The organism is Streptomyces sp. NPDC057565, from assembly GCF_042801455.1.
GTDB classification, from domain to species: domain Bacteria; phylum Actinomycetota; class Actinomycetes; order Streptomycetales; family Streptomycetaceae; genus Streptomyces; species Streptomyces yanii.
This window is the reverse complement of the sequence record NZ_JBHVFU010000060.1, coordinates 1-46,202: the sequence shown is the minus strand read 5'-3', so window position 1 is coordinate 46,202 and position 46,202 is coordinate 1. Positions and strand designations below refer to the sequence as shown.

Genomic DNA, 46,202 nt, shown 5'->3' with positions numbered 1-46,202 from the left:
CGCAAACAGGATGGTCGCCGATAACCGCAGGCCAGACGACTGCGCGTTGCCGCTGGAACCCACCATCCACTGCCACCCGCGAAGTACGGAGCTAGCCGACCGCGTTCCCCCTACACGATCACCGGTCCGGTGGCAGTGAGCGACCGTCAGATCACCGACGACGCCCTGTCCGTGGCCGCCCCGGTGCGCGGGCCACGCGGGGACGTGATGGCGGCGGTGTCGGTCGTTGTCCCGTGGGCCGGCGCGCGGGACACCTGCGCTCGTTCCGGCCGTCCGGCTGGCCGGACGAGGCATCTCCCGGGCCCTCGGGTGGCAACCCGACGCACATCGAGGTCCCGCTTCCGCCTGACGGAAGTCGCGTTGTGGGCCGGACGGCCGGTCAGCACCCTGTCGTACAGCGGCGGAGCCTCGGCGCTCCGCCGCGCAGGACAGGGAGCGACGCCCGCCATGACCAGCCTCTCCACCAGCCTTTCCGGCTTTGCCCGCGACCAGTGGTACATCGTCGTGTGGTCCGCCGAGGTCGGCCGCGAGCTGCTGGGCCGCACCGTCCCCGGCGAGCCGCTCGCGCTCTACCGGACGGAGGACGGCCGAGCCGTCGCACTCGCCGACCACTACGTGCACCGCCGCGCCAACCTCTCCATCCGTGGTGTGATGCTGAACGCGCGAGAGAGAGCCGGGGCGCCAGCACGTGTGCGACGTTGCGGCCGCCGGTCAGCGACTGGCGGCCGGGACAGCGAGGCTTGGCCGGGCAGGCCGCCGACGCGGCCGGCAGCTGCCGTCCCTCGCCCACCACACCGTAATCGGCGTCCCGACGACGGTCGTCGTTCTGTTGCGACCACTGCCGCGCTGGAGAACCGTCAGCCTCCAGCCCGAATCGCCACAGTCGTTCCGCGCCCTCGGCGTCTCCGCCCTCCTCGCGCAGCCGCGCCGTCAATCTTTTTGGCGAATCAGCAAGCGCAACAGGTATGGCATTACCGCCGGTTCAGGTGATCTGCAAGGCCGGGGGCCGTATGGATCGCCAGGCTGAACCGCACTGCGCGGGTCAGGTTGTGGGGGCAGGGCCGGGTGGCAGGTGAACCGTCATGATCAGGTGGCAGGTTTCGGTGCCGGATCCGCGGTAGGTATGGGGGGCATCGCCGCCGAAGGCAGCGGTCTGTCCCGCTTCGACGGGGTGCTCGGCGCCGTCGACGACCAGGGTCATCCGGCCGGAGGTGACACTGACGGTTTCCACGACTCCGGCCTGGTGGGGGTGGCTGGGGTACTCCTCGCCAGGCTCCAGTTGCCAGCGCCAGACCTCGACCGGGGCCGGGCCCGAGGTCGTCAGCATGAGTCGGGCTTCGCTGCCCTGCGCTCCGGTCCACAGAGGGGCCACGGCGTCGGCGGTCACGACACGGACGCTACCTTCGGCCGGTCCTTCCATCAGCGCGGACACCGAGATGCCGAGAGTGTCGGCCAGCCGGACCAGGGTGGCGAAGTTGGGGTTGCCCTGGGCCTTCTCCAATCCCACCAACGCGCCCTTGCTGACCTGGGCGCGCCGGCCGAGCTCGTCCAGGGACAGACCGGCGCGGGTGCGGGCCGCTCTGACGTTGTGCGCGAGTGTCCGCAAGGCTGCGGCCGTCTCGGCCATCTGATCACCATCCTCACAAGTGGACCACTTGAATGCACCGTGCGGTCGTTCGGTTGACACTCACTGGTCGATCTGCTGTACGGTTCAGTCGTTCCATTGAATAGTAAGGGATGTAGCGTGATCGCTCTGCTGCTGGCCCTGGGCAGCTCACTCGCCTATGGGTGCGCCGACTTCCTCGGTGGCCTCGGAGCCCGCCAGGCTCATGTGCTGCGTACCGTGATGATCGCGGCCCCGGCCAGCCTCGCGGTCGAGCTGCTGCTGTGGCCATTCCTCGGCGCCTCTTTCAGCACCGGCGCTCTCGGCTGGGGTGCCGCGTCGGGGGTCGCCTCGGCCGCCGCGTTCGCCCTGCTCTACCGCACCCTGGCGATCGGTCCGATGAACGTGCTGTCGCCCGTGACCGCCCTGGTGTCCGCCGCGCTGCCCGTCGGTATGGGTCTGCTGCAGGGCGAGCACCTGGCCGCCGCCGGACTGGTGGGGCTGCCGCTCGCCCTGGTCGCGGTGGTACTGGTCAGCGCCGGACACGGTGCGGGCTCGGCGCGCCCCTCACGCACCGCGCTGCTGCTGGCCTTCGGCGCGGGCGCCGCCATCGCCCTGCAGCTGATCTTTCTGCACCAGGCGCCGTCCGACAGCGGAGTCGCTCCACTGATCGTGGGCCGGGCAGTCTCCTCTGCCGTCACCCTGGCCGCGGCCGGGCTGATGCACCGCAAGCTCGGTTCGGCGCGGCCCGCGTACGCGATGTCAGCAGCCGCGGGTGTGCTGGACTCGCTGGCGAACCTACTGTTCCTGCTCGCAGCCCGCAGCGGGGACCTCACCGTCGTTGCCGTGATCACCGCCCTCTACCCGGCCGGCACGGTCCTGCTCGCCCGCGGCGTGCTCGCCGAACGCATCCACCGCGGCCAGCTCGTCGGGCTCGGCACCGCCGCCGCCGCCGTCGGCCTCCTCGCCCTCACCTGAACCACCCCAGCCCCCTCCGCCGTCTACGCAAGGAGAGCAGCATGTTCATCCAACCCTGGGACGCCGGCCTGGACGAAGCCGAATGGCAGACCTGGATCGCCGACGGCCACGACTTCGGACAGCTGAGCGTCAACGGCCTGCCCGGCCACCCGCCCGTCGCCGTCCCCACCCACTTCACCAGCGACGGAAACCACCTCCTGGTCCACCTCGCCCGGCCGAACCCGGTCTGGAAGGCGATCGAGCACGATCCGAACGTCCTCTTCACGGTCTTCGGCGACTACGCGTTCATCCCCGGTCCCTGGCGTGCCAAGGCCGACACCCCGCCCACCGACGGCGTCCCCACCAGCTACTACACGGCCGTCCAGTTCACCTGCCGCGCCAACATCGTCGACGACCCCGAGGCCAAGGCCGAGCTGCTGCGCCGCCAGCTCGCCCACTTCCAGCCCGACGGCGACCACGCCCCCGTCACCGTCGACCAGCCGCCCTACGGCCGGATGCTGCCCGGCATCCGCGGCCTGCACCTGGAAATCACCGAAGTAGTCGCGAAGTTCAAATACGACGACCACAAACCCGTCGAACACCGCACCGACGTGGCCGACCACCTCACCGCACGCGGCCGGGGCCTCGACGCCCCCACCGCACTCCAGCAGCGCCGCCGACTGGACCGCATCGGCCCCTGGAAGCCCTGACCCCGCACACCACCCCGGCACAGAAACGGAAACCCCACCCATGACCGCCTTCCACCTCACCCCCGCTGTCGCAGACGACTTCCCCGACACCCTCATCGCCCTGGTCACCGCCACCGGCCTGCGCGGCCGTGAACCCTGGCCCGACACCACCACCGCCCTGGAGGACCTGGAGCAACAGCTCGCCGACGGCACCTGGCAGCCTGCCGACGAGACCGACCCCCGCATCGAGGCGTGGCATACCGCCTACCGCTCCTTCGGCACCAACCCCCGCCGCATCCGCCCCAGCGTCGACGCACTCGGCCGGCGCCTCACCAAGAAGGGGACCCTGCCGCGCATCAACCCGGCCGTCGACTCCTACAACGGCGTTTCCGTGCAGCACGGCCTGCCCGTCGGCGCCTTCGACCTGGACCACGTCACCGGCGATGTCGTCATCCGCCACGCGGACGGCACCGAGTCCTTCACCCCGCTCGGCGAACCCGACACCACCGAGAACCCCAAGACCGGCGAGATCATCTACGCGGACACCACCGGCGTCCTGACCCGCCACTGGAACCACCGCGACGCCCACCGCACCCGCGTCACCGAGGACTCCACACACGTGGCCTTCGTCATCGAGACCCTCCACGCCGCCCGTGACGGCCACCTCCTCAAGGCCGCAGCGCAGGAACTGCAGGGCCTGCTCATCCCGCACGCCGAACAGACCGCCGTGTATGTACTCAGCCCAGCACAATCCCAGGTCACCGTCTGAGAACTCCTCACGAAGTGATCTTCGAGGCGGTTGGATCACTCCGGGACTGCCGATCCGAGGTGTGGTCGCTCCAGTTGGCAAGTGAGCGTTCAAGTCGGCCACTTGGGCCGTAGTCGCCTGGGACATGCTTGCCGCGGGGCTCGTCAGGCATCCGGCAGGAGGAGCCAGACCTCGGAGAAGGCGAGGCCGTGCTCGTGGGTCACGACTCCGCACGAGCAGCCCAGCGCGATCAGACGCCAGTCGCAGGTCACCGTCCACGGCCCGGCCGTACCGCCGCATCCTGGGCAGTCAACGGTCTCGGCCGTCCACACGCCGGGGGCGGGTCTGCCGTGGCGACGGAACCGGCCCGTGTACTGGACCTGCCAGGGCTCGACCGGCGGCGTGAGCCGGATGGCCTCGGGCGGACTCGTCTCGGCCAGGGTGGTGAACAGTGCGATCAGATCGGGGAGCAGGGCCTCGCCCGCTTCGGTCGGCGGCACCGCCACGCCGTCGGCTGTCCTCGGCGCGGCCCCGAATCTCGGGGCTGCCGCCGCAGCCGGTGGATTCGGGTGGGCGTGCCACGGCAGGAGGGCGCGAGCGACGGCGGCCAGGAGAGCAGCGGTGGGCGGGCTGACGGCGCCCGCGTCGAGGTGGTGCAGGGTGGTGCGCAGGATGCGTTGGAGCCGTCGGTCCCGGTCCGTGGCCGGCGTCCGTGCCGTCGCAGCCCGCCGGGTCGGGAGCGGGGCGGTGAGGCGGGCCAGGACGGCCGCTGCTGCATCGGCGTCCGACGAGGCGGGACGCCACTCCCCAGCGGCCAGGAGCTGCCAGGCCCGCCCGGATTCTCGGGTGAGGGCGCGGGTCAGCAGTGGATGGGCGCCGGAGGCTGCCCCGTGGGTGTCGTGTCCGCTCGTCATAGCGCCCCCGTCTCCCTGTCCCAGCGTGCCCGTCGCGCTGTGTCCGCGCTCCCGCCGCGCCGGTGGAGATTCCATCACACGAGCGGATTGGGCCTCGGGGGCCATCGGGTTCGCGTCAGCGCAGATCAGACGATGTGGCCATCTTGTACCGGAGGTGTTCTTCGAGCTGGTGGAACGGCCAGGAGGACCGTGGCCCGCTGGTCGCGGGAAGGCCGTACCCGGTCACGGATGCCACTCAGTTCTTCGAGGGCGATCCCGCGCCTCTGGCCACACCCATATGGCCAGGTCGTAGGGATTCCGCCCGCCTGGGACGGAGCGCATACGGGATATGCGTCGCCGACCGGGAGGCGAAAGCGGAGGACCAGTGCGCCCAAGACCGTTCGGGGCGTGCCGGTGAGCCAGGACTCACTCCTGCTCACTGCCCAGGAACGGTGCGCAGGCGGCACAGGTCGGATGCGGTGGTACGGGATCCAGCAACTGGTGAGCACTTGGTGTCGGTGCACCTGTTGGACTCGGGAAACGACCTGGGCAGCCTGCTGATCCCGTACCAGTTGGCGGCCTCGTCCGCGGACCTCGGTCTGCGCTGCGGGCGGAGCGGTTCTGGGAGTCGTGCCCGGCACGGACTACGCAGAGGAGACCTTCCCCCCTGAACGAGGACAACGCGCTGGTCATGGTCACCGACGACGTGGTCGAAGGGCCGGGCCTGACGTTGGAGGACCGACTGGAGGGAGCCGGACCCCTGGTCGGCGCGGCCCTCCACGACGGACTGAACGCCGAGGAGACAGCTGACCGCATCGTCGACGCCGCGGCCGTGGTGGTTGTCCGGCGCGTCGACGAGTGAAGTCGCGCAGACCGTCGGCTGGTAGTTAGCCTGAACTCATACCGTGGCACCGATGAGGCGTCTGACGCGAAGTGCGTGGTGGGCCCGCCGGGCGGTGCTATTGCGAGCGAGCGCCGCACTGGGACGGCGGCGTCATATTCCATACTCCCCCGGGCCCCGGGCCGCTCCGACCTTCACAGGTTCCGATCAAGGTCGCATACTCGCTGACCCTTGCGGCGATGATCGTGGCTGCTGTCTGCGTGGTGGGCATGGCACTACAGCGTCCCCGGCACCCTTCGACCTGCCGGTGGCCGCGGCATGGAGTGTTCCCGCGTGATCATCCCGGCCGAAGCGCACACGGCATTCGCACAGAGGGAGATTCTCATGACCGAGAGCCACGCGCGGACTCCGGAAACCCCCAGCGTTCTTGTAGATCCGCTACGTAACCGTGGTGTGGCCTTCACCCAGGAGGAACGGGATGCCCTCGGTCTTACCGGGCGCCTGCCTTCCGGGGTGCTCACGCTCGAGCGGCAGGCTCAGCGTGCCTACCAACAGATGCAGGTTCAGGACAACGACCTGGCCAAGAACGTGTATCTGGAACAGTTGCATGACCGCAACGAAACCCTGTACTTCAAGGTTCTCGCCGAGCACCTCGCCGAGCTGCTGCCGGTTGTGTACGACCCCACGGTGGGCGAGGCGATCGAGAAGTACTCCCACGAGTACCGGCGCCCGCGCGGCATCTTCCTGTCCATCGACCGGCCTGACGACATGGAGAAGGCCTTCGCCACGCTTCAAATCGGGCCCGAGGACGTCGACTTGATCGTGTGCACCGACGCGGAGGAGATCCTGGGCATCGGCGACTGGGGTGTGGGTGGGATCCAGATCTCGGTCGGGAAGCTGGCCGTGTACACGGCGGCCGCCGGCATCGACCCGCGGCGCGTCGTGCCCGTGTCGTTGGATGTGGGCACGGACCGAAAGTCACTGCTGGACGACCCGCTGTACCTGGGCAACCGGCACCCCCGCGTCCGCGGCACCGACTACGACGCGTTCATAGAGAAGTACCTGGAGACTACATCGTCCATGTTCCCGAACGCATTGCTGCACTTCGAGGACTTCGGTCCCAGCAATGCGCGACGGATCCTGGAGCAGTACGGCGGCCGCTACCGGATCTTCAACGACGACATGCAGGGGACGGGCGCCATCACGCTCGCTGCCGCGCTGTCGGCCGTGAAAGTGAGCGGTGTGCGGATGCGGGACCAGAAACTGGTCGTTTTCGGCGCCGGGACCGCCGGGGTGGGCATCGCCGACCAGTTGTGCGACGCCATGATCCGCGACGGCGCGGATCCGAAGCAGGGCGCCGCACAAGTGTGGCTGATCGACAAACAGGGGCTGCTCACCCGGGACATGACCGACCTGCGCGACTTCCAGCAGCCCTACGCGCGTGATCCGGCCGAGGCCGCAGACTGGGCGCGGCACGATGGCGCGATCTCACTGCTGGAAACGGTTCGCCGGGTCAAGCCGACGATCCTGCTCGGCACTTCCACCGTACATGGCGCGTTTACGCGCGAGGTCGTCGAGGCCATGTCCGAGGGCACCGAGCGGCCGATCATTTTCCCGATCTCCAACCCCACCTCCCGGATCGAGGCCATGCCCGCCGACGTCATCGCCTGGTCCAGGGGGAAGGCGCTCGTCGCGACCGGCATCCCCGTCCCACCCGTGGAATACGACGGCGTGACCTACCAGATCGGGCAGGCCAACAACGCGCTGCTGTACCCGGGCTTGGGCCTGGGCACCATCGTCTCCGGTGCATCCCAGGTGACCGCGGGCATGCTGCTCGCGGCCGCACAGGCTGTCGCGGACCAGGTCGCCCCGTCGGGGCCGGGCGCGTCCCTGCTGCCGCCCGTGGACAATCTTCGGGAGTCCTCGGCGATCACTGCGACTGCGGTGGTCAAGGCGGCACTCGAGGACGGCGTGGCCACCTCCAAGCCGATCGACACCGCAGAGGCTGTCCGGGAGGCCATGTGGCAGCCGGTCCACACCGACGGAGCCGCAGCATGAACACGCAACACTCCGCCGCCGACCGGGCCGGATCGGCCGGTCAGGGCGAAGCCCCGAAGATCCTCGACATCCCCATCGGACTGCACGCGACCGGCTTCCGGCGGGAGACCGACTCCATGGGAGCGATTGGCGTCCCCGCAGACCGCTACTGGGGCGCCCAGACACAACGCTCCCTGATCCACTTCTCCATCGGGGACGACCGCATGCCCAAAGCGGTCTACCACGCCTACGGATACGTCAAGAAGGCCGCCGCCGCCGTCAATGGGCGCGCCGGACGCCTGCCGGTCTGGAAGGCCGACCTGATCCAGCGTGTGGCCGACGAAGTCATCGCGGGCAAGCTGGACGAGCATTTCCCGCTGTACGTGTGGCAGACAGGCTCCGGGACCCAGTCGAACATGAACACCAACGAGGTGATCAGCAACCGCGCCATCCAACTGGTCGGCGCGGAACTGGGCAGCAAATCCCCCATCCACCCCAACGACCACGTCAACATGGGGCAGTCCTCCAACGACACCTTCCCCACCGCCATGCACATCGCCGCGGTCAAGGAGATCCACGAGCACCTGCTGCCCAGCGTCCAGGCGCTGCAGCACGCCATCGAGACCAAGGCACAACAGTGGCACGACGTGGTGAAGATCGGCCGCACCCACCTGGAGGACGCCGTCCCGCTCACCGTGGGGCAGGAATGGTCCGGCTACGCCCACCAGTTGCAACAAGCCATCGACCGGGTCACCGGGTCCGCCGAGGGCCTGTACGAGCTCGCGATGGGCGGCACCGCGGTCGGGACCGGACTCAATGCTCCACCCCGATTCGGCGAGCAGGTGGCAGCTGAGATCGCTGCCATGACCGGCTACCCATTCACCACTGCCGAGAACAAGTTCGCGGCCCAGGGCGGTTTGGACGCCGTGGCCGGCGCCTCCGCCGGGTTGAGGGCGCTGGCCGTGCCACTGATGAAGATCGCCAACGACATCCGCTGGCTGGCCTCCGGACCTCGTTGCGGCCTTGACGAACTCATCCTCCCGGCGAACGAGCCCGGCTCCTCGATCATGCCGGGCAAGGTCAACCCGACCCAGTGCGAGGCAATGGTCATGGTCTGCATCCAGGTGCTGTCCGAGGACGAGGCCATCGCCTTCGCCAGCACACAGGGCAACTTCGAGCTCAACGCCATGCGCCCCGTCATCATCAACAACTTCCTTCACGCGGCGACCATCCTCGCCGACGCCTGCACCAAGATGCGCGAATACTGCATCGAGGGCGCGCAGCTCAACCGGGACCAGATCGACAGCTACGTCGACCGGTCCCTCATGCTGGTCACCGCACTCTCGCCCGTGATCGGCTACGACAAGGCCTCCGCGATCGCCCACAAGGCCAACAACGAGGACACCACACTGCGCGCAGCAGCGCTGGCCTCCGGCTACATCAGTGCCGAGGACTTCGACCGCCTCGTCCAACCCGCCTCCATGGTCGGTCAGACTTGAAGTGCTCTCCCGGCAGCCGGGATGAGCGCGAGGCCCATCCGGTACAGGTGCAAGATGTTCCGGGCTGCGTTGTGGTCGGCGTTGCCCGACCAGCCGCAGTCCGGGTTCTTGCACACGAACATGGCCTGGCTCTCCCGGTTGCCGGGCGTGGTGAAGCCGCACGCTGAGCAGCGTTGGGCAGGACGCGGTGAGGTACCAGCAGCCACGGTTCACGTCGAGGTGGATGCGGTCGGCTCACTCCACCTCCCGGTGCGCGAACGCCACGGTGGCCGTGAGGGTGTACCGGCCGTGCCGGCCCGGGCAGCGCATTCAGCGGCGCCGAGCAGGTTGCCTCCGGGAGTCTGCGCGCGGGAGAGACCAACGTATTGCTGTGAGGCCTGTACGGCGCGCTATGCCGCCGGGGGGCAAGAGGTGGCGCACGTCGGCTGGACGCAAGGAGGAAGGCCATGATCGTCGACTGCGCACACTACCGCGACGGGCGCCGGCAGCACGAGGGTGCGATGTCGCTGGAGCAGGCGGCCGCGCGCTGCACGCAGGGCGGATTTGTCTGGCTGGGCATCTTCGAACCGGGTCCTGAGGAAATGGCCAGGGTGCGCGAGAACTTCGGACTGCACGAACTCGCCGTCGAGGACGCCCGGACATTCCACCTGCGGCCGAAGGCCGAGCAGTACGAGGACGGCACCGAGCTGATCATCCTGCGCACGGCACGCTACGACGACGAGCGCGAGGAGATCGACACCGGCGAGATCAGCATCTTCCTCGCCGAACACTTCGTGATCACCGTCCGCCAGGGCATCGCCAGCGAGCTGCACGGCGCCCGCGCCCGGCTCGAACGCCGCTCCGAGCTGCTGCGGGCCGGTACCGCCTCAACCCTGTGGGCCATCCTCGACCAGGTCGTCGACAGCTACGCGCCGGTCGTCGCGGAACTCGAACGCGACATCGAGCAGATCGAGGCCACGGTGTTCTCCGGGGCGGTCGCCCCGACCGAACGGATCTACTCCCTGCGCCGTGAGGCCACCGACTTCTACCGTGCCGTGCACCCGCTGCTCGCCGTGCTCGCCCGGCAGCTGCAGCCCGACAAGTCACCGACCGAGCTCCTGCCGTACTTCCGCGACGTGCACGACCATCTGCTGCTGGTCAACGAGGAGGTCTCCGCCCAACGCGATCTCCTGACCACCGTCCTGGAGGCGAACATCGCGGTGGTCTCCGTCGAGCAGAACAAGATCAACCTCCAGCAGAGCGCCACGATGGAGCGGCTCACGATCGTCGCGACCGTGTTCCTTCCGTTGTCCTTCGTGGTCGGCTTCTTCGGGCAGAACTTCGCCTGGCTGGTCAGGCACATCGACAGCTTCACAGCGTTCCTCGACCTCACGGTCGTCGGACTGCTGCTGCCGTGCCTGATGCTGTACGTCTGGCTACGCCGACGTCGCCACCCCACACCGTCGATGCCGGAGGTCAGCAACGTCGCCCCGCACCCTCCGGCAGCCTCCACGGAGTGAGGACGCACCGGTGAGCGCCCCCACCGTGGACGACGGTCGCTCGGCCGCTCACGCCTGGGCGACGCGGCCTCGCGCGGGGCCGGCGGGCAATGGCACCGGCTTCGTTGTTCATGGCGCCCCCGGCAGGCGCGGTGATCAGCCGCGCCCGTCAGCCAGGCCAGGACGCGGATTCGGTGGCGGTGGCCGTCGCGTGGCGGCCAGACGGGCCCCCTGTTCTTCAACATCGACTCCAGCCGGTACTGCTGCCTTATGTGAAGATGCGTGCGGCCGGGCAGGCGCCCGGGGCCCGCCGACACCGGGTCCGGGCGATCGACGCCTACCTGCCCAAGATCGAGGACGGGTGGCCACCCTGTGGTGCGCGTGGCTGGCCGGCCTGGTGCCAGGTCCCTCCATGAACGGCCGCGCCTCGGCGTAGCCCGGCTGGGACATCGACAGGCCAGATCCGCACTCGTTCGCGAACCGTGCGGCCCGGGTGTCCGTGTGCAACGGACACGCAGTTGCCGAGTAGGGATCGGAACGGTTGCCACTACCCGAGGGAGCGGGCCGGGCCGAGTGCCAGGTGGTGGACCCGGTGGGACTGCCGATGCAGGCGACGGTCACCGTGCTGGACCGGGTGGGACAGCCGGTGACGGAGGGCGGCACCGACGCGTACGGTCTGTTCACCCCGGCTATACCGCCCGGCGATTACCAACTGTCGGTGGTCTGCGAAGGTTTCCAGCCGCACCGGGTACCTGTCCAGGTGTTCCCAGGAGCCAGAGCCTCGGCCGGGGTGATCGGCCTAGTCGCCGCCCCACTGCCGCCGACCCCAGACTGTTCGCCCCAGCCTCGCCGAGACCAGAAGGTCAGCTGCGGCAGCCGACCCCGGCTACGCGCGCCCGCCCCGAGACGACGCCCGGTCGGATGTGGCGACAGACACCACCCCGAGGGGGCGGGCCAGACCGATCAACCCTTCGTCCAGGCGCTGCAGATGCCGCAGGACACGGTCCGTGACACGGTCGTGCCGGGGGGTGCCGGGCGTGTCCGTCTCCAGCATGGAGGCCAGGCTCGCGCCCGTCTCCACCACGCCGTCGCTGTCGTCGTCCTCGACACGTGCGACGAGGACGTCGATGTTGTGGGCGATGCGCCGGCCTGCCCCCTTCAGGAGGGGGTCCGCGGCAACGCTCTTGCTGTTCGGGAGGAGTTCGGCCGTCGCCGCCAGCGAACGCGCGTGGTAGGCGCACGTCTCCAGCAGCGCCACCACGTAGCGAGCGGTCTGGCGGCGGGTCCGCAGCGGAGTGATCGGGTGGGTCAACGGCTGCGTGGAGGATCGCAGATCCTCCAGTGCCGTATCGAGCTCCCGGGCCATGTCCAGCAGATCGCGCGCGGGCCCGCCGCTCAGCTGCTCCACCGCGGCATCGGTGACGACACCGAGCCGGGTCAGCACCGTGCCGAGGAGTTCGTCGGTTCGGCGATCGGTATGCACCGGCAGGATCACGGCCGCCGCGATCACGCCGCAGGCGGCGCCGAGCGCGGTCTCCTCGATGCGCAGGACAAGCACCGCGGAGCTGTAGGTGTTGAGCAGGGTGTACAGCAGCCCCAGTGCCGCCGTGACGAAGAAGGACATCAGGGCGTACGACAGCGGCGCGGTGAAGAACATGGCGAAGACGAACACCAGCACGAGTGCGAACGCCGTCCAGGTGTGGTGGCCCACCAGGCCCGCCAGGCCGGCACCGGCGACGACGCCGAGAACCGTGCCCAGCAGCCGACGGTAGCCCTTGACCAGGATCTCCCCGGTGGACGCCGTGTTCAGGAAGACGACCCAGCAGGTCAGCACCGCCCAGTACCAGCGCTGACTGGAGAGGAACTCCCCGCCCACGATGGCCAGCGCCGAACCCACCGACACCTGGACCGCGGCACGCGTCGTGGGACGCTCCAGTCCCTTGCGGACATCCTCGACAGGCTCGGTCTCCTCGGCCTGCGCCATGGCGACGTCCTCGGCATCCAGTTCCTCACGGGAACGCGTCGTCGCAGGCGTGTCGTCGGACTCGTCCTGGGGCCCGTCGAGAGCCAGCCGCAGGCCCATGACACCGCGCGCAGCCTCCCCGATGCCGCGGAAGACGTCCTGGACGGGGACCGAGGTGCGCGGCAGATTCTCCTCGTCCCGATAGCCGAGCAGCCGGTTGCGCAGATGGGCCACCGCGGCACCACGATTGCTCGAGGCCGGGCGGGCCACGAGCAGGCGCAACGCGTTGAGATCACGGCGCAACGTCGCGGTGATGTCGTCCTGTGTCCGCAGTCGGTTGCCGGGCGCCGGCGCGGGCGCGTGCGGCAGATGAAGTGTGAGCGTATCGGCGCGTTCGGAGCTGCGCGCGGTGAGGATGAGTACGCCGAGCCGCTCAGCTGCGATCTCGGCGTCGGCGACACGGCGCTGGACGAGCAAAGCGGTGGCGCTGTCGCTGGTGCCCTCCTCCAGCCGCCCCTGGATCATCATCGCGCTCTGATGGAGGCGTGCGGTGTGCCGACGTACGTCCTCCAGCGCCTTCTCCACGTGGTCCGGCCCGGCGACGAGCAACTCGATCTGGGCGGATACCAACTGGCCGAGGCGGGCGCGGAATGCCTCGCGCAGTCGCAGCAGAATGCGTTCGGGCGTCTCAACAACCAGGCCGAACCGCACGACCGCGCTGCAGACGAACGCGACGACCAGTGTTCCGCACAGCCCCGGCAGCGCTGAGACCGCGGCCCTGACGAACAGGGACACAAAATAGATCTGAAAGCCGATGAGCCCCAGGGCCGTACCGCGATCACCGAACCGACGGCTGTAGACCGCGGCAAAGATCAAGGCGAGGAAGACGAGGTCGCCCGCGACGATCCGGGTACTCAACAGGGCTCCCAGTGACATCGCCACGAGCGCCACGGGCAGGCCGAGCGCGAGCGTGATGGCCTGTTCGCGCCGTTGCTTCTCCTTGATGGCGAAGGTCGCGACCATGGCTGAGATGGCACCCGCCACCATGTGGCTGACATCGGCCTCGAGCAGCGCCAGGACCGCGAGCGTGAGCGCGATGGCGCCGACTGTCCGCAGGCCGGCCATCAGCCGCAACAGTCCGGGGTCGGAGGACGAGAACCAGTCCCAGACCCTAGTCCGGCTCGCCCGTGTCACTGGCCTCACCCTGCCGCTTTCCCCGCTCGCCACCGTAAACCGGAAGTTCCAGCATGGCACGTGTCAATCCTCGCCCTGGCCCCGCCGTTGTCCGTTGCCAATGAAGTCAGCCGAGCGGATGCCTACGACCTGCGACGACTGACTTCGTTGGCAAGGCGGCCCGTGGCGCCGAGCAGCGTTGACGCCGTCGTGACCCGCGGCGATTGGATTCGATGACAAGGAACATCACGGACTGGGTTCGGTGTTATAGGGCATCGCCATCGGACGACGTGGCGGCCCTGGCCCGGATCGCAGGCCAGCTCTCCTCCCGCCAGACGAGCACCGCCTATGCGCTCCGTTCCAGGCGGGCGGAATCCCTACGACCTGGCCGTATGGGTGTGGCCGGAGGCGACGGGGAGGCCCCGAACCATCTCGCTGGTGACACGGGGCCCCGACCGCTGACACCACACCCGGCGTCCCAGATCGCACCGAGAACGTTACCCACACCCCGCCGGGCATGCCCGCAGCTCATCGCGCCGTTCACCCCATCGTGCCCATGTTCGCCAAAACGGTGTGTCTGCCCAGCAGTTGTGAACCCCTGCCCGGGTCCACTCCTGGAACACCGTCGCGACATCCTCGCGCCCGGCACGCTGCCACCGCTCGCAGCCGAGGGGCCTCTTACGACGACGCCGACAACCGCGGTGCGTCCCATCAGTTCACTTGCACAGGGATCAGCCACTCAGAATCCTACTGTTTCGGATCAATTGGACTCAGCAGGGTGGTTGTTGAGGTGGCCGGCCGTGCGTCTCCGGCGCTGAATGAACGCCTTGCCGTGATCGCAGACGATCGTCTCCGGCACGACCTCCGGCCTCGCCGCCGCGTGTTCCAGCCGCTCGTCCAAGGCCAGCAGCCACCGGTGCGGCAGCACCGACCGGGACATCCGCAGAGCCTCCGACCAGCCCGAACGTATCGTCTCTGGCGTATCACTGCAGGCCACGAGGGTGGAGGCGTCAGCCGCCTTCGTCGTCGGCCGCAGCACCGCCGCAGTAATCCGCCTGGACGCGATATCGACAAGCGCGGGCTGTGCGGCGCTGGTAACGCTCCAGGACTCCGGGCACCTGTTCGTGGAAGGTGTGGCAGCAGCCGAGCGTGGGACACACCAGACGCCGCACCCGCACACGGACCACCACCTGGCGCCCGTCGACCGGCACGTCGGCTACCGTCCGCAGGTGATAGCCGGGCATGCGTCCTGACACACCGGGCAGACCGCGGTGTCCTGCGGAGTCCGTGCCCGCACCACGATCCGCTCACCCCCGTCGACCACATCCTCGATGACCAGCGGGGACAGCCCAGAAGACACCGTCTGCACAAGCTCGTTGACATCCCTCACATGAATGCCAACGACCCTCACGAATCTCCGTCACCACCGAATATGAGACAGGGCCGAGCGCTCAGATCGCGAAGTAGTCGTGTCCCCGCATGGGAAGGGCCACGACTTGAACGACTCAGCGCTCCATCGATCAGCTCGGTGTGTCGTGGGAGGTCGGGTGCGTTGTCGAGGTCATCGGCCTCCCAACCACTCGGCCGGGGCGGCAGCATTCAGGGCGGGAGCGCGTCCCATGCGGTCGTCATCGTGTCCTCCTTCGGGCGCCCTGGCCAGCTTAATCCGTCAGTTCGCCGTGGCGGCGGTGCGGGCCGCGACGAGAGCGGCGACGGGGTCGGCTGTGGCGGGGGCGCAGGGCCACCATTCGGCGGCGGTGCCGTGGCCTTCGCGGATGTAGGGGTGCCAGCGGTTGTCGGGGCCGAGGCGGATCTGGATGCCTTCGTTGTCGGCGGTGAGGCGGTTGCGCCAGGCGCGCAGCCGCACCGTGCGGGCGGCGGGGTCCACACCGTCGGCGTTATCGGGGTCCAAGAGGGCGGTGCGGGCGGCGGCCATCGCGGCGGGGTCGGGGCTGAGAGGTGCGCGGGCGACGGCGACGCCCGCGGGTCCGCCGTGGCGCCGGGCGCGGACCAGGCGGGTGAAGTTGGGTGCAGGCAGACCGGTGGCACTGGCGAGCCGGTGGAACCGGTCCTCGCCGACGCCGCTCGCGGCGAGGCGTACGGCGTCCTCGAGGGGGGTGCTGGTGAGCGAGGCGGTGTGCCCGGCGGCGAGACCGCGGGCCAGCTGAGCGGTGTCGCGGGTGATCGCTTCGAGGTCGTCGAGGGTGAAGGGGGCGCCGGGCGGGGGCGCGGTGGTGAGCGGGAGAGGGACTGCTTCGGGCTCACCTGACGCGGCCTCGTCCGGCTCGGGGGCGGGTGGGCTGAAGACCCCGCTGAAGGAGGCGAAGGCTTCGCCGGCGGGCACGCCCTGGCTGCGGGGTGCGTCGTCGGTCTGTGAGGTGGTGCCGGTGAGGGCCTGGCGGCGGGTGCGCAGCGCGGCGAGGACGGCGTCCTTGGTGCGGCCGCGGAGAGTGAAGAGCCAGAAGGGGTCGTCGTCGAGGTGGGCGGCGGTGGCGTAGCACAGTGCGGCGGCGTGCTTGCAGGGGTAGCCCCAGTCGGGGCAGGAGCACTCGGGGTCGAGTTCGCTCGGCTCGGGCAGCAGGGGGACTGCGGCGGTGCGGGCGTCGTCGACGAGGTCGGCGGGCATCTCGCCGTCGAGGAGGGCGGCGGTGCGGCCGGCCTGTACGGCGATGGCGTCGAGGAGGGTGTTCCACTGGGCGTCGGTGAGGACGCGCAGGTGCACCGCGGCGTCGTAGGGCCAGGGGTTACTGCCCTCGACCTCGGCGCGCAGGAGGCCGGGGGCGGCGGTGACCGGGCCGACCATGCCCTTGCGGGTGTAGGTGCGGCCGCGGGAGAGGCGGCCGGCGTCGAGGGTGGATGCCTCCAGGGCGTCCACCCAGGCCTGGCCCCACCAAGTGGCGGCGAAGGCGCGGGTGCCGGTGCGTGGGGCCTTGCGGGCCCGAGCCCCGCGTGCGGGCGTCATACTTCGAACTCCTTGGAGAGTGCGATGAGTTCGGCGAGGTCGGCGTCGGAGAGTTCGGTCAGGGCGGCCTCGCCAGAGGCGATGACCTGGTCCGCGAGGGCGCGCTTGGCGCCGAGCAGGCGGGCAACCTTGTCCTCGACGGTGCCTTGGGTGGTGAGCCGGTGGACCTGGACGGGGCGATCCTGGCCGATCCGGTAGGCGCGGTCGGTGGCCTGGTCCTCGACGGCCGGGTTCCACCAGCGGTCGTAGTGGATCACATGGGTGGCTCGGGTGAGATTGAGGCCGGTCCCGGCGGCCTTCAAGGAGAGCAGGAAGACGGGGAACTCGCCCTGCTGGAAGGCATTGACCATGCCCTCGCGATGCGGCACGGAGGTGGCGCCGTGCAGGTAGCGGGCGCGCATGCCGCGGTCGGCGAAGTGCCGCTGAAGGAGCTTGCCCATCTGCGTGTATTGGGTGAAGACCAGCGCGCTCTCGCCTTCGGCGACCACCGTGCCGAGCAGTTCGTCGAGGAGCTCCAGCTTGCCGGAGCGGCCGGGCAGCGGGCCGGTCTCGCGCAGGTAGTGGGCGGGGTGGTTGCAGATCTGCTTGAGCGCGGTGAGGAGTTTGAGCACCAGGCCGCGGCGGGCGATGCCGTCCGCCTTCTCGATGATGGCCATGGTCTCGCGGACCTGCGCCTCGTACAGGACGACCTGCTCGCGGGTGAGGGCGACGGGGTGGTCGGTCTCGGTCTTGGCCGGGAGTTCGGGAGCGATGCCGGGGTCGGACTTGCGACGGCGCAGCAGGAATGGGCGGGTGAGCCGGGTGAGGTGCTCGGCGGCCTGCCGGGCCTGGTCGGCGGTTTCCTCGTCGCCCTCCGTGCCCAGCGCGCCGCGCTCGATGGCCTTCGCGAAGCGGTCGCGGAAGGCAGACAGCGGGCCGAGCAGGCCGGGGGTGGTCCAGTCGAGCAGTGCCCACAGCTCGGAGAGGTTGTTCTCCACCGGGGTGCCGGTGAGGGCGACGCGGGCATGGGCGGGCACAGCGCGCAGCTCGCGGGCGGTGGAGGCGTACGGGTTCTTGACGTGCTGGGCCTCGTCGGCGGCGACGAGCGACCACTTGACGGCGGCGAGCCGCTCGCGGTCGCGGCGCAGCACGCCGTAGGTCACCAGGACGAGTTCGTCCCCGGCGAGGTGGTCGAGGGTGCGCTCTTGGCCGTGGTAACGGCGCACCGGGACGGCAGGGGCGAAACGGGCGGCCTCGCGCTGCCAGTTGCCGAGGAGGGAGGTTGGACAGACCACCAGGGTGGGGCCCGCGGTGTCGGACTGCCCCTGGCGGTGCAGGTGGAGAGCGAGCAGGGTGATCGTCTTGCCGAGGCCCATATCGTCGGCGAGGATCCCGCCGAGCGTGAGACGGGTCATGTCCGCCAGCCAGGCCAGGCCCCGTTGCTGGTAGCCACGCAGGGTGGCGGTCAGGCCCTCCGGTGTCCGGACGGGGGTGCGCTCCTCGGGGTCGCGCAGCCGGGCGACCAGGTCACCGAAAGCGCCGGCTGCCTCCACCGCGACGCGCTCGCCGTCCCACTCCACCTCCCCGGTCAGCGCCGCCTGGAGCGCGTCCAGCGGGGCGAGTTCGCAGCCGTGCCGCCGCTTGAGGCGGGCCACCAGCTTCGGGTCGGCGACCACCCACTGCTCGCGCAGCTTGACCAACGGGCGGCGGGCCTCGGCGAGCTGGTCGAGTTCGGCTTCGGTGAGCCTCTGGCCGCCGAGTGCGACATGCCAGGAGAAATCAAGCAGGGCGTCGCGGCCCAGCAGGGTGTCCACGGTCGCGCCGGGCGCGGTGGCCGCTCCGATCTCCGCCCGCGCCTGGAGGGCCTTGACCAGCTCGCGTGGCCAGTGCACGCGCACACCCGCCGTGCGCAGCACGTCGGTGGCGTCCCCCAGCAGCTCCATGGCCTCCTCGTCGTCGAGCCGGAGCGCGCTGGGGGCGGCCTCGGCGAGCAGGCGCTTCAGCGGCTGCCAGGCGCGGGCGGCGCGGCGCAGCGCGAGCAGCGCTTCGGCCTCGGCATGCGGGCCGAGCAGGCGCTGCGCGCGGTGCGGGTCGGCCCACAGCTCGGCGGCGTCGAGGACCAGGGACGGGTCGGCCGCGGTGCGCAGCTGCAGCACGGCTCGGAAGGCGCGGCGGTGCCCGGCCGGGGGCTCCACCCGCAGCTCCACGCTCACCTGCGCGGCCCGCTCGGCGGCGGCCTCGGCCGCCCACTCGGCCAGGTGCGGATGCAGGGCGGTGGCGCGGTCGGCGTACGGATTGCCCGGTATGGCCCAGACGGCGGCCGGGGTGCGCGGCAGGGTGTCGGCGAGCGCGTCGCAGAACTCCCGCACCAAGGTGGCCGGTTCAGCGATGCGCACCATCCGGTCGCCGTCCGCCGCAGGCACGGGGAGGTTGTGGGCGTACGGGGGCAGCACGGCGGCCAGCGCGTCCAGGTCGCGCTTGCCCCGCGCCCCGGGCGGCCCGAAGCGCCAGGTGGTGTACGTGTCAGACGTCAGCGTTGGATACAGACGCCCCTCGCCGAGCAGTTCCAGGGCTCGGCGGGCGACGGCTGCCCAGGCGGCGAGCGACGGATGGACACCGGAGACGGGCAGGTCGAGCAGAAGGGCGAGCGCATCGCCGGCACCAAGTGCCCACCCCTCGACAGTGCGGGTACGCACTGTGCCGCCGTGCGGCAGGACCAGCGGCAGCCGGACCCGCTCCACTGCCCCCGGCGCGACGGCCTGGGCAGGCACGCGGCGGGCCTCGGCAGCAGGCCGGTAGAACACCAGACGGCCGAGCCGGGCCGGCTCGGCCGGCACGAACACGGTGGCCCAACTGCCGCGGCCGAGGTGCTCACGCGCCCAGGCGACAGCAGCGGTGTCGGCGAGCGGCCCGGCTTCGACGTCGATCTCCCTCACGAGAAGACTCACTTGGCGCTCCCCGCGTTATTCGCACTCCCCGCCTTGAACGCGGCCTTCCGCAGCCGCTTGGCCAGAGCCTTGTCGAGGGACTTGACGGCGTCGGCCAGCCCACCGAGCACCTCGCCGGTGTGCGGGTGGCCGGCCCGCCACAGGTCGTCGGCGTACTCGGCCACTTGATCAAGCGGACGCCTGCCACCCTCGGGGCCCGCCAGCAGCCTTTCGCGCAGCGCCTGTTCGCCAGCCCTGGCGAACGGCAGCGCACCGTCCACCAGCATCCACTCCAAGCCCCACGCGTCGTCCCCCTCGGCGGGTTCACCGATCCGGCGCAGCATCGAAGCCGCGGCGTGCGAACAGCCGGTGACCTTCGAGACCGCCGCCTTGCGCAACACCGCCTTTGCTCGCCCGGTGCGGTCCGCCTCCAGCACGGCGGCCAGCACCCGCGGGGCCTGCAGGCGGCGGAGCGCGTCGCCGGGTTCCGTACCGTCGCAGGCGTCCACCACTTGCACCGCCGCGTCCGCCTCGGAGCGGGCCGCCAGCCAACCCGCCACCTCCGCCGCCGCATCCGCCTCGGAGGGGTATGAGTCGAGCGCGACCAGCAGTGTACGGGCGTCCGCCTGGGCGAGCGAGCCGATCACCGGCGCCGGCACGCCCGCCGCCACCAGCAGCATGCGCAGTCCGGAACGGCCCAGTGCGGTGAGCCGGAAACGGCCGAGGGACGGCGCGGCCTCCCCACCGCCGTCGAGGCCGTCGAGCAGCAGAGCGAGGGCAACGTCCCCGACTGGGGGTACCTGCCAGGCCGTTTCGGGCCCTGAGGAAGGCTCGTGGCCTTCGCGTTCGGCGGCGCCGAACAGCTCCAGCGTTTCGGCGGTGTCGTCGTACTGCTCGGTCAGCAGCGCTCGCACCAGCCGCCGGGCCGGGCCCTCTGGCAGCCCTTCCATACCGTTGGTGAGGAAGGCGGCCGCATCAAGCCACTCCCCGTCGGGCAGCCCGTACGCCGCGAGCAGCATCAGGAACACCAGCGGCGGTGCCTCGTCAGTCAGCTCCCGCAGCGGCGCCAGCTCGCCCAGCAAACCACCCATCGCGGGGAAGGTGAGGGAGAGCTCGACCGCCGCGCCCGCCACCCCTTCCTGCCAGGCTGCCAGCAGCGCCATGTCGTCGCCCTCGTCCGGCAGTTCCCCGCCGGCCCGCGCACGATTGCCCTCCACCTCGACGAACCCGCAGTTCAGCGACCACTCCCAGGGCAGATCCAGCGGCTCCATGTCAGCCGCGCTTCGCACCTTCGCCAGCCGCGCGGCCCGCTCCTCGGCATCGCCCCACTCGTCGGGGTCAATGCGCCACAGTTCGGCCTCCTCCACGGCCTGCCGGGCGAGCTTCGGCCGCAGCAGCCCCTTCGGCGTCAGCTCTCGACCGCCGCCGCACCAGTGCCCGAGCCGCACCGCCGCCATGAAGGCGGGCACCTCGCGCACCGCGCGGGCCAGATCCACCTCGTCGGGCAGCCGCACGGCCGGCAGCCGCAGGCCCACGGCGCCCAGCACATCGGACAGCGACACCTCTCCAACCGCCCCGTCGTCCTCGCGGAGCGGCCCCGCGCCGCCGGGTACCGGGTGCAGACCGCCGCACTCGCACCGATACGTCCCCGGCAGAGTCTTGCGCCCGCCCGGCCCGGCGCGCCTCTTCCGCCGAGGGCCCGCCGCCCGGCGCAGCGGCACCTGTGCGAGCGCCCCGGTGAGCTCGGCGGGGTCGAAGGCAGCCGGGTCGAAGCCCTCCTCGTACAGGCCCGCCAGCACCTCGTCGTGCAGGCCGTCGTGCTCCACCCACTCCTCACCGCCACGCCGGACGACCGTGGCGCTCGGGCGCTCCCCGTCCCCGTACCGGTCCAGCAGCCCGGTCAGCCCCCATACGCCACCAAGGTCCTCGGCCGGGGGCATGGCCCGGCGCCCGCCCGCGCACACCGCGCGCTCCCCCTCACCCCCTTGGGCGGGGCGCACCGCCTCCACCGTGATCCGGTGCAGCCAGTCGTCACCGAAGTCGTAGGTATAGTCCATACGGTTGCCGGTGCGCGGCAGAGCATCCGCCAGGACGGCCTCTTCCTCGTCGAAGACGGGGAGGCCGACGTCCTCCGGCGGGGCGTATCGCTGGCCCAGGCGATCCTCGAAGGCGTGCAGGTGCATGTCGTCCCAGCCGAACGCCACCTGGATCACGTCATGCAGCGAGCCCAGCGTGACGTCCGACGGCACTACCAGCCGCCGCCACACCGGCGGCTTCATCCCTTCCAGACTGACCTTGAGCTGGTGAACGGGACGGACTTGCTCGACGGATGTGCGCTGGACGGTCATGGCCTGAGGGCTTCCCACTACTCGGAGGCGTACACGCCGGAACACACCCGTATACCGCCGCCGTACGCCCAACGGCTGTCACGGCCATTCTTGCAGTCCTGAGCCACCGGCCCGGCTGCACGGCGGAATTCCCCCGGCCGGCTTGCGCACGAACCACCCTTTGTGTCTGAGTTCGAGTCCTGGCCGGCACTGTAAATCGTTCGGTGTAACTCCCAATCACGGAACATTCGCAGGTTCCACCGGCCGTTCCACCCGGTGAAGTGGACGGCCGCGAGCGGCGGCACATCGATTCGCCGGAACAGTCGCCCTGGTGAAATACAGGTCCCAGGCCGCACCGGGAACTGCCAGATCGGCGGTGCGACGCGAGGTCGCACGCTGTGAGTGGTTACGTAGAGAGGAGGTCGGCATGATGCCGATGACGTAACCCGGGCCAGTGTCCAAGGCCCGTCCCCTCCCCGACGTGCGTCGCTGGTAACGGCGGGGTGCGAAGCTCGGGGAAGAAGCCCAAGGACTCCCGTTCCATCCGGGGGTCACAGGCAAGGGGAAGACCGGACGGGTGAAGCTCACTGAACCCTCAACGATGCTCCGTGATGGCAAGCCTCGCAGATGGGTAGCAACAGCGGGGTGCAGGGCTGGCCGCTGAGAAGCGGCGGGTGCCGGTCGAAGACACCGAGTCGGCCGGGAGGACACCACCGCCCCGGGGTAATGAGGGCACCCACCCCGGTCGCATCTCACACGTGTGGAACGCGACAACCCCGTTGGGGTCCAGACCTGTTGGTCTGGTCAGCCGACCGTAAGGGAGGCCCAGCTCCCCAGCGGGTGCAGGACGGCCCAGGAAGCCAATGCCGGCCGCCGAAAGGCAACAGGAAACCGGGACATGCATCGGCACCTCCGCCGAGTCCCGCATAACTGGCCGGATACGGGTGCATGCCCGGACCCGAAAGGGTGCTGACGTGGGCCGGGTGAGCCTGTGAAGAACGCTGTCGGACAGGAACCGGAACCGAAGGGCAAGTTAGGCACCGTGACGGTCATACCCGCTGCCGATCCGGCCGCGACCAGCACCGGCCCGGTGAACGGACCGGAGGACGCTCCACCCGACTGGGAGGCCATCGACTGGCAGGCCCAGGAGGAGTCAGTACGGCGACTGCGGCAGAGAATCTTCACGGCATCGCAGGCAGGGGACCTGAAAAAGGTCCGCAACTTGCAGAAACTGATGCTCCGCTCCCGCGCTAACACGCTGCTCAGCGTGCGGCGGGTCACGGAGATCAACGCAGGACGCCAGACGGCCGGGATCGACGGTCAGGTTGTCCTGACCGCCTCGGGCAAGGCGGAACTGGCCCACCGGGTCCAGCACCGGATCAGCCCAGGCACGGCCCGGCCCGTCAACGCGGCCTGCCGCACTGCACGCCTGTGAGTCTTCAGGGCTTGCTTGAGCCGAGCTGCGGGGAAAGCCCGCACGGCCGGTTCTGAGGGGGGACCGTCGCAGCAATGCGACGGTCCTACCCGACTCTTCGCCGCCTACGCCACCACCCGCGGCCACACCCTGGTCGACCGCGAGCTCTACCTGCCCAAGTCCTGGACCGAGGGCCGCGAACGCTGCCGGGCCGCCCGTGTCCCCGACGACCGCGTCTTCGCCACCAAGGGCGAACTGGCGAGGGCCATAATCCTGCGGGCCCTCACCTCACCCCTGCCCATCGGATGGGTCACCGCGGACTCCGCCTACGGCCAGGACTCCCACTTCCGCCGCTTCCTCGAAGGCCATCAGCTTTCCTACGTCGTGGCCGTGCCCAAGTCCCAGCAGGTCCACGGCCCGCGCATCGACTTTCTCATCGGCCAGGCCCCGCCCGAAGCCTGGCAGCGGCTGTCCGCGGGCCCCGGCGCGAAGGGCGAGCGTTTCTACGACTGGGCCGCAGCCCGCCTGCCGGACGTGTGGGAGCTCGACGGCGACGAGCCCACCCGGCAGCGCTGGATGCTGGCCCGCCGCAGCATCGCCAAGCCCGACGAGATCGCCTACTACCTCGCCAGCGCACCCCTGGAAGCCACCGTCGCCGACCTCGTACGCATCGCCGGCTGCCGCTGGAAGGTCGAGGAATGCTTCCAGAGCGCGAAGAACGAATGCGGCCTGGACCAGTACGAAGTCCGCCGCTACGTGGGCTGGTACCGGCACATCACCCTCGCCATGCTCGCGCACGCTTTCCTCGCCGTCCTGGCCGCCCAGGAACGACAAAAGGGGAAACCGAGCGGGACACACCCGACCTCGTGGACCTCACACCGGCCGAGATTCGACGTCTGCCGGCAGTTGGACCCCACCACCGTGCTCCAGACCGCGACCACGCGATGACGTGGTCCCACTGGCGTCGCCGCCACCACCAAGCACGCGCCCGCCGCTGCCACTACAAGCACCGCGGCCACACGTTCGTGGGACGGCCCGGCAAAGACCGCCCCACCCCCATTCCAGCCCGTTACACTCTCCACGCCCAAGCCGTTGACCAGCGCTAATGAAGAAGTCCGGCTGGAGTACTAGCCCGGAGCACCTTCGGTGACTCCCGGCGCTGACGCTCGCTCGACCCACGCCCGGCACTGTCCCTGATGGGATGTCAGGCAGAATTTGCTGCTCCGGTGGGCCCCTGGGTGCGCGAGGGCCCGGTGAATGTGGTGGGTTGGGCTGGTGCGACGTGTCTCTGGCAAGGCGGAATTGCGCCGTCGGTCGGCCTCGCGGCCGACCGCGGGATGGAAAGCCCAGCCCCGCTGCGGGTGGCGCCGAAGCGGTGCCACCCGCAGCGGGGGCGTGGCTCACCGGGCTGTCGGGTGGCCGCAGCGGAACAGTGGGGCGTGGGTGTCGAAGGGCACGTCCTCGCGGGCGGCCTCGACGGCGGCCATGGAGGAGGGGAGGTCGAACGGGAGGGATCCGGGTATCGCCGCCTTCCCGAGGGCCGCGTCGAGTACGAGGTCGTCGTCGGCGCCGAACTCGCCGATGAGGAGGGCCGCGTGGTCGGCGAGCGGGGTAAGGACGGCGGGGCGGTCGAGGTGGACGGCGAAGCAGGTGGGCACAGTGGCGGCGAGGGAGCGCAGACGCTCCGACTCCTCCTGCGGGAATTCCAGGGAGCCGGCATGGAAGAACTGCTCCATGAAGCCCTCCCGCTTCTCGTACGGTGCGGTGATCCGGACAATTGCGGCGTCCGCGTCCTCGACCCGCTCCACGACGGTGCCGTAGCGGGCGGCGACGGCGGGATCGATTCCCTCTGTGTACAGCCGCTGCCCGGCGACCGGCTGCCCGGCGAGGTGGACCAGTGACCGCTGCTGGACCCGGCGGCCGAGTTCTACGCCGGCCGGAGCGCCGACTCGTTCGGCGGCAGCGTCGGGGTCGACGTACGGGTCGTCGAAGAGGCCGAGGCGGAACTTGTCACGCAGAATGCGGCGGGCCGACTCGTCGATACGTGCCTCGCTGAACGCGCCGGAGCGGACGGCGGTCAGGATCAGTGCGGGGTCGGTCTCGCCGCCGAGCTGGTCGGCGCCTGCGTCCAGGGTCAGCACGACCTGCTCGGCCACCGGCAGCTCCTCGACGCCCCAGTTGCGCGGCGGCAGGGTGGTGATGCCGGGGATCTCGGTGCCGGTGATGGCGTTGAAGTCGGTGCAGACGACCCCGTCGAAGCCGTACCGGCCGCGCAGCAGGCCGGTGATGACGTCCCGGTTGAAGTTGGCGCCGACCTCGGACAGACCGGTCCCCGAGGGGATCGCGTACGCGGGCATGATCTGCGCCGTGCCGGCCTCGAAGGCGGCCTCGAAGGGGCGCAGGTGGTGCTCGAACGCGCCGCCGGGGTAGACGAGTCGACGGCCGGCGGCGAAGTGTGACTCTTCGCCACGTGCCTGGGGGCCGCCGCCGGGGAAGTGCTTGGTCATACAGGCGATGCTGTCCGGTCCGATCCGCTCCCCCTGGAGTCCTCGGATGTAGGCGGCGATCATCCGGGAGGCGCGATCGGCGTCCTCACCGAAGGTGCCGCTGATACGGGGCCATCGCGGTTCGGTGGCGAGGTCGGCCATCGGGTGAAGGGCGACCCGAATACCGACGGCGCGCAGTTCCCGGCCGATCAGGGCAGCGTACTCCTCGACGAGTGAGGGGTCGTCGGTCGCGGCGAGGCCGATCGGGTCGGGGCCCGCGCTGAAGCCGCCGCCGATGTGCGCGGTGGCGGGGTTGGAGGTGAAGCCGTGCCGGGGGTCGGAGGAGAGGGTGACAGGGATGCCGAGGCGTTCGGCTGCGGCGAGATCCTGGACGTGGTTGTTCCACTCGGCCATCGTGCGGGCGTCGGGGACGGCCATCATGGCGAAGGAGGTGAGGCCCCGTTCGGTGATCAGGTCGGCGCCGGACGGGACCGTGACACCGGGCAGGGCCGGACGGGCGTTCCCGGCGTGCATCCGCCCGTGGCACATCAGGGCGGCCTTCTCGGCGAGGGTCATCCGGGGCACCAGGTCCTCGACACGTTCCTCGACCGGCAGCCGGGGGTCCTCGTAGGGCTCCATGGTGCCGTTGTGGTTGAGGTCGCGGAAAGGTGTGCCGTCGTGGTGGCGCAGCGTCAGCATGCGAGGGCCTCCTTGGAGGTCTTGGAGCGGAAGGCGGCCAGGGTGTCTGCGGTGGTCCCGCAGGCGGTGAGGAAGGCGGCGGCGCCGCCGTGACGGGTACGCATGAGGTCGAGGAAGACGGTCATCGCCTCGGCGGGAGCCGCCAGCAGTGGAGCGGGGACGGCGTCACGGGTGGCGGGGTCGTTGAGAGCGGCGGGGTGACGCTCGGCAAGGTTGGCCCGGATCTGCGGCAGGGCCTCGCCGGTGCGGGCGTAGTCGGCGGCGATCGCTTCGGCAGGCACGCCGAGCAGGTCGAGCAGCAGTGCGGTGACCAGGCCGGTGCGGTCCTTGCCGGCGGCGCAGTGCAGCAGGACACCGCCGGGGCGCGCGGCGGCCTCGACCGCTGCGGTGACGGCAGCGGGCGACTGTTCGGCCAGCAGGAGGTAGAAGGAGCCGAGATCTGCGGCGGTGGTCATGGTCTGCAGAGCCGCCGCGATGGTGTCGGTGGTGGGAGCCATCCGGGCGGCTATGACTGTGATCCCCGCAGCCTCGGCGGCGGCCCAGTCGGCGGGCTCGCACTCGGCGATGCCCCGCAGGTCGACGACGGTGCGGATGCCGTGGTCGTCCAGCTGGGTGAGCGTGGCGTGGTTGGCGTGGGGGGAGGGCTGGGCGGAGCGGTAGAGCAGGCCCGGACGGATCCGCATGCCCTCGGGGTCGGCACCGAGGATGGGGTCGCGGAAATTGATCAGGGACATAAAGGGCCTTTCTGGAGGATCTGAAATGTGTGAGGGAAGGGGGTAGTGCGAGAGGGCGGTGCGAGAGACAATGAACGGTTGCGCAGCCCGGCAGCGGCCCGGGCCGGTCAGTGGCCGGAGCTCAGGACTTCCCGGTATGCCTCGCTCCAGGCGGTCGGCAGCGCGGTCTCGGAGTCGGTCAACAGGTGGCGCCGGATCATTCCGGTGAGCATCGCGCCGAGCGCCAGGGGGCGCAGGTCCGTGTGCGGGTCGACGCCGAGTCGCTCGCCGGCGATGGCCGCAGCCTGCTGTCCGAAGTCGTCGATCAGGATCAGGGCGTAGTCGCGGACGGAGCGGATCTCCAGGAAGCGACGACGCAGCCGACGGCGGCGGGTGGTGTGATCGGCAGGCTCCTCCAGGCGGCCGTCGGCGATGGTCACGGCATGGCCGAACGCATCCCAAAGGCCCAGATCGGCGGGTGCCTTGGCGAAGGCGTCGAGGATGCCCTGACCGAAGTCGTAGCCGAAGAGCAGGGCCTCTTTGGTGGCGTAATAGCGGAAGAAGGTGCGATGGGCGACGTCGGCCCCGCGGCAGATCTGGTCGACCGTGGTGCGTTCGAAGCCCTGCTCCTCGAAGAGGTCCAACGCCGCCGTGCGGATGGTCTCGCGGGTGCGTGCCTTCTTGCGGTCGCGCATTCCCGGCTCCGCCAGGGGGCCCGTCTTCTGCATCGGTCTGCCGCTCCTCACCGTGTGCCCGTCGCCGGGCGGTTGTCGTGACGATGGGTCGTATGCCGCCACGAGCAGTACCGAACCACGCCCGGCAAGGCCCGCTCAAGGCGCGCGCCAAGTCTTCGGCAGCCGGTCACGGGAAATTTGCACAACTGCCTTTTGGCAGTACTGCCAGTTCCGGAATGGTGTGGGCGTCGGCAGCCTGTCTGCCGTCCTCCCCCTGTGATCCGAGGAACCAGAGGAACCATGAAGCGGCACAAGTACGTTCTGGCAGCGACGACCTGCGCGCTCGCCGTAACCCTGACCGCCGGTGCCTGCACGGCATCCGACGACGCGGTATCCGGCGGTGGAACCGCCAAGGCCGCTGCGGCCGACGGCCCGGCGGTCGACGGCGGAACCCTCAAGGTCGGTCTGGACCGGCCGTTCACCAAGCTCGACCCGGCCGACGGCACGCTGACCTCGATGCCGATGATGGTCCTGGCCAACGCCCTGTACGACCCGCTGATGGTCAACGGCGACAACGGCGTGGTGCAGCCCTACCTGGCCAAGTCGTTCACCCCGAACTCGGACGCCACCGGCTGGACCCTTCAGCTGCGCGAGGGCGTGAAGTTCAGCGACGGGAAGCCACTGGACGCCCAAGCGGTCGTCGACCACGTGAAGCGTCTCGCCAAGCCGGAGAGCAAGTGCTCCTGCGCGGCCGACGCGGCGACCATCGGCGCGCTGAAGGCGAACGGTCCCACCACCGTCGACTTCACCCTCAAGGCGCCCAACGCCGCCTTCCCCGGCCTCTTCACCCGCTCGCTCGGCTACATCTCCGAGACCCCCAACGCTGAGGGAGCGGCGGTCGGATCCGGCCCGTACACCGTGGAGAGCGTCCAGCCGGGCGTCTCGGTCACCGTGGCGCGCAACCCCGCCTACTGGGGGGCCAAGGGCCACGCCGACAAGATTGTCTACCAGGTGCTGCCGGACTCCGACAGCCGCTACCAGTCACTGCGCTCCGGCGACGCCGACCTGATCTGGACCGAGACCCCCGCCCAGTTCAAGCAGGCCGCCGGCGACGGCCTGCGCACCGCCACCGGGCCCGGCGCCACCTCCACCGTCCTGTTCAACACCAAGGCTGCACCCTTCGACGACCCCCGTGTGCGCCAGGCGCTCCAATACGCCGTCGACCGCGAGGCCGTGGAGAAGGTTGTCTTCCTCGACCAGGGAACGGTCGCCGACGGCCCGATCGGCTCCCGCTCCCCGTACCACGCCGCGAACACCTACCCGGCCCACGACCCGGCGAAGGCCCGCGCCCTGCTCGCAGAGGCCGGCCACCCGGACCTCTCCTTCGACTACCTGGTCGACAACCGCCCCGAGGCCCAGCAGCGAGCCACCGTGCTCCAGCAGATGTTCGCGGAGGCCGGGGTGAAGATGACCATCAAGCCAATGGACGCCGCGAGCCTGGGCACCGCGATGTTTCAGCGCAAGTTTCAGGTGATGGATTTCGTCACGAGCATGTTCGGCGACACCGACTCCGCGCTGAACAGCCTCTACACCGCCCGCTCTCCCTACAACTTCACCGGCTACAGCAAGCCGGAGGCCGAGCAGGCGATCGCGGCCGGACGCGCCGAGCTGGATGCCGCCAAGCGCGGCGCCGCCTACAACGAGGCCGCCAAGGCGATCGTCGCGGATGCCCCGATGCTCTTCCTCACCGAGAGTCCGGCCGGTTTCCTCGCTTCCGCCAAGGTCGGCGGACTGCCCGACCTGTCCAGGCGGACCGTCATCAACGTCTCCCCGGCCGGCCTGTGGGTGAAGAAGTGACGTCCCGGATTCTCGGCGCCGCCGGGCGGCTCGGCCGCGCGGTCGCCGTCCTGCTGCTGGTCACCCTCGCCGCGCTCACCCTTCCGCACCTGATGCCCGGATCCCCTGCTGTCGCCGCGCTCGGGCCCACCGCCACCCCCGAGCAGATCACCGCGTACGAGGCGAAGCTGGGGCTTAACGAGAACGTCCTCGCCGCCACCTGGCGCTGGCTCGGCGACGCCCTGCACGGCAACCTGGGGCACTCGCTGAGCACCGGCGTCCCGGTCACCACCGAGCTGGCCGACCGGATCCCGGTCACGCTCGAACTCTTCGTCGCCGCCCAGCTGGTGGCGCTCTGCCTGGCCCTGCCGGTGGCCCTGCTCTCGGCCTGGCGGCCCGGCGGTTCGGTGGACCGGATCGCCACCGCGGGGGCGTTCGTCTGGCTCGCAATACCCGGCTTCGTATTCGGCCTGTTGCTGATCTGGATCGCCGCCGTCCAGCTGCGGATCCTGCCCGCCACCGGCTGGACGCCGTTCACCGAGGACCCGGCGGAAAACCTGAGGCATCTGGTGCTGCCCGCGCTCACCCTCGGCCTCACCGAGGCCGCCGTCTTCACCCGCACCCTGCGCGGCCAACTGCTCGACACCCTCGACCAGACGTACGTCGCCGCCGCCCGCAGCCGCGGCATGGGCACCGCACGGCTGCTGCTGCGGCGCGCCCTTCGGCCGTCCTCGCTGCCGTTGGTCACCCTGATCGGGATCGGCATCGGGACGTCGCTCGGCGGCTCGGTGCTGGTGGAGACGCTGTTCGGGGTGCCAGGTGTCGGAAGTCTCGCTGCGGGCTCCATCAACGCCCGCGACTTCCCCGTCATCCAGGCCGTCACGGTGGTCAGCGCTGCCGCCGTCGTCGCCGCCACCCTCGCGGTGGACCTGCTGTACCGCAAGCTCGACCCGAGGATCGCTCATGACCACCGCTGACACCACCCTGGCGAAGCCCGCCCGCACCGCCCGTCCGGCCCGGTGGCGGCCCCCGGCGGGCGTCCTCGCCGCAAGCGCCTGGCTCGGCGTGGTCGCACTCGCCGCGCTGTTGCTGCCCCTGTTGCCCGGATTCGACCCTCTGCACGGAGATTTCACCGCCCCCTCCGCCCCGCCCGGCCCGGACCACTGGCTGGGCACCGACGCCTCCGGCCGCGACGTCCTCCAGCGCACCGTCGCCGGCGCCCGTGCCTCCTTCGCGGTCGCCGCGCTGACCATCGCCGTCGGCCTCATCGGGGGCGGCGCACTCGGCCTCGCCGCCGGCTGGTTCCGCGGCCCGGTCGACAAGGCCATCGGCTTCGCCACCGACCTGCTGATGTCCGTACCCACGCTGATCCTGGTGATGATCGTGGTGTCCCTGCGCGGCCCCAGCCTGCCTGTGATCGGTGCCCTGATCGGCCTGTTCACCGTTCCGCACTTCACCCGCGTGGTCCGGGCGGTCGTTCTCGCGCTCAGCGAGCGCGGCTTCGTGCAGGCCGCCCGCATGATCGGCACCGCCCCGCTGCGCATCCTGTGCCGCGAGATCGTCCCGCACGTCGCACCGGCCTCACTCACCTTCGCCTTCACCGCAACCACGGTCGCCATCGTCGCCGAGGGATCGCTCAGCTTCCTCGGCTTCGGGCTGCGCCCGCCGGAACCGTCCTGGGGCGGCGTCATCGCCGAGGGCCGTACCACCCTCGGCAGCGCGCCCTGGATCTCACTCGCTCCAGCCGCCGTGCTCTGCCTGACCGTCCTCGCCCTCAACTACCTCGGCGAACACCTGCGTTCGCCCGCACCGAAGGGAGTACGCGCATGACCGCCCCGGTGCTGGACGTCCGCTCGCTCGACACCACCCTGGACACCCCCGACGGCCGGTCGTTGCACATCCTGCACGGCATCAACCTCACCATCGACGCCAGCGAATGTCTCGGCGTGGTCGGCGAGTCGGGCTCCGGCAAGTCCGTCCTCGCCCGCACCGTCCTAGGCGTCCACCCCCGCACCACCCGGGTCGCCACCACCGGGCAGGTTCTGTTCCAGGGCGAGGAACTGCTCGCCGCCACTCCCGACCGACGCGCCGAACTCCTCGGCACCGGCGTCGCGATGGTCCACCAGGACCCGATGACCTCGCTCAACCCCGTCATCCGGATCGCCGACCAGATCACCGAGTCGATCACCAACCGGCGCCGGCTCTCACGCCGCGCCCGCCGCGAGAGGGCCACCGAACTCCTCGCAGCCGTCGACGTCCCCGACCCGGCCCGGCGGGCCCGCGCCTACCCGCATGAGCTTTCCGGCGGGCTGCGCCAGCGCGCTGGCATCGCCGCAGCCCTGGCCGGTTCCCCCGCCCTGCTGCTCGCCGACGAACCCACCACCGCCCTCGACGTCACCGTCCAGCGCACCGTCCTCGACCTGCTCGACCGCCATCGTGAGACCCGCGGCCTGGCCACCCTGTTGATCACCCACGACATCGGCCTGCTTTACGGCCGGGCCCGGCGGATCGCGGTCATGTACGGCGGCCGGATCGTCGAGACCGGCCCCACCGAGGTGGTCACCGAACGCCCCGCCCACCCGTACACCGCCGCGCTACTGCGCTCCGTTCCGCGCGTCACCGGACCACTGAGGCGCACTCTGCCGGCCATCCCCGGCTCGCCGCCGGACCTCTCCCAGCCAGCCGCGGGCTGTCCGTTCGCGCCGCGCTGCGAACGCGCCCAGGCCGTCTGCACCGTGGCGCCGGCCGCCGTCCACCTGGCCGGTCCCGGGCACACAGCCAGCTGCCACTTCCCCCTGACCATATCGGAGAACGCCGCATGACCGCCGTCCTGCACGCCACCGGACTCTCCGTGGTCCACCGCACCCGGTCCGGGCCCCTGCACGCCGTCAGCGAGGTCGACCTGACCCTGCGCGAGCGCCGCACCCTCGCCCTGGTCGGTGAGTCCGGCTCAGGCAAGAGCAGCATTGCCAAGGCCCTGCTGCGGCTGCCCCCGCCCAGTGCCGGCACCGTCACCCTCGACGGCACCGACCTCGCCACCCTCACGCCGCGCGCCCTGCGCGCGCTGCGTCCCCGAATGCAGATGGTCTTCCAGGACCCGCTCTCCTCACTCAACCCACGCCGCCGGGTCAGCGACCTGGTTGCCGAACCACTTGACGCCCACCCGGATCCGGCGCGCGACCGCGCGGTCGTCGTCGCACGACAGCTGGATGCGGTGGGCCTCCCGTCCGACCTGTTCGGCGACCGCCGCCCCGGCCAGCTCTCCGGCGGCCAGGCCCAGCGGGTCGCCATCGCCCGGGCGCTCGCCGCCGAACCCCGCGTACTGATCGCCGACGAAGCGGTCTCCGCACTGGACGTCTCCGCCCAGGCCACCGTGCTCAACCTGCTCCGACGGCTCACCGAGGAACGCGGCCTGGCAAGCCTGTTCATCTCGCACGACCTCGGCGTGGTGCGGGCGGTCAGCGACGACGTCGCCGTGCTGCAGCTCGGCCGGCTCTGTGAACAGGGCCCAACGGAGGAGGTGCTCGCCGCCCCCGCCCACCCCTACACCGCCGCCCTGCTCGCCGCCGTCCCCGAACCCGGCCGCCCCCTCGGCGACACCGGCCTGCTCCCCGCCGACCCGCCGTCCCCGCTGGCCCCGCCCTCCGGCTGCCGCTTCCGAACTCGCTGCCCACTCGCCGATGCCCGCTGCTCAGCAGAGACACCCGTGATGCATGAGGTCGCCCCGGGCCGCACAGCCGCGTGCCACCGGCCGTTGATCCCCTGAGCAGCGCATGAGCGGTGGGCTCGCCCGTTCGACATGGCCATCACCGGTACGGGCAGCCCATGCGCTCACACGTCCTTGACGCAGCGCAAGCCGGTGTGGCCGCTGGATGCTGCAGCGCGCCATCGATGCCGGCATCCCGTTCGCGTGGGTCACCGTGGACAAGGCGTACGGGAAGGTCAAGCACACACGGTTCTGGCTGGAGGAACGCGGCGTCGCCTACGTCCTGGCCACCAAGGTCAACGACACCGTGATCCCCGCCCAGGGCGGGGAGTCCCGTGTCGACGCCCTCGTCGCGGTGCAGCCCCACCAGCGGTGGAAGCGACTGTCGGGCGGCGCTGGCGCCCACGGCGAGCGGATGCGCACATACGTCATGTCCGCCACCCACCGCTGATCGGGGCGTGAGGCGGTGAAGTCACGGTCGACCAGGTCCGGCGGGGGCGGCGCCGACGGCTCCGGCACGGTGGACGGCCGCCGCTGCCCGCGGATGACGCCCTCCAGGCCCGGCTCGGCGGCCGTGAGCCGACCGTCGCGCTCGCCGTGGTCAGCCTCGGCCTGGCGGACTCAGCCGCGCAGGGCCTCCTTGCGGATGCCGAGGTCCTTCGCAATGTGGGCGATCGGGCGGCCGATGCTGCGGACCTCACGAACCGCGCGCCCGCGGAGCTCGTCCGGGTATTTACGGGGTGCTGCCATGGTGCTGGTGGCGGTGGTTCTCCTTCGCCAGGAAAGTAAACCCCGGCATCAGGGACTCCACAAATCCCAGTACAGCTCACTTTCAGAACGCCGATAGTCGAGTTACCCAAGGCCCGCCTTCATTCGATTGACTCAGAAACCGACGGCACCGCCCTGCCTACCGAATTCACCGCATAGGATCAAAACGAGATCACCGAGTGGCCGCCAATACACCACTCCCCTGGACGTGACCGAGTCGGCGGGGGGCGTCTCCTCGATCATCACGCTGAACTTGATCCGCAGGTCGGCTGGGGTTTCAGCGCCAGTGTCCATGCCGACCCTGCCTTCGAAGAGGGTCCCCGCGGGGAAGTCGGCCGAGGCGGTCTGCGCCTGGGCCTGCACGGCCTGGGGCTCGGCGGCCTGGGCCGGCTGCGCCGCCCAGGACCGCACCCGCGGCGGTCGTCCCGGAGTATCCGAGCAGGGTTCGTCTGGACATGCTGGACATGGTTCCCCTCCCATTCACCGGCCCTGCAGGCGCCTCCCGGGGCCGTCGCAAGATCGTACACATGATCGACAACTGTGCGTGGCCGAATGACGTCGTCCGGTGAAGGCCGCAGGCTCCCATCTCTGACCCCGGGTGCACGCCCGCCGCGGCGCGGTCGGCGGCTGGCTCGCCTGGTGCCACGAGGCGGGCCTGCAGCCGCCCCGCATCCCGGCTTGGTGCAAGCGGATGCCTGACCCCGGCTCCGACACCCCAGTGCGTTCCAAGACCGCCATCGACCGCCTCATCTCCCGCCGCGACGTCGACCCGCGCGAGAAGGCCCTGTTCTCGTATAGCTACGGCCAAGTGGCGTCTGGGCCCGTTCGCCCTGGTCAGTAGCCGACCGGAGCAGCCGTGCCTCATTGGGGTGTGCTCAGCGGCCGGCCAAGGCGCCGATCAGCTTGCGGGCTGCCGCCTTCGTCAGCCGTTTCGCGGCCGTGGTGGTCCGTTCCCTGGAGGCGCGCGGCTTGATGTCGGTGCCCGTGACGACCTTGCCGAACTCGGCGTCGAACCGCTCCTTGCCTACCTTCTCCACGAGGCTGGCGAGGTACTTCAACTGCGCGGGTGTGGCGGCTCCTTCTTCGCCTTCGCGGCTCGCTCGCGGTGGGGGCCGTAGATGATCGAGATCGCCACAGCCCGCCGCAACAAGATCACCGCCCACCTCCGCGAAACCGGCCTCGGCGCCCGCGCGGACCTCGCCTTCGTCGGCCTGGACGACGACCCCGACGGCCCGGTCACGCTTCCTTGATCGCGCCCACACCCATGCCGAGTAGCCTGTGGAGTAGCAATCTCTGCTCGCTGCGAGGCCCCCCGTGACGACGCCCAGTGCACGAGAGCCGCTCCTTGGCACTCCATTCAGCCTGGCGACCATGGCCACCGCCGTGCTGGATCAGCGGGGCATCGTCATCGGCTGGAACACCGCGGCCGAGAAGTTCTACGGGCACACCGCCGCCGACGCCCTTGGAAAGCCGGCCCGCAAGTTCTTCGTCCCCATCGACGGACGCCCGCTCTTCGACCCGGACTTCCCAGCCGATTCCTGGGGCGAGACACGGACGATGCGGGGACGCGGCGGCAGCCTCGTACGCACGGTGCTGTACGTATTGCAGCTGGGACCCAAGGGGGCCAACGCCGCCTGGGCCATCATCTCCATCGCCGCCGACCAGATGGAGCGATGGGCCACCGACCAGGCCATACTGGCCGGGCTGTTCACCCAGGCACCGATCGCACTGACCGTGTACGGCCCGGACAGCCGCGTGAACTGGGTCAACAACGCCTTGGAGGGCCAGACCGGGCTCGCTCTCCACGAATGGGCTGGCCGGTACATCCAGGACATCTTGCCGGAAGGCGAGATCATCTCCCCGGAGCTGCGGGGCCGCCGGCTCGAATCGGTGATCGAGCAGGTCTTCCGCACTGGCGAGCCCGTCGTCGACCTGCACTACCGAAGCCCCACACCGGCCGGCCCCACCCATCAAAGAGTCTGGTCCTGCTCTTACTTCCGCCTGCAGGACGCCGAAGGCCACTGCCTGGGCGTCTGCGAATCGGCGTTCACCATCACCGAGCGCTACGAGACCCAGCGGCGCCTGACTCTGCTGAGTCGCTCCAGCAGCATCGGAGGAACGCTGGACGTGACCCGGACATCCGAAGAACTCGTCGCCGTCGTCGTCCCCGACTTCGCGGACGCAGCATGGGTCGACCTGGCGGAGCCCGTGCTCACTGGCGAGGAGCCCGCCCCCTGGCACGCCTCACAGCAACTGCGCCGGGTCACCCAAGGGAACACCGCAGGCCAGGCAGCGGCAACACCCCCGCTCGTGAACCTCCCCGCCGGCGACCAGCAACTCGTCCTGCCCCTCAAGGCCGGAGGTGCAACGCTCGGCTTGGTCACCCTGCTGCGCAGTCCTTCCAGGGCCCCCTTCAACGACGCCGACCGCGCCCTGGCCGCGGAACTGGTCGCCCACACCGCTGTGTGCCTCGACAATGCACGGCGCTACGCCCACGAGCACGCAACCGCCCTGCTGCTGCAACACAGTCTGCTCCCGCAGGAGCCGCCAGAGCCGACCGCCGTGGAAACCGCCCACTACTACGCCCCCACTGCAGGTCCCACAGGTGTCGGCGGCGACTGGTACGACGTGATCCCTCTGTCCGGCGCCCGCGTCGGGCTCGCCGTGGGAGACGTGGTGGGTCACGGACTGCACGCCGCGGTGACGATGGGGCGGCTGCGGACCACCGTACGAGCCCTGGCCGCTCTCGACCTCGCACCCGACGAGCTCCTCACCCGCCTCGACGACCTGATCGGGCAGGCAGGCATGGGAATCCACCCAGCCGGAGAGAGCAGTGCGGACCAGGCAGTGTGCGCCAGATGCCTGTACGCCGTGTACGACCCCGTTTCAAGACGATGCAGTGTGGCCAGCGCCGGCCATCTGCCCCCCGTCCTCGCCGCACCCGACGAGCCCGCCATACCACTCGACATCCCGGTCGGCCCCCCGCTGGGTATCGGCGGCCTGCCGTTCGAATGCGCAGAGTTCGACATCGCCGAGAACAGCATGCTGGCCCTGTTCACCGACGGACTGGTGGCGGACACACAACACGACTTCGACGCCGGAGTGGCCGGCCTGTGCCGGATCCTGTCTCGGTACCCGGAGCTCTCCCCGGCCGATGTGCGAGACCGGATCGTCGAGTCCAAGATCCCGGCTGACGCGCAGGACGACGTCGCGCTCCTTCTGGTCCGGGTCCATTCCCTGGCCGACGACAACATGGCAAGCTGGCGGATCGACCCGGACCCGGCCCAAGTGGCCAGAGCGCGCGCATCCGCAATGGTCCAGCTGGCCCGCTGGGACCTCAGCGCCGTGAGCTTCGTCGTCGAACTGATCGTCAGCGAGCTTGTCACCAACGCGATCCGGTACGGTAGTCCGCCGGTGCATCTGCGCCTCCTGCGCGACCAGGACCGCGCGCTGATCTGCGAGGTATCGGACGGCAGCCACACCTCCCCGCACCTTCAACGTGCACGCCTGGACGAGGAGGGCGGCCGCGGGCTGTTCCTGGTCGCCCAGCTCACCGACCAGTGGGGAACCCGCTATACGCGCGAGGGAAAGACGATCTGGACCGAGGTTCCGATCCGCCTGGGCGACGTCGCCGGCGGCGACGCACTCAGCGCCTGAATGACAGCGGCCGAGCGGTCATCGGCATGCGCCCAGCAACGCTCTTGGCCACCGCCCATACATGCACGCCCTTCGCACGGTTGGCCGCCGGTCGGCCGCCCGGAGACCTCTCGCCGGGCTTCCGGTACGTCCGCCGGAGTTGTACGGGCAATCGGTGAGGACGGCGTTCACGCTCTCGTCCGGGAGGGGCTTCAGCACGGTGAGGGCGTCGCCTCGGTGCAGCGTGTACCTCGTGCGCGGGGCCTCTTTCAGGGCGCGACGGTACTGGGCCCGCTTCGAACGGCACTCCAACAACGGCCGCGGCGAGGACGACGTGCTGCCCACCCTCGCCGCAGCCTGGATCGCCCACCAGCGCAGCGTCAACGCGCAGAAGACCTACGGCCGCGGCTTCCGCATCTTCGAGGAGTTCGCCCGGGAGTACGGCGTCCACCCGATGGCCGTGACCTTCCCGCTCGCCGACACCTTCCGCCTCCACCTGGAGACCGCGCCCACCTGGCAGCGGGTCAAGGGCGAGGCACGCGGCGAGATGGCCCGCACGGGCATGCCGTACTCGGACGCCTCCCGCGCGAACGCCCTGTCGTCGGCCAGCTCGTTCTTCGCGTACATGGAGCTGGCGTTTTACTCCAGTGAGGGCTGGGAGTCTTGGGGACTATCTGGGAAGCCGACGACCCCCGAGGGGATGGCGTTCCTCATCGACGATGACCTTCTGTTCGAGGACGGCCGAGGGGGAGTGCGCGCAACGGCGGTGGCCAATGAGTGGTTGCGGCTACGGCCGACGGAGAACTGTCCGGCGCTGTCGTCGTGGGGCACGTACGCGCGGATCCTGCGGGACTGGATCGTGGCGGCCCAGCTGAACGGGGTCGAGGTCTTCGATACGCGAGGCCGGCTGAAGGCTTTGCTGAGCACGTACGCGGTCGCCGAAGAATTCGTACGCCGGCTGAAGGCGCTACAGGAAGCGGGCACACTCCCTGACCCCCGAGATGCCCAGGTCGCCCGCTTGAAGGCCGAGAGCAACACCCTCCGCAATCGTCTCGCCCGCCAGAGCGCGACGATCGAGGAGCTGACCTCGTTCAAGACCCTTGCGCTTTCCCGCATCGCCGCCCAGCACGAGGAGATCACCCGGGTGCGCAGCTCTCAGCCCAATCCCGATACGCCCCCCGTGGTTTGGCTTACGCCCGTTCCCGGCCGTAGCCACACCATCGGCTCCTGCAGCTGACGCACACGCGAAGGTCGCGCGGGCGAAGGTTGTTGGAGGAGAGACCCGGAGAAGCAGCAGGTGGGGTCAGTCCCAGACCAGGTTGAGGGAGCGTACGAGATCCTTGCTCTCGTCGCGGCAGGCGACGTGGTGTGCACGGTCCCCGACGAGGGACGGCGCTACAACGCGCAGCCCGACGTCGCCTTCCTTCCCCTCCACGATGCCCCGCCCGTCCAGTGGGCCCTGATCTGGCGCACCGACAGCGCGACCCCACTGGTGCGCGCACTCGCCGAGGCGGCGACGGACTGCGGGGACGCAACGGAGCGATAGATACGGGATGTGACGGCGTCGGTGCTGTCGTCCGTGACACCACCCCGCCACCACCCACAAGCCAAGGCAAGCGCGACCAGCGACCCCTGCGGCGTCATCGCCTGCTGCACGTCCACCAGGCAGGCAATCAACCCGAACAGCACCGCCTCCCAAGCCAAGAACGCCTCCGGCTGAAACTGCAGCTGATGGCACTCCGATTCGGTCCGTCATCCCGAAGGGTGAAGCCCAGCAACCTTGCGGAGGGACACGAACGCCTGCTTCGGCGGGACACAGAGTGCCGCGCTGACCCGGCTCAAAGCCACGCGTCCAGCACGGGACACATCCACTGCGCAAACAAGCAGGGCATCGAGGGGATCGTCGGCAAGCGGGCTGAGGCCGGGTATCCGGGAGGACGCCGGGGGTGGGTGAAGGTCCGTCATGCAGACACCGTCGATGCCCGGGTCGTCGGCTACACCGGTTCCCGGCGGCGGCCACACAACCTTGCCGTGGTTCCGGCCGGGGAGGAGGGGCCGAGGCTGTCGGCGCGGATCGACCCGGCCCTCGCTGCACGGATCGGTGCCGCACTCGCCGACGCCCGCATACTGGGGCTGGCCATGACCGCCGACGAGTCCTACACCCAGCTGGACACCGACCTCGTCGTCGAGATCCTGGCGGGTGCGGGCCGCCACAACACCCTCGTGGTCACCCGAATGCGATGACCGGGACGCGCCGCTCAGGATGCGCTGCGCCTTTTCACAGCGGGTGTGCGGCACCTGTCGCTCCCCGGGCCCGACCCGGACAGCATCAGCGTCACCCAGCTTCACCGGGCCGTGCCTGGCGGCGACTTCTCCATCGCTCAGCTCGCGCGCACGCTGAAATACCACCACGGCCCACGTCATCTGCCTGCTGGCCCAGCACCCTGTCGACTGGAGCCCGCCCCGGTTTCGACGTACGCAGCACGTCGCCAGCCGCCTGGAACTGTGGCGCACCTGGTATGAACAGGACCACCTCTCGCTCCAGGACATCGCCGAACGTGAAGGAACCAGCCTCGCCACCGTGCGTCTGGCGTTTCTCAAGAACGGGGTCCGGTTGCGCTCGTCTGGTTCCTACCTGGGGCGCCCGAGGAGAAAGTGACGGCGCCGCATGACTCGGTCAGTCTCGAGTAGGGCCCCTGGGTGCGGCGTGAGGCCCTTCCGATGGCCGCGTTTTCGGGCGGTGCGTCAGGCTGTGCGGTTGAGTGCATGCGTCAGTACCTCTTCGAGTTGTCTCGCGACGCGGTCCAGGGGTTCTGTGCTGCGCTTGGCACGGCACATGGCCACGGTGCCTTCGACGCCCGCGACGACGAGCGTCGCGACTTGGGCGGCGCGGTCGGGTTCGACGCCGTGCTCCTTAAGTGAGGCGGCGAGCAGGTCCTCCCACTGGTCGAATGCTTCGGCGGCGGCCGCGAGGACGGGTGGAACCTCGTCTGCCGGGGGTTCTTCAATGGCTACGGCGAGGACGGTGCAGCCTGCGCGGAAGTCGGTGCCGACGACGGTCTCGCGCCAGAGGGCGAGCAGGGCGCGCAGCCCCGCGACCGGGCCGGCCTTCAGCTCCCTGCGCAGGTTCCGGGCGATCATCTCCCCCGCGTAGCGGACGGCTTCGGTGGTGAGCTGCTGCTTGCCGCCGGGGAAGTAGTGGTAGGTGGAGCCGAGCGGCGCTTTGGCGTGCTTGGCCGTCTCGCGGATGCTCGTGGCGTTCAGGCCGCGCCGTCGGATCATGTCGGCCGCTCCGGCCACGATCCGTTCGCGTGCCTGCGGGGCGCCCTCGGTCACGGCATGCCCTCCTCGGGGAGACACCCTTGGCTATATCGACTGTCATAGTCTAGCGTGACCTGCGATTATGACACTCGTTATAGTCGAGTGTCGTGAGTGAGTGAGGAAACCGCCGTGCCCTTGATCCGACTGACCGTGTCGTCCGGCTCCCTGACCGAGGAAGGCCGCGCTGAGATCCGGCAGGAACTCGCCGGTGCGGCCCTGCGCTGGGAGGGCTTTCCCGATACGGCCTTCTTCCGCAGCCTGTCGTGGGTCTACCTGACCGAGCTGCCCGAGGGCGTCCAGGGGACCGCCGGCGATGACGCACCCCGGTTCCTCGTGGAGGTGACCGTGCCCCAGGCGACTTCGCCCGTCCCCGACAAGTCCGGCCTGATCCAGGACATCACGCAGGTCATGCTGAAGGCCGCGGGCCTGGACCGGCACGCTGCCTCTCGGGTGTGGGTGCTGGTGCACGAGCAACCCGAGGGTTCATGGGGCGCCGGAGGTGCCGTCGTCCGCCACGCCGACCTGACCGCGCTCGCGGACGCGCAGCGCGCGGCCTCGTAATCCCCCTCGCGATGCGTCCCAGGGCACAGCCTCAGGGCGCGTATCGAGCCGCGGGCGCCGAGGGCCGCGGTCGAGACAGGGACCGTCTGGGCAGAGCGGCCCGCGCGGTCAGGGCGCCTGCGGCGAGGCGGGCCCGCTCGTACGGGGGCGCGGACTGGTTTCGGGTCAGCGGGCGCAGCACGGCCTGGTCCTCGATCTCGCGCGGGTACAGCGCGCGCAGGTCGGCGGTCATCATCCGGCGGCCGACGGGGCGGGTGTAGTCGTCGGCAACGGTCTGCACGATCGTCTCGTCCAGGCCGGGTTGGTGGGGTCGGCCGCGAAGGGCGTAGGAGAGGTGGCGGCGGGCTTCGGCGAGCAGGTGCCGGTACTGGAACGCGCCGCGCATCACGTACACCACGGCGACGGTGTCGACGGCGGCCAGGGCGACGTCGACAACCGGCCGGACCCGCGCCCACACCGCTGCGGCTGCCGCCCGCGCCCGCTCCGCCAGCCGGTAGACGATGCAGGCGCCGAACGCCCGGATCGCCGAGGCCCGCCATCGCTCGCGCAGTTCGGACAGCGACCGCGCCACCTTGCGCTTCGGCGGGCGCGTCCGGTCGGCGGCCTACCGGTCCAGCGCGTAGGCGGCCCGCTCCCCCGGCGGGTGCCCCTGCCTCTCTTCGTAGCCGGCCACGAGGGCGGGCAGCGCGTCCGCGATCTGTTGACGGCGGGTCGACTGCCAGCCGATCAGCCGCTGGTCTATCCCGGCGATCTCCATGACCGGGCGCTTGCCGGGCGTCACCTCGCGCGGCTCCCACGCCCACCCGAGCCGGGCAGAGACCTCCTCCATGAAGTAGAGGGTGTAAAGGGTGCCGGCCGCCACGATGTTGTCGAGGATGTCGGCGGTGGATACGTTCCCCCACTTCCCGTCCGGCCGCCGGGCCTTGATCGAAACAACGGCGTGGTCATGGAGCAGCGGCTTCCCGGCTCTCGACTCGTAGTGCCGGAAGACCGCGATGATCAGCCCGTCCTTCACCGGGGCGCGATGCTTTCCGCCGCTCCCCCAGCGGATCTGCGCGACCGACTCCTCCATCCGCGCCAGCGTCTTGTCCCGGGCGACCCTCATCACCTCGTGGTTCGACGACGCAGGCCTGCCTGCGGACCGCAACGCCATCAGGGCACTCCTGCCCGGCCCGCGGCCGCCACAGCAGGGGCAGCGCGGACATCAGCCACCGGGGCCAGGCAGGAATACCGCCCAACTCGAATGACGCCCCCCACCAGCTGGCGCCTCCGCCTGGACCGCGGCCCGTCGCGAGGCCTACGCCAACGAGGCGCCTCGGCGCGAGCGCCGAGCGGCACCAGGAACTCGCCGACGCCGTCCGGGCCCTGCGCAGGACATGGCGGCCGAGGCCGCGTCGGGGAACGGTCAGGCGCCGGTCTTCTTGCGCGTCTCGCCGCCGCGGGAGCGGAAGGTCACCCCGGCGTCGGCGAGGAGGCGGTGTACGCCGCCGTAGGAGCGGTTCGTGGCTTCGGCGATGGAACGAACGGAGTCACCGTTTTCGTACCTCTTCCGCAATTCCGTGGCGACCTGGTCGCGGGCCGGGCCCGCCATCAGTTTGCGGGCCGGTGTCTTCCTGGACATCAGCAAATTCCCTCCCACAAGGCAGCAGATACCGCCATGATCGCCTGCAGTGGACGGCTGCGGCCACCGATTCGGCCGAAATGTCACTGCCCGCCGGTACGGTGGGCTCATCCACGGTGCGGCAGGTCGAAGGGACGGTAGTCATGGCGGGCGAGACGCTGGTGACGGTGGTGGGCAACCTGACCGCCGACCCCGAACTGCGGTACACCAACTCGGGTATCCCCGTTGTCGGGTTCACGATCGCGTCCACCCCCCGCACCTTCGACCGCGAGCGCAGCGAGTTCGTCGACGGGGAACCTCTGTTCCTGCGCTGTTCGCTCTGGCGCCAGGCCGCCGAGAATGCAGCCCAGTCGCTGCAGCGTGGGATGCGCGTCATCGTCAACGGCAGGCTCAAGCAACGCACCTTCGACGACAAGGAGGGCCAGCGCCGCACCGTCGTCGAGGTCGACGCCGAGGAGGTCGCGGCCTCCCTCACCTACGCGACGGCAGCCGTCACCAAGGTCACCCGCAGTGCCGGCGACGCCCCGCCCCGCCAGGGACAGGCCCCTGCTGCGGAGTCCCGCCCCGCCGGGCAGGCGCAGGCCCCCGCCGGTGGCGAGCCGCACCCGTTCTAAAGTCCAGCGGCACCTGGCACGGTCCGCGCCCGTGGACCAGATCATGAGCAGGAGAAGATCACGGCGGCACCGCCGCCCCGCCCCCGTCGCTGAAATGGTCCCCGTGCAGCAGCCGTTTTCGATGGACGACCTGAAGCACGTACGCCTCGCCGCGTGGCAGGCGGGCAACCCGTTCTTCGAGCAGGTCCTGGTCGACGAGTCGTACTCCCGCACCCTGCTCTGCGGGCGCAGGCTGCTCTTGATCGGCCAGCAGGGGGGCGGCGGCTTTGGCCTCAAGCTCGGCGATCTCGGCTTCGACTCGCTCTTCCTTGTCGATCAGCCGGCCGTAGCTCATCGCCTTGCGCTTGGAGGCGTTGGCCTCCAGCTTGGTACCGTCCAGGGCGACGCGACCCATCTTGCCCATGCCGAGCCTCTGTGCGCGGTGCAGCGACCGCGTGAACAGGTCGGCGAGCGCGTCCAGGTGACGACGGCGAAACCGGGCGATCGAGCGGTAGTCGGGGGCCTGGCCGGCGGCGAGGTATCGGAACGCGACGTCGTCGGCGCACCTGCGCTCGATCGCCCGCGAGGAGCGCACCCCGGTGGTGTAGCCGTATATCAGCAGCCGCAGCATCAGCCGCGGATCGTAGGACGGGTAGCCGCGCTTGTCGGTGTAGTCCGCCAGGACTGCTCCCAGGTCCAGCACCTCGTCGACGAGGTCGGCAACGAACCGGGCCAGGTGCTCCTGGGGCAGCCAGTCGTCCGGCGACGGGGGCAGCAGCAGGACCTGGTGCGGGTCGAACGCCCTGAACGTCTTGTCCACCGCCGCCCCACCGCCTTGCGACTGCCTCTTTTCAACCAGCTCGATCTCGAACAGCCCATCCCCACCACGCATACCGGTATCATCGGGCATGAATGATCATGAAATGCAGGGGGTCTGTTGCTGGGATACGCTCCCGCCAGGATCAGCCCGACCTGTGATCGGCGGAAAAGGCTGGCGACCGGCCTGATGACCGGGTAGGAAGGGCGCCATGAGCACTTCCGCGCGCCTGCCTGCCTCCCGGAACCCCGCCGACCGGCGGGTCTTCGTCCGCACCACGCTCGACCTGGGCGATGTGCTGCTGCACCCGTGGGGCCGGGAGGCCGCCGAGCCGGAGACGATGCTGGACGGCTTGATCGCCGCCGCGACGGATCCGTTGATCGCCCTCTGGAACCCTCTCGCGACAGCTGACCGCAGCGACGCCTTGGTATGGCTGGAGTCTCGCGACGGAGGCTGGGACCGTGGTGCCAGCGCCTCCTTCGCCGTGCTGACCGCCACCGACGGCGCTTTGCTGGGCAGCGTCACCCTGCGCTGGGTCGACCGTGCGGACGGCCTGGCGATGATCGGCTACTGGACGTTGCCGGCTGCCCGCGGACGGGGTGTGGCCACCCGGGCAACGAGGGCGGTCACCAGCTGGGCCTTCCGGATGGCCGATGCCCGCCGGATCGAGATCGCCCACGCAGTCGGCAACGAGGCCTCCTGCCGGGTGGCCCACCGTTGCGGCTACCTCCCCGAAGGAACCCTGCGCGACTCACACCGCTTCGGCGATGGGGCATACCACGACGAGCACCTGCACGCCCGCCTGGCCACCGACCCGGACCCGACCGATCCCACGGGGGAGCCGACGGTGTACGGCAACCCGACCACCGGACAGGCAAGCGACACGTCACGGTAGCTGGGCGAAGTCCTCGCCGCAGAACAACTGCCGGCCTGCTCGTTACTGACCCACGCTCCTGGCGGCGTCGGGCGGTGCGGCCTCGTGTGAGGTCGTATTGCCGATACTGTGTGGTGTCTACGGCGTCAAATAGCGGGCGCCGAAATCTGGAGGCACCGCCCCATGCTGATCGCTCAGCGTCCCGCGTTGACCGAAGAGGTCGTCGACGAGTTCCGCTCCCGGTTCGTGATCGAGCCGCTGGAGCCGGGCTTCGGCTACACCCTCGGCAACTCCCTGCGCCGTACGCTCCTGTCCTCGATCCCCGGCGCTGCTGTCACCAGCATCCGGATCGACGGTGTCCTGCACGAGTTCACCACCGTGCCGGGCGTCAAGGAGGACGTCACCGA

General features: G+C 70.2%; 36 protein-coding genes and 9 pseudogenes. 26 read left to right on the top strand and 19 right to left on the bottom strand.

Annotated features, from left to right (window positions below; all coding sequences use genetic code 11):
• Positions 1-105 precede the first annotated feature (105 nt).
• Together ACFU8W_RS43640 and ACFU8W_RS43635 are read left to right on the top strand one after the other, a co-directional pair.
• A pseudogene (locus ACFU8W_RS43640) lies at positions 106-349 on the top strand (IclR family transcriptional regulator); the annotation flags it as partial.
• A 98-nt stretch (positions 350-447) separates the two neighbouring features.
• Positions 448-990 carry a Rieske 2Fe-2S domain-containing protein gene (locus ACFU8W_RS43635; RefSeq protein ID WP_384050218.1) on the top strand — a complete coding sequence of 181 codons (543 nt, stop codon included), beginning with the start codon at positions 448-450 and terminating at the stop codon, positions 988-990.
• Positions 991-1,042: 52 nt separating this feature from the next.
• Here the strand turns inward: ACFU8W_RS43635 and ACFU8W_RS43630 are convergent, their stop codons facing one another.
• On the bottom strand, positions 1,043-1,627 hold the full coding sequence (locus ACFU8W_RS43630; RefSeq protein ID WP_384050216.1) for a helix-turn-helix domain-containing protein: 585 nt from the start codon (positions 1,625-1,627) through the stop codon (positions 1,043-1,045).
• A 117-nt stretch (positions 1,628-1,744) separates the two neighbouring features.
• Between ACFU8W_RS43630 and ACFU8W_RS43625 the strand changes: the two genes are divergently transcribed.
• The 3 genes from ACFU8W_RS43625 to ACFU8W_RS43615 are packed head-to-tail and all read left to right on the top strand — an operon-like array spanning position 1,745 to position 4,018.
• Complete coding sequence (locus tag ACFU8W_RS43625; RefSeq protein ID WP_384050213.1) at positions 1,745-2,581, top strand: EamA family transporter; 837 nt, start codon at positions 1,745-1,747, stop codon at positions 2,579-2,581.
• A 41-nt stretch (positions 2,582-2,622) separates the two neighbouring features.
• Entirely contained in the window at positions 2,623-3,270 is a 648-nt protein-coding gene (locus ACFU8W_RS43620) for an FMN-binding negative transcriptional regulator (RefSeq protein WP_384050210.1), read from the top strand.
• Positions 3,271-3,310: 40 nt separating this feature from the next.
• A complete protein-coding gene (locus tag ACFU8W_RS43615) occupies positions 3,311-4,018 on the top strand; it encodes a B3/4 domain-containing protein (RefSeq protein WP_384050207.1) in 708 nt (235 codons plus the stop codon).
• A gap of 143 nt (positions 4,019-4,161) precedes the next feature.
• Here ACFU8W_RS43615 and ACFU8W_RS43610 read toward each other — a convergent pair whose 3' ends face one another.
• On the bottom strand, positions 4,162-4,911 hold the full coding sequence (locus ACFU8W_RS43610; RefSeq protein ID WP_384050205.1) for a hypothetical protein: 750 nt from the start codon (positions 4,909-4,911) through the stop codon (positions 4,162-4,164).
• Between the two features lie 670 nt (positions 4,912-5,581).
• On the opposite strand from ACFU8W_RS43610, the gene ACFU8W_RS43605 reads away from it, so the two are divergent.
• The 3 genes from ACFU8W_RS43605 to fumC all read left to right on the top strand — a co-directional run bounded on the left by ACFU8W_RS43605 (position 5,582) and on the right by fumC (position 9,267).
• Positions 5,582-5,752 (top strand): hypothetical protein, encoded by a 171-nt coding sequence (locus tag ACFU8W_RS43605; protein ID WP_384050202.1) that lies wholly within the window; start codon positions 5,582-5,584, stop codon positions 5,750-5,752.
• A gap of 363 nt (positions 5,753-6,115) precedes the next feature.
• Positions 6,116-7,789, top strand: a complete 1,674-nt coding sequence (locus tag ACFU8W_RS43600; RefSeq protein ID WP_384050199.1) for an NAD-dependent malic enzyme — start codon at positions 6,116-6,118, stop codon at positions 7,787-7,789.
• On the top strand, positions 7,786-9,267 hold the full coding sequence (gene fumC / locus ACFU8W_RS43595) for a class II fumarate hydratase (RefSeq protein ID WP_384050196.1): 1,482 nt from the start codon (positions 7,786-7,788) through the stop codon (positions 9,265-9,267). Before ACFU8W_RS43600 ends, fumC begins: the two co-directional genes overlap by 4 nt.
• Here fumC and ACFU8W_RS43590 read toward each other — a convergent pair.
• Positions 9,258-9,446: pseudogene (locus tag ACFU8W_RS43590) on the bottom strand (zinc ribbon domain-containing protein); the annotation flags it as partial. The gene fumC and the pseudogene ACFU8W_RS43590 sit on opposite strands and share 10 nt — an antisense overlap.
• A gap of 267 nt (positions 9,447-9,713) precedes the next feature.
• Here ACFU8W_RS43590 and ACFU8W_RS43585 point away from each other — a divergent pair.
• Positions 9,714-10,766: a magnesium and cobalt transport protein CorA gene (locus ACFU8W_RS43585; RefSeq protein ID WP_384050193.1), complete on the top strand. Its 1,053-nt coding sequence runs from the start codon at positions 9,714-9,716 to the stop codon at positions 10,764-10,766.
• An 865-nt stretch (positions 10,767-11,631) separates the two neighbouring features.
• Here the strand turns inward: ACFU8W_RS43585 and ACFU8W_RS43580 are convergent.
• From ACFU8W_RS43580 to ACFU8W_RS43550, 7 genes and pseudogenes are all read right to left on the bottom strand, one after another.
• On the bottom strand, positions 11,632-13,833 hold the full coding sequence (locus ACFU8W_RS43580; RefSeq protein WP_384050221.1) for an FUSC family protein: 2,202 nt from the start codon (positions 13,831-13,833) through the stop codon (positions 11,632-11,634).
• Positions 13,834-14,677: 844 nt separating this feature from the next.
• Positions 14,678-14,956 (bottom strand): annotated as a pseudogene (locus tag ACFU8W_RS43575) (integrase); the annotation flags it as partial.
• Positions 14,949-15,277 (bottom strand): annotated as a pseudogene (locus ACFU8W_RS43570) (ISL3 family transposase); the annotation flags it as partial. The pseudogenes ACFU8W_RS43575 and ACFU8W_RS43570, both read right to left, overlap by 8 nt.
• Before the next feature lie 110 nt (positions 15,278-15,387).
• Positions 15,388-15,480 (bottom strand): annotated as a pseudogene (locus ACFU8W_RS43565) (Uma2 family endonuclease); the annotation flags it as partial.
• 70 nt (positions 15,481-15,550) lie between these two features.
• Positions 15,551-16,843, bottom strand: a complete 1,293-nt coding sequence (locus ACFU8W_RS43560) for an SWIM zinc finger family protein (RefSeq protein ID WP_384050190.1) — start codon at positions 16,841-16,843, stop codon at positions 15,551-15,553.
• Complete coding sequence (locus tag ACFU8W_RS43555; protein ID WP_384050187.1) at positions 16,840-19,770, bottom strand: DEAD/DEAH box helicase; 2,931 nt, start codon at positions 19,768-19,770, stop codon at positions 16,840-16,842. The genes ACFU8W_RS43560 and ACFU8W_RS43555 overlap by 4 nt, the downstream gene beginning before the upstream one ends.
• Positions 19,767-22,097 carry a hypothetical protein gene (locus ACFU8W_RS43550; protein ID WP_384050184.1) on the bottom strand — a complete coding sequence of 777 codons (2,331 nt, stop codon included), beginning with the start codon at positions 22,095-22,097 and terminating at the stop codon, positions 19,767-19,769. The genes ACFU8W_RS43555 and ACFU8W_RS43550 overlap by 4 nt, the downstream gene beginning before the upstream one ends.
• Before the next feature lie 1,021 nt (positions 22,098-23,118).
• On the opposite strand from ACFU8W_RS43550, the gene ACFU8W_RS43545 reads away from it, so the two are divergent.
• Both ACFU8W_RS43545 and ACFU8W_RS43540 read left to right on the top strand, forming a co-directional pair.
• Positions 23,119-23,511, top strand: coding sequence for a reverse transcriptase N-terminal domain-containing protein (locus ACFU8W_RS43545; protein ID WP_384050181.1), 393 nt, complete (start codon positions 23,119-23,121; stop codon positions 23,509-23,511).
• A 15-nt stretch (positions 23,512-23,526) separates the two neighbouring features.
• Positions 23,527-24,438 (top strand): IS701 family transposase, encoded by a 912-nt coding sequence (locus ACFU8W_RS43540; protein ID WP_384050178.1) that lies wholly within the window; start codon positions 23,527-23,529, stop codon positions 24,436-24,438.
• Positions 24,439-24,890: 452 nt separating this feature from the next.
• Here the strand turns inward: ACFU8W_RS43540 and ACFU8W_RS43535 are convergent, their stop codons facing one another.
• The 3 genes from ACFU8W_RS43535 to ACFU8W_RS43525 all read right to left on the bottom strand — a co-directional run bounded on the left by ACFU8W_RS43535 (position 24,891) and on the right by ACFU8W_RS43525 (position 28,116).
• A complete protein-coding gene (locus ACFU8W_RS43535) occupies positions 24,891-26,675 on the bottom strand; it encodes a glycoside hydrolase family 3 protein (RefSeq protein WP_384050175.1) in 1,785 nt (594 codons plus the stop codon).
• Positions 26,669-27,409: a tyrosine-protein phosphatase gene (locus ACFU8W_RS43530; RefSeq protein WP_384050172.1), complete on the bottom strand. Its 741-nt coding sequence runs from the start codon at positions 27,407-27,409 to the stop codon at positions 26,669-26,671. Before ACFU8W_RS43530 ends, ACFU8W_RS43535 begins: the two co-directional genes overlap by 7 nt.
• Positions 27,410-27,516: 107 nt before the next feature.
• Positions 27,517-28,116, bottom strand: a complete 600-nt coding sequence (locus ACFU8W_RS43525; protein ID WP_384050169.1) for a TetR family transcriptional regulator — start codon at positions 28,114-28,116, stop codon at positions 27,517-27,519.
• 246 nt (positions 28,117-28,362) lie between these two features.
• Here ACFU8W_RS43525 and ACFU8W_RS43520 point away from each other — a divergent pair, with 246 nt between their 5' ends.
• From ACFU8W_RS43520 to ACFU8W_RS43495, 6 genes are all read left to right on the top strand, one after another.
• Positions 28,363-29,919 (top strand): ABC transporter substrate-binding protein, encoded by a 1,557-nt coding sequence (locus tag ACFU8W_RS43520; RefSeq protein ID WP_384050166.1) that lies wholly within the window; start codon positions 28,363-28,365, stop codon positions 29,917-29,919.
• On the top strand, positions 29,916-30,875 hold the full coding sequence (locus ACFU8W_RS43515; protein ID WP_384050164.1) for an ABC transporter permease: 960 nt from the start codon (positions 29,916-29,918) through the stop codon (positions 30,873-30,875). Before ACFU8W_RS43520 ends, ACFU8W_RS43515 begins: the two co-directional genes overlap by 4 nt.
• Positions 30,862-31,728 carry an ABC transporter permease gene (locus ACFU8W_RS43510; RefSeq protein WP_384050161.1) on the top strand — a complete coding sequence of 289 codons (867 nt, stop codon included), beginning with the start codon at positions 30,862-30,864 and terminating at the stop codon, positions 31,726-31,728. The genes ACFU8W_RS43515 and ACFU8W_RS43510 overlap by 14 nt, the downstream gene beginning before the upstream one ends.
• A complete protein-coding gene (locus ACFU8W_RS43505) occupies positions 31,725-32,720 on the top strand; it encodes an ABC transporter ATP-binding protein (protein ID WP_384050158.1) in 996 nt (331 codons plus the stop codon). The genes ACFU8W_RS43510 and ACFU8W_RS43505 overlap by 4 nt, the downstream gene beginning before the upstream one ends.
• Entirely contained in the window at positions 32,717-33,664 is a 948-nt protein-coding gene (locus ACFU8W_RS43500) for an ABC transporter ATP-binding protein (RefSeq protein WP_384050155.1), read from the top strand. Before ACFU8W_RS43505 ends, ACFU8W_RS43500 begins: the two co-directional genes overlap by 4 nt.
• A 106-nt stretch (positions 33,665-33,770) precedes the next feature.
• Entirely contained in the window at positions 33,771-34,055 is a 285-nt protein-coding gene (locus ACFU8W_RS43495; protein WP_384050152.1) for a transposase, read from the top strand.
• A 170-nt stretch (positions 34,056-34,225) separates the two neighbouring features.
• Here ACFU8W_RS43495 and ACFU8W_RS43490 read toward each other — a convergent pair whose 3' ends face one another.
• Both ACFU8W_RS43490 and ACFU8W_RS43485 read right to left on the bottom strand, forming a co-directional pair.
• Complete coding sequence (locus tag ACFU8W_RS43490) at positions 34,226-34,354, bottom strand: transposase (RefSeq protein ID WP_384050150.1); 129 nt, start codon at positions 34,352-34,354, stop codon at positions 34,226-34,228.
• 893 nt (positions 34,355-35,247) lie between these two features.
• Positions 35,248-35,430, bottom strand: a complete 183-nt coding sequence (locus ACFU8W_RS43485) for a hypothetical protein (protein WP_384050147.1) — start codon at positions 35,428-35,430, stop codon at positions 35,248-35,250.
• A gap of 60 nt (positions 35,431-35,490) precedes the next feature.
• On the opposite strand from ACFU8W_RS43485, the gene ACFU8W_RS43480 reads away from it, so the two are divergent.
• From ACFU8W_RS43480 to ACFU8W_RS43460, 5 genes are all read left to right on the top strand, one after another.
• On the top strand, positions 35,491-35,622 hold the full coding sequence (locus ACFU8W_RS43480) for a hypothetical protein (protein WP_345509923.1): 132 nt from the start codon (positions 35,491-35,493) through the stop codon (positions 35,620-35,622).
• A gap of 64 nt (positions 35,623-35,686) precedes the next feature.
• Entirely contained in the window at positions 35,687-38,029 is a 2,343-nt protein-coding gene (locus ACFU8W_RS43475; RefSeq protein WP_384050144.1) for a SpoIIE family protein phosphatase, read from the top strand.
• Positions 38,030-38,261: 232 nt separating this feature from the next.
• Entirely contained in the window at positions 38,262-39,245 is a 984-nt protein-coding gene (locus ACFU8W_RS43470) for a hypothetical protein (RefSeq protein WP_384050141.1), read from the top strand.
• A gap of 60 nt (positions 39,246-39,305) precedes the next feature.
• Positions 39,306-39,554 carry a LysR substrate-binding domain-containing protein gene (locus ACFU8W_RS43465; protein WP_384050138.1) on the top strand — a complete coding sequence of 83 codons (249 nt, stop codon included), beginning with the start codon at positions 39,306-39,308 and terminating at the stop codon, positions 39,552-39,554.
• A 404-nt stretch (positions 39,555-39,958) separates the two neighbouring features.
• Complete coding sequence (locus ACFU8W_RS43460) at positions 39,959-40,252, top strand: hypothetical protein (RefSeq protein WP_384050134.1); 294 nt, start codon at positions 39,959-39,961, stop codon at positions 40,250-40,252.
• Positions 40,253-40,753: 501 nt separating this feature from the next.
• On the opposite strand, the gene ACFU8W_RS43455 is transcribed toward ACFU8W_RS43460, so the two are convergent.
• Positions 40,754-41,344 (bottom strand): TetR/AcrR family transcriptional regulator, encoded by a 591-nt coding sequence (locus ACFU8W_RS43455; protein WP_384050131.1) that lies wholly within the window; start codon positions 41,342-41,344, stop codon positions 40,754-40,756.
• A 114-nt stretch (positions 41,345-41,458) separates the two neighbouring features.
• On the opposite strand from ACFU8W_RS43455, the gene ACFU8W_RS43450 reads away from it, so the two are divergent.
• Positions 41,459-41,890 (top strand): tautomerase family protein, encoded by a 432-nt coding sequence (locus ACFU8W_RS43450; protein WP_384050128.1) that lies wholly within the window; start codon positions 41,459-41,461, stop codon positions 41,888-41,890.
• Between the two features lie 49 nt (positions 41,891-41,939).
• Here the strand turns inward: ACFU8W_RS43450 and mobF are convergent.
• Both mobF and ACFU8W_RS43440 read right to left on the bottom strand, forming a co-directional pair.
• Positions 41,940-43,043: pseudogene (mobF, locus tag ACFU8W_RS43445) on the bottom strand (MobF family relaxase); the annotation flags it as partial.
• A gap of 252 nt (positions 43,044-43,295) precedes the next feature.
• Positions 43,296-43,511: a helix-turn-helix domain-containing protein gene (locus ACFU8W_RS43440; RefSeq protein WP_327259792.1), complete on the bottom strand. Its 216-nt coding sequence runs from the start codon at positions 43,509-43,511 to the stop codon at positions 43,296-43,298.
• 143 nt (positions 43,512-43,654) lie between these two features.
• Between ACFU8W_RS43440 and ACFU8W_RS43435 the strand changes: the two are divergent.
• Positions 43,655-44,021: pseudogene (locus ACFU8W_RS43435) on the top strand (single-stranded DNA-binding protein); the annotation flags it as partial.
• Positions 44,022-44,252: 231 nt separating this feature from the next.
• Here the strand turns inward: ACFU8W_RS43435 and ACFU8W_RS43430 are convergent.
• Positions 44,253-44,978: pseudogene (locus ACFU8W_RS43430) on the bottom strand (transposase); the annotation flags it as partial.
• 154 nt (positions 44,979-45,132) lie between these two features.
• On the opposite strand from ACFU8W_RS43430, the gene ACFU8W_RS43425 reads away from it, so the two are divergent.
• Together ACFU8W_RS43425 and ACFU8W_RS43420 are read left to right on the top strand one after the other, a co-directional pair.
• A complete protein-coding gene (locus ACFU8W_RS43425) occupies positions 45,133-45,816 on the top strand; it encodes a GNAT family N-acetyltransferase (RefSeq protein WP_384050123.1) in 684 nt (227 codons plus the stop codon).
• A gap of 162 nt (positions 45,817-45,978) precedes the next feature.
• Positions 45,979-46,202, top strand: a pseudogene (locus tag ACFU8W_RS43420) (DNA-directed RNA polymerase subunit alpha); the annotation flags it as partial.

What these genes read in the sequence shown, in the direction of transcription:
- ACFU8W_RS43505 (WP_384050158.1), top strand. Translation starts at nt 31,725, where the DNA reads ATGACCGCCCCGGTGCTGGACGTCCGCTCGCTCGACACCACCCTGGAC.
- ACFU8W_RS43615 (WP_384050207.1), top strand. Translation starts at nt 3,311, where the DNA reads ATGACCGCCTTCCACCTCACCCCCGCTGTCGCAGACGACTTCCCCGAC.
- ACFU8W_RS43580 (WP_384050221.1), bottom strand. Translation starts at nt 13,833, where the DNA reads ATGGCCGGCCTGCGGACAGTCGGCGCCATCGCGCTCACGCTCGCGGTC.
- ACFU8W_RS43630 (WP_384050216.1), bottom strand. Translation starts at nt 1,627, where the DNA reads ATGGCCGAGACGGCCGCAGCCTTGCGGACACTCGCGCACAACGTCAGA.
- ACFU8W_RS43510 (WP_384050161.1), top strand. Translation starts at nt 30,862, where the DNA reads ATGACCACCGCTGACACCACCCTGGCGAAGCCCGCCCGCACCGCCCGT.
- ACFU8W_RS43535 (WP_384050175.1), bottom strand. Translation starts at nt 26,675, where the DNA reads ATGCTGACGCTGCGCCACCACGACGGCACACCTTTCCGCGACCTCAAC.
- ACFU8W_RS43495 (WP_384050152.1), top strand. Translation starts at nt 33,771, where the DNA reads ATGCTGCAGCGCGCCATCGATGCCGGCATCCCGTTCGCGTGGGTCACC.
- ACFU8W_RS43635 (WP_384050218.1), top strand. Translation starts at nt 448, where the DNA reads ATGACCAGCCTCTCCACCAGCCTTTCCGGCTTTGCCCGCGACCAGTGG.
- ACFU8W_RS43550 (WP_384050184.1), bottom strand. Translation starts at nt 22,097, where the DNA reads ATGACCGTCCAGCGCACATCCGTCGAGCAAGTCCGTCCCGTTCACCAG.
- ACFU8W_RS43425 (WP_384050123.1), top strand. Translation starts at nt 45,133, where the DNA reads ATGAGCACTTCCGCGCGCCTGCCTGCCTCCCGGAACCCCGCCGACCGG.
- ACFU8W_RS43610 (WP_384050205.1), bottom strand. Translation starts at nt 4,911, where the DNA reads ATGACGAGCGGACACGACACCCACGGGGCAGCCTCCGGCGCCCATCCA.
- ACFU8W_RS43585 (WP_384050193.1), top strand. Translation starts at nt 9,714, where the DNA reads ATGATCGTCGACTGCGCACACTACCGCGACGGGCGCCGGCAGCACGAG.
- ACFU8W_RS43480 (WP_345509923.1), top strand. Translation starts at nt 35,491, where the DNA reads ATGATCGAGATCGCCACAGCCCGCCGCAACAAGATCACCGCCCACCTC.
- ACFU8W_RS43525 (WP_384050169.1), bottom strand. Translation starts at nt 28,116, where the DNA reads ATGCAGAAGACGGGCCCCCTGGCGGAGCCGGGAATGCGCGACCGCAAG.
- ACFU8W_RS43560 (WP_384050190.1), bottom strand. Translation starts at nt 16,843, where the DNA reads ATGACGCCCGCACGCGGGGCTCGGGCCCGCAAGGCCCCACGCACCGGC.
- ACFU8W_RS43500 (WP_384050155.1), top strand. Translation starts at nt 32,717, where the DNA reads ATGACCGCCGTCCTGCACGCCACCGGACTCTCCGTGGTCCACCGCACC.
- ACFU8W_RS43520 (WP_384050166.1), top strand. Translation starts at nt 28,363, where the DNA reads ATGAAGCGGCACAAGTACGTTCTGGCAGCGACGACCTGCGCGCTCGCC.
- ACFU8W_RS43605 (WP_384050202.1), top strand. Translation starts at nt 5,582, where the DNA reads ATGGTCACCGACGACGTGGTCGAAGGGCCGGGCCTGACGTTGGAGGAC.
- ACFU8W_RS43530 (WP_384050172.1), bottom strand. Translation starts at nt 27,409, where the DNA reads ATGTCCCTGATCAATTTCCGCGACCCCATCCTCGGTGCCGACCCCGAG.
- ACFU8W_RS43600 (WP_384050199.1), top strand. Translation starts at nt 6,116, where the DNA reads ATGACCGAGAGCCACGCGCGGACTCCGGAAACCCCCAGCGTTCTTGTA.
- fumC (WP_384050196.1), top strand. Translation starts at nt 7,786, where the DNA reads ATGAACACGCAACACTCCGCCGCCGACCGGGCCGGATCGGCCGGTCAG.
- ACFU8W_RS43440 (WP_327259792.1), bottom strand. Translation starts at nt 43,511, where the DNA reads ATGTCCAGGAAGACACCGGCCCGCAAACTGATGGCGGGCCCGGCCCGC.
- ACFU8W_RS43620 (WP_384050210.1), top strand. Translation starts at nt 2,623, where the DNA reads ATGTTCATCCAACCCTGGGACGCCGGCCTGGACGAAGCCGAATGGCAG.
- ACFU8W_RS43490 (WP_384050150.1), bottom strand. Translation starts at nt 34,354, where the DNA reads ATGGCAGCACCCCGTAAATACCCGGACGAGCTCCGCGGGCGCGCGGTT.